The sequence below is a fragment of the Comamonas sp. CMM02 genome (assembly GCF_014851485.1).
Lineage (GTDB): Bacteria > Pseudomonadota > Gammaproteobacteria > Burkholderiales > Burkholderiaceae_C > Comamonas > Comamonas avium.
This window is the reverse complement of sequence record NZ_JACUZW010000006.1, coordinates 1-56283: the sequence shown is the minus strand read 5'-3', so window position 1 is coordinate 56283 and position 56283 is coordinate 1. Positions and strand designations below refer to the sequence as shown.

Here is a 56283-nt window from a genome sequence, read left to right as displayed (position 1 = left end):
CGTTGACGTTGGAGCCTTCCAGTGCACCGGCCACCATGGTGGCGTTGACGTCGGCTGGCAAGTCACCCTGCGCAGAGCGGAACAGACCGTCATCGCCGCGCTGAATGGTTTGCTCCAGATTGGGCGTGACCATCTTCAGGCGACCAATGTTGATGGGGTCCTGGCCATCCAAAGTGGCCACCACCGTGCCATCACCGCCAAAGCTGATGCGGGCGTTCTGGGGAATGTCCACCGGAGCGCCGCCATCGGTGAGAACAGCCAGGCCGTTGGCTGTGACCAGCTGGCCTTCTGCATTTACTTCTAACGCGCCGTTGCGCGTATAGGCCTCCAGACCATCCAGACCCTGCACGGCAAACCAGGCATTGCCACGGGCCATCAGGTCCGTGCTTTTGCCGGTGGTCATGGCGGGGCCGGGCTGGTCCAGGTGGCCTGAGGTGGCATCCAGACCAAACACGCGCGTGCTGGAGCCCTGGCCTTCCAGTGGCACCGAACGGAAGGTGCTCAGCTCGGCACGGAAACCCGTGGTCGAGACGTTGGCCAGGTTGTTCGACAGCACCGCCTGCCGTTGAGCAGCGGCATTGGCGCCGGTCATGGTGGTGTAGATGATGCGGTCCATGAATAACTCCTATGTGCGCGTGTTCAGTTGCGCTTAGCGCAGGTTGACCAGGGTCGAGAAGATCTGGTCCTGGGTCTTGATGGTCTGAGCGTTGGCCTGGTAAGCACGCTGGGCGGTCATCATGCCCACCAGCTGTGCAGTCAGATCGACGTTGGACTCTTCCAGCGCGCTGCCGGCGATGGTGCCGAAGCTGCCGGTACCCGCTGTGCCATACACCGGTGGGCCCGAATCATTGGAGGCCACCCAGTTGTTGTTGCCATCGGGCTGCAGGCCCTGGCTGTTGGTGAACTTGGCCAGTGCCACCTGGGCTTCTGCGCGCGTGATGCCGTTGGAGTAAGTGGCCAGCAAGGTGCCATCCGAGGCGACATTCACCGAGGTGAGTTCACCCGAGGCGTAGCCGTCTTGCGTCAGCTTGGCCACCGAGAAGGCGCTGCCTCGCTGAGACACGCTGCCCAGGTCAATATTCACGTTCCAAGGCCCGGGATTGGGGTTGTTGGGGTTGGTGGTGGCAACCTGGGTGGACAAGGTGGTGCCTGTTGGGGTGCCGAACGTGTGCGTGGTTTCGTAACCTGCGTCACCGGGGTTCAGACCATTGGGGTCGACGCCCAGACCTGCGTAGGGGGCAACACCGTCGAGCTTGCCAGTGGAGTCAAACATCAGGCGGCCAATAGGCGCTGCGTTGGGGTCCAGGCTGTCGTACACGTCCCAGGTATTGGCACCTGTTTTCTGAAAATACATGGACAGCGGTGTCGCCATGCCCTGCTCGTCAAACACTTCCAGAGAAGTACCGTATGTGGCACGTGGAGGCGCGGGGTTGGCGTTTTGGTCCACGCGCGCATCCAGATTGAGCGTGGCCTTGACGTTGTCAGTCTGCTTGGCCGCAATCGGGGTGCCGGTAGGGAACACCAGATTGGTCAGGCTGACGCTGGTGCGCAGGCCGGTGTTTGGATCGATCGGGTAGCCCTGCACCTGGTCGCCATTGACCGTAACCAGCTCGCCGCCCTTGTTCAGCTGGAAAGCGCCGTTGCGGGTGTAAGCAATGCCAGTGCCGGTTTGCACCACAAAGAAGCCATCGCCGTTGATGGCCATGTCCAGGCCGTTGGCACTGGGGGTGATCACGCCTTGTGTGAACTGTTGCGATACCGCGGCCACGCTCACACCAATGCCGGTGTTGTTGCTGCTGGATGCGCCCATGGCGCTGGCCACCATTTCATTGAATTCAGCACGCGAGCTTTTGAAGCCCACGGTGTTGCTGTTGGCGATGTTGTGGCCAATGACGTCCAGGTTTTTGCTGGAGGCGTTCAGGCCGGAAAGACCGTGATGGAAACCCATGCTTAGCTCCTAGAAATTTAGAACACAGCTTTGACGCTGTTGTAGTTAATGCTTTGACCGTTGGCCAGCTCCAGCATGAGGCCACCATTGGTGATGCTGGTGGCGACCACGGCGTTGGGCGACAAAGTGGTGGACTTGACCACCGCGTCGCCATTGGTGGCGGTGACCTTGAAGCGCAGGTCCATGCTTTCGCCGGTGTACTTGCTGCCGTCCCAGGTGAAGTAGTTGCGCCCTGCAGTTGCCGAGCCCAGATCCATGGTCTCCACCACTTCGCCGCTGGCGGTGGTGATGGTGACGGTGACGTTGGAGGCGGAGCCATCCAGGTCAAAGGCTGCTGTGCCGCTCAGGCGCTTGGTGCCGTCTTCGTTTTCGGAGGCAGACAGGCCCAGCTGGTTGCCGTCGGACAGCACGGTGTGGCCAATCATGGAGATGCCTTGCTGCATCTGCATGGAGGCGAACTGCTTGGTCACGCTCTCGACGGTGCTGTTGAGCTTTTCAATACCGCTGACGGTGCTGATCTGTGCCATCTGCGACGTCAGCTGCGCGTTGTCCATGGGACTGGTGGGGTCCTGGTTTTGCAACTGCGCAACCAGCAGGGTCAGAAACTGATCCTGCATGTCTGCTGCTGTTTTGGGCGAGCTGTTACCGCCAGATGAGGTGTTGTTGGATACGCCGGAAATCATGCGTGCCTACTTTCTGTATGTGCTTATTGGCCCAACTGCAGCGTTTTGAGCAACAGCGATTTGGCGGTATTCATCACTTCCACGTTGTTTTGGTACGAGCGTGATGCAGAAATCATGTTGACCATCTCGTCTACGGCATTGACGTTGGAGTGGGTGACATAGCCCTGTTCGTCGGCCAGGGGGTGCTCTGGGTTGTGCAGGCGGCGGCCGGGGGTGTTGTCTTCGGTGATGCTTTTCACCTTGACGCCGGCAGCACCTTCGCTGCCCATGGGCGCTGTCTGAAAGACAACCTGGCGGGCCTTGTAGGACTGGCCATCGGGGCCGGCGACAGCATCAACGTTGGCCAGATTGGAGGCCACAACGTTCAGACGCTGCGATTGCGCGCTGATGGCACTGCCAGAGACGCTGAAAATGGAGAACATGGACATGGCGATGGTTTCCTTGTGTCAGTGCGGCTTACTGGCCGGTGATGGCGCTGAGCATGGTCTTGGAGGTGCCGTTGAGAAAGCGCAGCGTCGCTTCGTAGCGCACGGCGTTGTCCACAAAATTGGCGCGTTCACGGTCCAGATCCACGGTGTTGTTGTCCAGACTGGGCTGTGATGCCAGCGAGTAACCCAGGCGGCCCTGGCCGTCATTGCCAAACTTTTCCGTGGGCAGGGGCATGTGCTGAGCGTGCGAGGTGCTGGCTTCTTGCAGTGCCTGGCGCACTGATCCGTTTTCGCCCTGCGCTGCCTTGAGCGTTTTGGCGAAGTTGAAATCGCGCGCCACATAGCCGGGGGTGTCGGCGTTGGCAATGTTGCTGGAAATCACACGCTGGCGCTCTGCGCGCAACAGCAGAGCGTCGCTGTGGAAGTCCAGACGGCCGGTCATTTTGTCTAGCATGTGATTCCTTGCTGAAGATGAAAACAAAAACGGTGGCACCTGGCCACTGCGGACTTTGGTGCGTGCAGCGATTATGGAAACGCACTGCTTTTGCTAAAGCGCGAAGAAAGCGTGGTTGCATGGGTACTTCAATGCTTTAAAAAATGGCGCTCGCTCTAAAGTCGCTGTCATGCCCCATCTTGTATTTGCGACTCTCGCCGTCTCTTCACGTCTCTCGCGCGCTGTGGTGCGTGCGGCTGCCTGTGTACTGGTGAGCGGTGGTGCGGCAGTGGTGTCGGCCCAGGACCTGACGGAAATCAGCAGCCAGTGGCTGCAAGGGGCGCTGACCGATCAAACTGCAACGCAAACCATGCCGCTGCGCATGGAAGTGCAGGTGGGCAAGCTGGACCCCCGGCTGAACCTTGCGCCATGCCAGCGGGTAGAGCCTTATCTGCCCAGCGGCAGCAAGCTGTGGGGCCGTACCCGCATTGGAATGCGCTGTGTAGAAGGCGCACGACCCTGGAACGTGTTCTTGCCCGTCACCATCAAGGCACTAGGCCCTGCATGGGTGCTGACCAGCAATGTCAGCATGGGCGAGCAATTGACCCACGATCACGCAATGCAAAGCGAAGTCGACTGGGCGGAGTCGCCCCATTCGATCATTGCCATGCCAGACGACTGGGTGGGGCAGACCGCGGCACGCAACTTGACGGCAGGAATGGCCTTGCGCCAGACCATGGTCAAGGCCCCCCAGCTTTTCAAGCCGGGTACGGGTGTCAAAGTCTTGGCACAAGGCGGTGGTTTTACGGTCACTTCGTCTGGCAAGGCGCTGGAAGGCGGCTCTGTCGGACAAACCGTGCGCGTGCGCATGGACAACGGACGAACGGTGACCGGTACCGTCAATCAGCAAGGCGATGTCGTCGTTGCACAGTGATACAAGACTTTTTGAAAGAAAACACTCAAGTTCTCTTTCAATGGGTCGAAAGCTACACTACGGAGCCCTTGAGCGGGCGATTGGAGTAGGAAAATGAAGGTCGGACAAAATACCAACGTAGAAATGCTGGCAGCCAAGCTGCAGCAAAACGCTACGCAGCAAGCGCAGCAAAGTAAAAGCGGCACCGCCAGTGAGGTGGTGCAACAAACCCGCAGCAATGCTGCGGGGGTGCCTGTGACTGTGTCGAACTCGGCACGGTCGCTGGACCAGAACGCCAAAACGTCGGCGGATGTGGACATGGCCAAGGTCAATGCCATCCGTGAAGCGATTGCCAATGGCACTTTCAAAGTCAATGCCAGCGTGATCGCCGACAAGATGCTGGTCGATACCGCCGACCTGCTGGGCGCGGCACGCGCTTAAACACCCACATCGGGCGCTTTGCGCCAGTCAGCCTTATCCGACCTTCGGCTGCACTGGTACCAAGCGCCCGAACTCCGTCTCAACCGCTCAAACACCCCCGACACCATGAAACTCAGCGAAGCCCTGGAACAGATTGACGGCATGATCGACCTGGTCAATGCCCTGATTGTGAAGAACCAGCCCGACTCCACCGAATCTGCCATTCGTCAGCTGCGCGATGGCATGCAGGCTTTTGCGGGCTTGGCCCAGCGCTTTGGTGCGGAGCAATTTACCCCTGAGAACGTGCAGCGCATGCAGGCCATGTCCGAGCGCCTGACGCAAATGCGCGGCCATATCGCCAAAGTCTCTGCCATTACGGCGCAGCAGCTGGCCACCTTGATACCAGAGCAATCGGTCAGCCACACTTACGGCGCCAGCAAGCAGCCGGGTGCTACTGCTTCGGTGGCGCGGATGTACCACATCAGCGGTTAAGCATTAAATTGCATAGCTGCTTGCGCAGTGTTCATCGCACTTTCAATGTGAAATGTATTTGAAACGATGGACTGATAAGCGCTGGTAGCTATCAAAATAGAAAAAGCGCCTTGTTTGGCGCTTTTTTTGTGGGCAGATGCTTGTCAGTGTGCGCGCATCTTGGCGCGCAGGCGGGCAATGGCCTGGCTGTGCAGCTGGCATACGCGCGATTCGGTCACTTCCAGCACGGCCGCGATCTCCTTGAGGTTCATGTCGTGCTCGTAGTACATGCCCATGACGTATTTCTCGCGCTCGGGCAGGTTTTCAATGGCCTGCACCAGGGCGCTGCGCATGCGGTCATCGCGCAACATGCTGAAGGGGTCGGCATCGGCGTCGGCCACATGGCGGTCGAGAAAGCTGGAGCTGTCTTCTTCACCGGCAGAGATGTCTTCCAGATAGATCAGCTGGGTGCCGCGCACTTTGGACAGCATGGACTGGTAATCCACCAGCTCCATCTCCATGAAGGCGGCAATTTCCGATTCCCGGGGGGCTCGGCCCAGTTGCTGCTCCAGCCGGCGAATGGCCGATTCAATGTCTTTTTGCCCCTTGCGGGAGCTGCGGCTCATCCAGTCGTTTTCGCGCAGCTCGTCCAGCATGGCACCGCGAATGCGCTGGCCGGCAAAGGTCTCAAACTGCACGCCCTGGCTGGTTTCAAAGCGCGACAGTGCATCGGCCAGGCCAATCATGCCCACCTGGATGAGGTCATCCAGTTCCACATTCGGCGGAAGTTTGGCAATCATGTGTTGCGCAATGCGACGCACCAGCGGGGCATGCTGGCGAATCAGGGCATCGCGGTCCAACTGGCCATGGGCGGTGTACATTGACTCAATGGCTCCACACAGCAGATGAAGAAAGGGGGCTGACTCCAGCCGTTGCGCCATCTTGCGGGGCGTTCACGGTTTCGGAATGCTCCAAACATTGTAGGGCCCAGCGCTGCAGCTGTCGGGCTTGCAGCGGATCGAATTGCTCGCACAAAGGCTCGGTGTGCAGATGGCGCATGGCGCACTGCGACAGCGATTTCAAAACGTGGTCCAGCCCATAGCCCGCCGGGCGCAGCGCCACCAGGCGCGGCATCAGGCCGCAGCCCATGTACAGCTGCTTGAGTGCGCGGTAGCTGCTGACCACGTTGCGTGACTGTGAAGGCACCAGCTGAATGGGGGGCTGCGTGCAGCCTTGCAGCATGCCTGCCAGCAAAGAGGCGGGAGCCCACAGCACTACCACCGCATGGTTTTGCACAAAGCGAAAGAGCAGATCGAGTGGGCGCTCGCCCGTGATCGATGCCTTGTGCTGCAGTTGCACCATGCCGCGTGCGGCGGGCAGTGTGGCAACGCTCAGCGGGTTGCTGATGTCTGCGGTCAACGTGGTGAAGGCATAGCCCTGACGGGGCTGCAGCATGTCCTGCAGACCGGGCAGTGAGGGTGACTCTTGCTCCGTGCCATCCAGCACGACCACGGGGTAGCCTTGTTGTTGCAGCTGCGCGCAGGCCATCCACAGTGCGGTGGCATCTGCGCTGTCACCGGATGGCACCACGGGCAGCACGCGCAGCGACGACTGTGCGCCTTGCCAGTGCAAACCGGTTCCCTGGTGCCAGACGCTCTCAAGCATGCATCGCTCCCTGAGACTGGCCCATGGAAGATTCGGTGAAGTAAAAATCCATGTCCAGCGATGAGGGGTCAAACGCCGACTTGGTGTGCGCGCGCATGGACGTGGCGACCAGTTCGTTGGCGTTGGCGCGCGTAAAGTCTTCGGGCACGCGCTGGCCGTTGGTGATGCCGCGCAGCACAAGCTGGTGGCGGATCAGCGCGTCCAGCGCCGGGGCCAGCTTCACGGCTTCATCCACCTTGGACAAGATGGCCTGCTTGCAGCCCACGCGCTTGAATGCGGCCAGTGCTTCGTCCAGCGTATCGCCATGTGCGCCTGCGTTGGCGACCAGCAGACGTTCAATGCCTGGCAGGTTGAGCACTTCCAGAATGTCGTCCTTGCGAGGATCGCGGGGGGCCACGCCGGTAGTGTCGATGATCACCATCTTCTTGCCAGCCAGCAGACCCAGCAGGTCTTGCAGTGCGGCCTTGTCGTGGGCCAGATGCGCGACCACACCGAGCATGCGGCCATAGGCGCGCAGTTGTTCATGACCGCCGACACGGTAGGTGTCCAGCGTGATCAGGCCAACGCTGTTGGGGCCATGCTTTTGGGCGCACAGAGCGGCCAGCTTGGCTGCCGTGGTGGTCTTGCCTACGCCGGTGGAGCCCACCAGTGCAAACACGCCGCCCTTGTCCCAGATGGGAGCTTCGGCGTTGTCGGTGCGCAGATTGCGCTCCAGCACCTGTACCAGCCACTTCATGGCATCTGCAGGGCCCGCATTCTGCGGCAGGCGCTCCATGATGGTGCGCGACAACGCAGGCGAGTAGCCCGAGCGAATCAGCTTGAGCATCAAGTTGCTGTGCAGCGGATTTTGGCGGGTCTGGTTCATCCAGGTCAGGGTGTTGAAGCGCTCTTCAATCAGCTCCTTGACGGATTGCAGCTCATGCATCAAAGCCGGAGCCGCCGCTGGGGAGGCAACTGCCTTGCGGGGCTGCTCTGTGGGCAGCTCCAGCGCCAGACCGCGCAATGGGTTGTGCTTGATCACGGAAGGCGTAGTGGGCAGCGGTGCGCTGTCGCGCACGGTGTCGAGGCGGTTCTTGCGAGCAAAAGTGGGCAGCACTTCCTGGGGCAGCTCGCCCGTCATCTCTTCATTGCGGCGGCGCAGCATGCGTTCACGCACATAGTCCTGGAAAGACAGGGTGCTCATGGCCAGTTGCTCCGTGTCTTCTGCCACGCTTTGGCGTGGGTTGGCTTTCACGGCCGGCTTGGCTTGCTGCAGCAGGGCCTCCATGCGCATGGGCGCTTTGGGGGCTTGCTTGGGAGCACGGGTTTCATCGGCCTCGCGGGCCTGAATGGCGGCCATCAGGCCTGGGCTGGTGTGGTTGCCCTGGTCCAGATTGCCGAAGGTTTCTTCGGCAGTTGCCATGACTTCCACGCCGTTGCCCATGGGGCGGTTGGACAGGATCAGGGTGCTTTCACCAAAAGCGGCACGCGCCTTGTCCAGGGCCTCACGGGAAGTCGGGGCTATGAAGCGTTGGATGTTCATGCGTTTGCACCTTTAAGAATGGGGCCGATGCGGATGGTGTGGGTCTCGGGAATCTCACTGTGCGCAAGCACTTGGAGGCGAGGTGCCACACGGCGCACCAGGCGCGCGATAGCGTTTCGAATGGCGTCGGGCACCAGCAAGCAGGCGGGCATGCCCAGCTCTTCTTGCTTGTTGGCAACTTCGGCTGCACGTTGGGTCAGCAGGTCTGCCACGCCGGGGTCCAGCGACGGGGCCTGGGGGTTGCCCAGGGCTTGCACCAGCAGGCGTTCCAGTCCGGGCTCGATCGCAATGACGTTGAGTTCACGGGTGGGGCCGTAGATCTGCTGCACGATGGCAGGGGCCAGTGCAATGCGCACACGGCGGGCCAGCTCGACGGGGTCCTGGGTAGATGTGGCGTGTTCGGCCAGTGTTTCGATGATGGTGCGAATATCACGAATGTGCACAGCGTCTTCCAGCAGCAGCTGGAGCACTTTCTGGAACGATGTGATGGGCACCATTTTTGGAATAACTTCTTCGATCAACTTGGGCGCGGACTTGGCCACATGCTCCACCAGTTGTTGCACCTCATTGCGGCTTAACAGCTTGGCAGCATGTGTTTGCATCAAGTGTGACAAATGTGTCGCCATCACGGTTTCCGAATCAACGACGGTAAAACCAGCCATTTGTGCCGCTTCCTTTTGGCGTTCGTCGATCCAGTGCGCGGGCAGACCAAAGGCAGGGTCGGTCGTCGGAGTTCCGATCAACGGTGTGCTGATGCCTCCGGGGTTGATGGCCAGGTACATGCCGGGGAAGGCTTCGCCTTCGCCCACCATCACGCCGCGCAGCGTCAGGCGATAGGCGCTGGGCTTGAGCTCCAGGTTGTCACGCACGTGTACGGCAGGTGGCAAAAAGCCCACTTCCTGTGCAAATTTACGGCGCACCCCTTTGATGCGGGTGAGCAAATCGCCCTGGCGCTTCTTGTCTACCAGTGCAATCAGGCGATAGCCCAGCTCCAGCCCCAGCAGATCCACGGGCTGCAGATCATCCCAGGTGGCTTCGCTATCTTGCTGAGGTGCAGCCAGCGCGCCGGGCATGGGCGCTTCAGCCGCGCCGCCGGACTGGGCTTGTTCGGCCGTCTTTTGGTTCCTGCGGTAGATCAGCCATGCGCCATAGGCAAACAAGCCACCCATGCCCAGAAACACGGTGTGGGGCATGTTGGGGATCAGGCCCAGCATGATCAAAATCGCTGCAGTAATGGCCAGCGCACGGGGGGTGCCGAGCATTTGTGCCGCAATTTGCTGGCCGGTGTTGTTGTCTTTGCCCACGCGCGAGATCACCATGGCTGCAGCCACCGAGATCAGCAGGCCTGGAATTTGTGCGACCAGCGCATCGCCCACAGCCAGCAAAATGTAGCTGTTGGCCGCCTCACCAGCGCTCAGGCCGTGCTGTGCCATGCCGATGATGAAACCACCAACGATGGTGATGACCAAAATCAAGATGCCGGCCATGGCATCGCCGCGCACAAACTTGGAGGCACCATCCATGGAGCCGAAGAAATTGGCTTCTTCCTGCACTTCCAGACGGCGGCGCTTGGCTTCGGGTTCGTCAATCAGGCCAGCGTTCAAGTCGGCGTCCACGGCCATCTGTTTGCCGGGCATCGCATCCAGCGTAAAGCGCGCAGACACTTCAGCAATGCGCTCCGCGCCTTTGGTAATCACCACAAAGTTGATCACCACCAAAATCGCGAACACGATCAAGCCCACAGCAAAGTTGCCGCCGATCAGAAAGTGGCCAAAAGCTTCAATCACCGCACCCGCTGCGCCTGGGCCGGTGTGGCCTTCCATCAGCACGACGCGGGTGGATGCCACGTTCAGCGACAGGCGCATCAGCGTGGTCAGCAGCAGCACCGAGGGAAAAGCCGCAAAGTCCAGCGGCTTGACCATGTAGGCGGCAATCATCATCACCATCAGCGCGGTGGCAATGTTCAGCGTAAAGAACGTGTCCAGCAGCCACGGTGGGATGGGCAGGACCATCAGGGCCAGAATGGCAATCACCAAAACGGGCGCAGCCAAGCTCTGGATGACCGAGCCGTTCTTGGTGTTCCACGCTTGCAGGTTCTTTATCAATGCAGTGCTCATGGGGTGCAGTGCTTTCTATCGCTTAAGGCTTCGCTGCCGCAGCACGCTTGGTGTGCGGATCAAGTTCTGGGGGCACGTGGGGTTGCGTCAGCTCGCCCGGTGCAGGAGCCTCGCCGCGCATGGCGGCCTGGAGGCGGTAAACATAGGCCAAGACCTGTGCCACGGCGGTGTACAGCGTGGACGGAATGGACTGATCAATTTCGGCATGTGCATACAGCGCACGGGCCAGCATGGGCGACTCCAGTACAGGAATGTCGTGGGCCTTGGCCACTTCTCGAATCTTCAGCGCCACCAGATCTGCACCCATGGCAATCACTTGCGGGGCGGACATGGTCTTCTCGTCGTAGCACAGAGCCACCGAGTAGTGCGTGGGGTTGGTTACCACAAAGTCAGCGCGGGGCACGGCCGATACGCTGGCGCGCTGGGCGATTTCGCGCTGTTTCTGGCGAATCTTGCCTTTGAGCTCGGGGCTGCCCTCGGACTCTTTGTGTTCTTGCTTGACTTCCTGGTGGCTCATCTTCAGGCGTTGCAAGAACAGCACCTTTTGCAGCGGTACATCGATGACCGCCACCACAAACACCACCACCAGCAGCATGATCATGCCGCTGACAATCCAGTCACCCACCTTGGCCAGCGCGGCCGCGCCACCCAGGGCAGGCAGGCTGGACAGATCGACAATGCCGGTTTTGATATGGAACCAGCCGACGGTGGCCAAAATCAGGGTCAGCACCACATTTTTCAGGGCTGTGACCATCTGCTGTTTGGAAAATACGTTGCCAAGGCCTGCAATCGGATTGATGCGGCTGAACTTCGGCATGATGGGCTTGAAGCTGTAAATCCAGCCGCCCGACGCCAGTGTGGCAATGATGGATGCCACGTTGATGACCGTAGCAAAAATCACGCAGCCCATCACGCCCACCATGGCCATCTCCAGCAGGCGCTCCACCATCAATTGAGGCACCAGTACGGTGCTGGCATCAAAAGACAGTTGCTTGCTGATGGCAATGCGCAGGTGGTGCATCAGGGTCGGGCCGCCCATCATGACCAGCAGCGAGCCCACGCCCAGCACCGCCAGGTGGCCGAGGTCGCGGGAACGCGAAGTCTGCCCGTCATCGCGGGTTTTCTGCAGTTTCCGGCCTGTGGCTGGGAGGGATTTATCTTGGCTCGATTCCATGACGGCATGAGGGAAAGGTCTCATGCCATTGTCCGCAAGCGGTCAAATCGCTAAAGCGGGAAAAGCGAGCCACAGGGGGTGCTATTTCAGCGCCCGCAGCGGTGGCGGGTGCCGTGCAATCTGTTAGGCGGCAGTAGATTGCTACATTAAAACGAGCTATCAGCGCTTATGAGATGGATCTTTGCAAGCTAAAAGTATACGAAACATCCATTAGATAGGCGTTGGTAGCTCTTGTTTTTAAAAACCCAGGCTGGCCAGCAAATCATCCACTTGGGATTGAGAGGTCACCACATCTTCCGCGTCTGGGTTGACCACGGGGCCTTCCAGCTTGGGATGCACGGGCTGTGCCGTAGGCGGGGCTGCTGGCTCGGAAGACTCGGCCAATGCAGCGGCCCACAGATCGTCTGCCTCATCGGCAGCAACCACCGCAGCGGCCGTCACCACAGAAGGGGCCACTGCTGCGCTGGCAGGTTCAGGTGCCTGAGGTGCTGTCTGCACCAGCAGCGTGACTAGCTGTGACTCAATGGAAGCTGCCAGCGTCACCACCTTGGCAATGACCTGTCCGGTCAGGTCATGAAAGTCCTGGGCCATCATGATGTCGGTTAACTGGTTGTCCACGATTTCCGTGGATTTTTCCATGTCTTCCAGGTAATTCATGATGTGCCCCTTGGCCACCGCGGCCACCGGGTCAGCAATCATCGACTGGCGCATCTTCTTGGTCTGCGCCACGATGTCGGTCTGTCGGTCCTTGGCGTCATCCACCAGCGTCAGCACCTTCTCGGCCGCTTCTCCGGTCAGGCGCGCGATATAGGACAGTCTGTTTTGTGCATCCGGCAACTCTTGTGCTGAACCGCGCAAGCGCTCCGCATAGCCAAGCTCACGCAGCGCATCATGCAACTGACGCGTCAGCAGACCAATCTGAGTGTGTACATTGCCCTGGTCAAAGCCCGCAGGTAATGTATCGCTGGGGGGCGTTGCTTGGTCCATGAACTTAGCCCAACCCAACCTTCTTCAAGATCAGGTTGACCTTTTCTTCCAGCGTTGCCTTGGTAAAAGGCTTGACGATGTAGCCGGCAGCCCCACCTTGGGCCGCAGCGACGATGTCTTCCTTGCGGGCTTCGGCGGTCACCATCAGGACGGGCAGGTGTTTGAGCTTTTCATCTGACTTGATTTCCGTCAGCAGCTGAAAACCATTCATGTTCGGCATATTGATGTCAGTAACGACAAAGTCGAACTTGCTGTTGCGCAGCTTGTGCAGCGCAACGACACCGTCTTCAGCCTCATCGGCCTCGGTGTAACCGCTTTCTTTCAACAAATTACGCACGATACGGCGCATGGTGGAGAAGTCGTCAACGATCAAAAAGCGAAGGGCATTGTTAGCCACGGGGGACCCTTTCGGTCAAATATGCACTGAATGAAGCCTGTGCAAAGCACGGGTTTCGTCCGATTTCACAAATTGTCACGGAGTTTGCGATGCTGGAGGGTGATTCTCCTGCTTTTCCGTATTCAATTTGCTGTCTTGGTAGACAGATGGGGTTTGCTTGCCTAGCAAACGCTCTTCTGCCTCGTGCGTGAGCACGGTAATAGTGATACGCCTGTTTTGTGCGGCGCGTGGTTCGTCAGGGTAGAGCAAATCGCTGGCCGCCAAACCTACTACGCGCGCCAGCTTGTCATTGGGCATGCCGGCCGAGACCAGCTCGCGGCGCGAAGCGTTGGAGCGGTCTGTGGACAGCTCCCAGTTGCTATAGCCTTTGTCACCCGAGCCGTACGGCGCTGCATCGGTGTGGCCAGCCAGGCTGATGCGGTTTTCCACCCCACCGAGCGCAGAGCCAACTTCGCGCAATATATCTCGCATATAGGGCTTGACGATGGCGCTGCCGATGTCAAACATGGGGCGATTTTGTTCATCCACAATCTGGATTTGCAAGCCATCCGGGGTCACGTCCATGCGGATTTGTGACCGGTATTCGTTCAGCGTGGCATTGCTGGAGATCATCGCGTCAATCTTGGCGCGCAATGCCTTGATGCGCTGGGCATCCTGCTGTGCACGCTGCTGGCGCATGTTTTTGCGGTTCTGGTCGTTTTCATCCGCCTCGGAGCGTTTGACCTGGCCATGCACCTTCGCCAAATCAGTACCGCCGCCAGGAATGATGCTGGAGCTATTGCCCGAGCCATCACCCCCGTTCATCGCCACTTTGAGTGGTGAGTTGAAATAAGCGGCAATGCCTTGCAGATCGCCTTTGGAGGTGGAGCCCAGCAGCCACATCAGCAAAAAGAACGCCATCATCGCCGTCATGAAGTCGGCATAGGCAATCTTCCACGCACCGCCATGGTGGCCGTGGTCACCCTTTTTGATGCGCTTGATGATGATGGGCTGCAGCTTCTTTTCATTGGCTGCACCGGACTGAGCACCGCCGGGGGCGTTTGGGGGCGGCATCGCTTACTTCCTCTTGACGTGCTCTTCCAGCTCCAGAAAGCCGGGACGTTCGGTTGAGTAAAGAACCTTGCGGCCAAACTCAATGGCGGTGGGCGGGTTGTAGCCTTGCATGCTGGCAATCAGGGTGCACTTGATGCACTCGAACTCTTTGTGACCGTCCTGCTGGCGCTGTTCAACCAGCCCTGCCAAAGGCTCGACCAGCGCATAGGCCAGCAAGATCCCCAAAAATGTACCCACCAGTGCAGAGGCAATCATGCCGCCCAGCACAGAAGGAGGCTGGCCAACCGAGCCCATGGTGTTCACCACACCCAGCACCGCAGCCACAATACCGAAGGCCGGCAACGCACCGGCAAGGCGCTGCAGCGCCACGACAACGCGATGACCTTCCTGGTGGTGGGCTTCAATTTCGTTGTCCATCAAGGACTCGATCTCATGTGAATTCAGATTGCCCGACACCATCATGCGCAGATAGTCGGTAATGAATTCGACCAGATGGTGATCGGCCATCAGGTCTGGATATTTTTGAAAGATTTCAGAGTTTTCAGGCTCTTCCACGTCCATTTCAATGGCCATCAACCCTTCTTTGCGGGCTTTTTGCAGCAAGTCATAGAGCAAGGCCAGCAAGCTCATGAAGCGTGCTTTGGTAAATTTGGATCCCTTGAGCGCTGAAGGAATCGACGCCATCGTGGCTTTGAGCACCTTGGGCTGGTTGCTCACAATGAAGGCGCCAATCGCTGCACCGCCAATGGTGGCCATTTCGAATGGGAGGGCTTTGCCCAGTACGCCCATGTTTCCGCCGTGAAGAGCGTAAACACCGAAGACGCAGCCGAAGGCGATGATGTAACCAATAAGGACAAGCATGGTGGTGATTCTGTCAGACTGAATGCCAATCAAAAGACGGAACTGGCACAAAAGCCAGCGTTTCTTTTTTGGTTTGGGTTGGGCCTGAGGGAGTCAAGCTCGGATAGGCTGGAGATATATGTCTATCGGCAGATCACCCCATTTTCTTGAGTACTGTGTATGAGCGCCCCCATTTTTTCTGCTGCCCCCGTGACGCTGGAGCAGGAGTTGCATCGAATCAACACTACGCTAGTGCCCCAGCATCAATTTCTGGAAGCACTGACGCAGTTGATGCTGCTGGCCAAGGAGCACGTGGCTGATGCTCAGTTGTGGCTTCTGATTGGGCACGTCTACACACGCATGGCGCACTGGACCGATGCCATTGCCGCACTGGAAACTGCAATTGCCTTGAACCCGCAATTGCATGCGGCCAATCGCTTGCGGGCTTTGGCGTTGTTCAGCATGGGGCAGCAGCAACAGGCATGTGATCTGATTGATAAAGTCGTGAAGAAGTCATCGGAGAGTGGCGACTGGATGCTGCGCGCCTACCTGCATGCGCACACCAGCCGCGACCCGATGAAAGCACTGCAAATGGCCCGAGACTGGGGCAAACGCTTTGCCGATCCGCTCACGCGCAATGCCAAACCCTTGAAAGTGGCAGACCGCAATCCGCGAAAGAGACTCAAAGTTGGCTATGTGACGGCAGACTTTCGAGAGCACTCCGTGGCATTTTTCATGCAGCCGGTGCTCGAGCATCACAACCCCAATGATGTGGAGGTGCATGTTTATTCCAACGGCCCCTCGGATCAAGTCACCACGCAAATGCGCGCCCTGGTGCCGCACTGGCATGAGATACAGGCTGACAGTGATGAAACGGTCTGCGAAAAAATCCGGCAGGACGGCATCGACGTACTGGTGGACTTGTCCGGCTTTACCCATGGCCATCGCCTGGGTGTATTTGCCCGGCGCGCAGCGCCCGTGCAAGTGACCTGGCTGGGTTATATGCAGACACTGGGCATGAAAGCAATGGACTACCGGCTGGTGGATGCTGGCGTAGCACCTCCAGGCCATGGTGGTTATTACTCAGAAGCGTTGTTTTACTTATTTTGCATGTCTAGCTATGTGCCGCCTGCGTATGCGCCGCTATCTGCAGAGCCTCCCATGCTGCGCAACGGCTATCCCACCCTGGTGTCGCTCAACAACTCTGCCAAAATTACCGATGCAATGCTGCGGATATGGGCTCGGATATTGCAGGCACGCCCCGACGCTCGTCTCATTATTGTGGTCAAAGAAGAAAACGCGGACGCAGCCCAGGCGCATATGCAGCCGCGCGTGCAAGCAGCGGGCATGCCATTGGAGCGCGTGTCAGTGCTGCAGCAGCAACCGTTGAGAAACTTTATGGAGCTGGGTCACATTGCCGATGTTGCACTGGACACTTCGCCCATATCCGGAGGCACGACTTCTTTGCATACTTTGTGGATGGGCCTGCCTATTGTTGCCATGGATGCTGTGCGCGCTGTAGATGCATCCACGGCACGCATGTTGCGCGGAAAGCTTGCCCCTCTGGGCGAAGTCGCCAAAGATGCGCAGAGCTACATCGATGCGGCGCTGAGCTTAATGAATTCGCCACAGCGTCTGGTGCAAATAAGGGCGCAGTCGCGCACTTGCCTTAAAAAATCTGTATTGATGGACTATGGTTCCCGCACGAAGGAGCTGGAGAAGGCTTATCGGCTTATGTGGCTGAACTATTTACATGGTCACCGCAAAGCGCTAAGTACCGAGACTGCTTTGAGCTCATTGCTTGCTGACACGGAAACGATGTCATGAGTGAGCGAAAAGAGTCGACCTGGATACCTCTTTTGGTTCCGGATATGCCGTCTCCGCAGGAGCTGCTGCCCTGGCTTGAGCGCATGCACAAAGCTCGGCAATATTCGAACTTTGGTCCCTTGGTCCAGGAGCTGGAAACAGAGTTTTCTGTGCAGTTCGATGTGCCGAAAGAGCAGCTTGTCACCGTTGCAAATGCAACGCTTGCCTTGGAATTGGTATTGCAAGCGCTCGATCTGTCTTCGGGCTCCCGCATATTACTGCCTGCTTTTACCTTTGTTGCTACGGCCACGGCAGTGATCCGAGCTGGGCATCAACCGGTGCTTGCGGACGTGGATGCGAGCACATGGATGCTCACACCTGAAATTGCGCGTGCTGCTTGCGAGCGCATGCGCATAGATGCTGTATTGCCTGTAGCCACGTTTGGCATGCCGCATGACATGCAGGCATGGCAAGAATTTGAACGAGATACAGGTTTGCCGGTCGTCATAGATGCAGCAGCGGCATATGGCAGCCAATCGCTGCAAAATGCAGAAGGAACCTTGGTTTTCAGTTTGCACACCACGAAAAGCTTGCCATCGGGTGAAGGAGGATTGGTTATCTCCACTCGTCCAAATCTAGCTAATAAGGTACGCCAGCTTTCCAATTTTGGTATCAATCTTAATTCTTCTGCTTCTGTGCCTTCCGGTTTTCTAGTCGCTCCTGGAACTAATGCCAAAATGAGTGAATACCACGCAGCTGTTGGCTTGGCTTCTTTGAAAAAATGGGAAATTTATGCCAGCAAACGACGTGAGTTACAGGGTGATTTAATAAGAAAAATAAACCTAATCAGTGATCACACCTTGTCTTGGCAGGCTGAGGGCTCCGGAGGACCGTTAAAAGCACCTACGTTGCTATGCGCCAAGTTGCCTAATATGGCTGCACGCCATGCATTAGAGCAAGCATGCCAAAGAGCCAATGTCATGACGCGCCGCTGGTATCAGCCCCTGCTGCATCACATGGATGCATTACAGCATCGGTGCTTGTCGTTGGCAGTGCCAAATGCTGAAGCACTGACACAGACCGTATTAGGATTGCCTTTCTTTACTGGCATGAGCCAAAATCAGTGTCAGCGAATAATCGATGTAATAACTGATGTAGTAAAAGCACAGGATTAATTTACTGTTTTATGCATTCCAGAATGCTGAGATCAAATACATTGGTTTCTTGCATATCTCGTATTTTCAATCCAGAACGTTGAAGTAAATTTTCGAAATCGGAAAGCGTTCTCAATTTTCCGCAAGTCCAGATGGCTTGTTCATAAGCACGGGCCTGCATGAGTACATTGTCCTTGTGCTGAGGTTGTTTGACGCCTTCAATGATCAGTAGCCGGGAAGATGAATCCATTGTCTGAGCAATATTCATGAGGACAGTGCAAACTGATTCATCGTCCCAGTCATGCAAAGCATGCTTAATCAAATAGGTGTTGAATCCTGTGGGAATGTGCTTGAGCATGTTGCCAACAATAAATGTTACTTGCGCCACCCCAGCTTGCTCTGCGACTTCTAGTGCATGTTCTTGGAATATAGGTTCCATATGGGGCTGATCAAGCACTGCACCCACCGCTTGAGGGTTTTGTATAGCCAGTTGAAAGGCCAATGCACCTTTGCCCCCTGCAATATCCAAAAATCGTTCGCCTGCATGCAATTGAATGATTTTCGTCAATTCAGGAAGATGTGCTAAGTGAGAAATTCGATCCTGAAATTTTTCAAATGATTTGCCTAGCGCGCGATTGGTGCGGTAGTGCTCCCAGATAGTGGCTCCATTCGCCGTCTCATAGGCATTCATGTCCTGTGTTAACCATGCTGGAGTTTGCGCTGCCGCAGATTGCAATCCCTCAGCCCAAATAGTGAAATAGTCACGTTCCCATGAATTGACCGCTCGTGTTAGATTCATCCCCTTCTTTCTTAGGAAGTAACAATTATCCTTTTGACCAAGGAAATCCATTGAAACTGCCAAATCTAATAATATTTGCAACTTTGCAGCATTGATGCTGCATGAGTTGGCAAGGTTCTGGGATGAGGATTTTCCGGCAATCAGCTTATCAAATATGTCTATTTTTATGAGTGTGTAAATACTTTGGGCGATATAGGTTGAATTTATTAGATCAAATGTGCTAAGTTTTTGAAGCATGATACAAGTGCCTGGGTATTAATATTTGATAAGTTTTTTTGATTTAGAGTTTTCTATGAACTTTGTTCCATGAAAAACACATCTGAAAAATAATTCAAGAATCGATAAGATAATTCTGGATCAATGTCTAGTGAATACTGTGCATTAAATAGTACAAAATTTGCAGTAAATTCTTCCAAAGTTACGCCAGTTGTTTCCACGAAATATGAGTGTACGATTTTGGATATTGTTTCGTTCGAAAAATAATCAATAGTATTTTTTCTTCTCTTGACAGGGTAGCCCATGCCAACTTTAGCAACTGCCCAGCCAGCCCAATCGATAATTCGGAAATCATCTTTTGGCAGAATTAAGATATTAAATCTGTGAAGGTCGCTGTGATAAATGAATGAGCGAGATTTCTGAGATATTGAAAATATATTCTCAATATAGTCATTGACAGACGCGTTATTATTTTTACTTTTTTCTGAAAGTAATAGTGTTATTCTTTTTTTATCAATTGGGATTTCGTTGAATATTGAAGTGAATTTGGCGGAGGCCGTGTTCCAGAGATGGATGATTGATTTTTTATGCCATGTATCCTGGAATTCTTCTAAATCTGGATGGCGTCCATTTTCTATATATTCATCAAAACAGAAGTAATAATCGCCCTTCTGAAGCACACCGAGGGATTTTGCTGATTTAAGTTGAAGATTTTCAGTTTTTATAAGCGTTTGAAGAGTTTCAATTTCTTGAATATTAACTCTGTCTGCGTATATTCTTTCTATGATTTTTATTTCTTGCCCATGTTGAGTTGCTGTATGTAGCAAGATATCTAAGGCTGCATTGCCACCATTTAAATTAATGGTGTTTTTCCATAAAAAATCTGGATTTATCTCAGTTAATCGCTTGCGGAACTGTATGGGATTAAAGTGAATTCTTAAATATTCTTTTTCGTATTTTAAAAGATTTTCTAAATTTCCTGTGACCCAGGATGGGAGATTTTTTTTCGAATCATCATCTAAGCATTGAATAAAATAATAAACTCGATCAATATGTTTTTTGTCAAAAAAACTATAAATACAGCGCATCATGTCTGATTTTGAAATACTTATTTTTTCTGCAGGTGGCTGACCCAAAGAAATCTGGTGATGCTGATGGTTTATTTCTGTATTCATTTTAAAGTTATTTATAAAAATCGCGCCAATATGGCGCGATTAATTATGAGATTCTGATTGTTATTCGTTTTTGTTGTACTGGAAAATAAAGAATGAACGTCTTCTTTTGTTGTCGTCCTTAAGAATGCCCTGGTGAATAATTGAAAATTTAGCTTCTAAGAAGGCCGGCATATTTCGGAAGAATTTAAGAAGTTCGGCATCATTGGTTACATCGTGGCTTTCTATCAAAACAAAACCATTGGGGTTGAGTAAGTTTTGCAGTATTTCAACATAGCCCTTCATGGGCAATCCGATCCATCCATGAACAGCGAACGAGAAAATAAAATCGTATTTTTTATCGTTGTTTTTGATGAAGCTGTGGAAGTCAGTGGTGAGGAAATTGCAGTTCTTTATTTCTTTGTTCAGAGCAAGGGTGTTAGCAATTTCGATCAAATCAGGATTAATGTCGAACCCCGTATATTGAGCGGATATTTTAGAAACCTCAATGCCAAAGCAGCCGATATTGCAGCCTATATCAAGAATGTCGTGATGAGGTTGAATCCATTTTTCTAACGAATATTCTTTGATTCTTTCTAGTGTGGGGCGCTGCCCAGGCAAACCCCATGCTTCGTGGCCCTGGTAGAAAGCATACTTGGATCCAAACTGCTGATTATTCTGCGAAAAGATAGAATGGATTTTTAATTTGCACTCCAGCCATGCATCTTGTGTTTCAGGCTTTTGGGAAAAATAGCAAATAATAGATTCACCACCTTGGATATCCAAAGAAAGGTCTTCTTCGGTGAAGAAATCTATTTCTTGATCGTCGCTGGGATATTCTGGCAATCTGAAAATTACAGGAATAGTCTTTTCTTTGTGATAGATGAATCCTGCGTAATACCAATATCCAATAATTATATTTGGGAAATTCTTGTAATCGCCTGAATAATTCATTGCAGCGCCGGGTTCGTATGAACATGGTGCAATAGATTCTTTAATTTTCTTGATGGATGTCTTAGAGAAAATTTTATATTTATAAAAATTAACAGACTTCCAGGAGAGAATTTTTTTAATTAAATCCTCACGGTGGGGATTGCTATTCCAAACTTCTTCTTCATGAGGATTTTTATTATTTTTGTTTTCAGTTAATGAAAAAATTCCTTGCGTGACTCGGTATTCATTATCTGGCGTTAAATTTTTCTTAAATAATTCAATTCTTTTTTGGCGAATTTTTTGTAAAGATGGGTCGTGAAAAAAATTCAAACTGACGGACCAGTGATAGGCCTCATCAATTTTTCCAAGAAATAGAGATAAATATGCAGCTTTTTTACGAAGCAGAAGACTGCTAGGGGTTGTTTCCAATTTTTTTATGGTTTCAAAATATTGGTCTTCGTAAGTAGTATGTGAGGCTTCTGCAGATGTAGACATTTATATTCCTGGGTTGCTATTGATGCTGAAAATTTGATATTTATTTAACAGGTACTTTAAAAAGTACGGAAAGAGTAGCCAATCCCAGCTATCAAGGCTGGAGTTTGAAAACCAGGTTCCAAGAAAGCGCCATCCTGAAGTGGCTTATTCCATATGGTTCCTGGTTGATCAATGATGCAGTGATTGCCTATTTCCAAATCTTTACCAATATGTACATTGCTTCCAATCACACAATGACGTCCAATCTTTGTTTGAGAGCTAACGCTACTACCAGCACCGATGAAGCAATGCATACCTATCTGCACACTATTTTCCAGGCGTACTTGAGAGGAAATTAATACATTGGCTCCCAACGTGCACTTGCTGCTGATGATGGAGTGAGAGCCAATATGCACGTTTTCACCAATCTTTGCGCTGGGTGAAACATAAGCATTGGAGTGAATAAGACTGATTAACTTGTGGCCAGCAAGCTTGGCAGGCATGTACAGCTGCTCCAAGCGTATGTAGTTCAGTGCATGTTCATCAAGTGCGACGAAAACAAGGGACTTCTGTGGAATTTTAGAAAAAATAGAAGCGGATGAATTTTCGGTTAATGAAGCAATGCTTTCTATGCTGTGAGAAATAAGCTCGCTAGAAATAGAATAAGCGGCTTTGTCTGCGACGATTTCATCAAAAAGAGTACCGTATCCTATGATGTGAACAGATTCTTTTATTTTTTCTGTAATTACCATGGACGCTCTCCCTTCAAGAGTTTTTCATAAACCTGTGCGAAAGATATAAGATATCTTTCATATTGCCCATGATGAACTTTGGGGCTTCCCGCATGAAGGCCTTTTTGCAAGCGTTCAAGATACATTCGATCTTCATGAAGCACATTGACATCATTGCGTATGCATCCACTCAAAATTGCAGGTAATGCACGAATACGTTGTTTTTCTTTTGCAACCGCCATTGTGAATCGAACAGCTGTACGGCTTGCGGTCAAGGGTTCATATTGTTCAATCTTGAAAACCATGCCCTCTGCGCAATTGAAATTCACATTGGGGAAAAGAAAGAAATTCTCGAAAAACCCGCCTTCACCATAGCGATCAACCATAGAGTGCCATGGTTGAGGGGGGATTTTCAATGCTGCCCTGGTGTGGTAGCTTTGAGCATTTAGCGTGCTGGGTACATCGGGGAAAAATGGAATAGATGGCTGCTCGATTTTCTTTTTTGTTAAATTCGAGGAATTGTCTTTTGTTAATAAAGGAAGAAATGACTGGGGATGAACGTACGGAACATGGTTGTAATCTAAGACATTCTCATATTGAAGTTTCCAGTTGTAGTCAACTTCAACTGTTATGTGAGCTGTTTGTGCAGAGAAATACGTGGATATATCCCGTAATTTGTCGAGAATTTCTGGGGTGAATTGCTTTTCGATCGGTAATGGATTTTCACTGAGATTGATGAAAATCATGTTCCCCACGATCTCTACTGCATAACGTTTCATGCATAATTTTTCTCTTTCTTCTGAGGAAAAATTGTAAAGATTAGATTCGTGGGGTATGCTTTTAACCGACCCATCATTATTGAATGTCCAGCCGTGATAAGGGCACCGCATGGGAGATTGCCCAAATCCTTCAGCCTGCAAGGGCACAAGGCGATGCGGGCATTGATTTTTAAAAGCTCTAATTTCTCCATTGCAATTTTGAATCAGTACAGGCTGCCCAGCCAAAGAGAGAGAGGCATACGCATTGGGAGCGGCCAAAGTACTACTCAGACAAGCAAAAAGCCAAAGCTGACGAAATATTTTGCTTCGCTCTTGTTCAAGAATCCCGGGGTCGGTGTAATGAAAATGGCTGAGTATGGATTGCATGGAACTGACTGAATTACGATGAGAATATGGTTCGCGCAGGATTTCCGAAAACAGTTGTTTTTGGTGGGACATCCTTAATAACCACAGTACCAGCTCCAACGATAGCTTCTTCTCCTATCTGGACACCGGGAAGAATAGTCGCATGAGGATGTATGGTCGCAAATCGTCCTATTTTGGCTCCGCCACCAATAAATGACATGGCGCCAATCTGTGCATATTCACCGACTTGCACATCGTGGCCTAGGATGGTTTGGCTGGAAATATTGGAGAAATTTTCCAATATCACATCCGGCCCTATTTGCGCGTACTCCGCGACAAAAACCCCATGACCAATTTTTACGCGTGGGGAGATATGACTTCTGGTAAGAATTGGAAAGAATTTACCATTCTTCAAGAAAAGTGGTTGTGAATATTCTTTTCGATCTTTTGGATTCCCTTGAGCGCAAACAAATGCATCCCCTAACTCCGGTTCATAAGTTAATGGGTTTCCTAGGATTGAAATATTGCAGTCATAGGCTTGGAGAATGTCTTCGCGGCTATCAAGAAACCCCTTGATAGTCCATGAGATATTGAAGGAGGGGTCATTTTGCATCTGAGCAAGAACTTCTCTCCCCCAACCACCAGCACCAATAATGAGAATGTTGTCCATGAATTTTTATATGTGCTGTGTGGATGAATTAACTAATGGTCAGACCTCCATCCATGACCAGTGTTGTTCCGGTGATCCAGCGGCTGGCGTTAGACAGCAGAAAAACCACTGCATTTGCCACGTCCTCAGGTTTACCAAAGCCCAGTGGGTAGTTGCCACGCTCTTGCTCCAAAGAGCCGATCATGGTGGCGGTGGCTTCCAGTAGCGGGGTTTCGACCAGTGCGGGGGAGAGACAATTGGCACGGATGCGGCGTTTGATAACCTCCATGGCCAAGCAGCGCACCATGGCCAGTAGCGCTGCCTTGGTACCCGAATAGGCGGCAACACCAGGGACGCCAATGTGTGCGGCAATGCTGGCAATAAACACCATAGAACCATCTGCAGCTACTAAATTGCGCCTTAGCAGAGCCTGGGTCAGTAACATGGGGGCATCTACATTAATAGATTGAACCTCACGCAGGTGCTGCTCAGTCATCATGCGTACAGGGCTTAGGCGTGAAATGCCTGCACTGTGAACCACGCCATTAATAGTGCCTCCCGCCCCAACAAGCGCGACCAATTCATCGCGTTCAGAGGCTTTTGTCAGATCTGCCTCAATGGCTTGGTGTGCATGTGGCGAGATTGCTTTTAATTCTGACAGTGTCTGCGCCAGGCGCTGGGCATCGCGGCCAGTGCAGATGATTTCTGCCCCCATGCGAGCACAAGTCAATGCAATGGTTTTACCCAGACCTGAAGATGAGCCCGTTACCAATATGCGGTGACTCGCCAGAGAAAATGGATTGAAAGTGGGCGTCATTGCGTCATGCTTCCAGCATGGGAGGTAAGACGGCATTTTCTAAATCAAGAATGCAGGAACCCCACGAAAGACCAATACCAAATCCAGAAAGCAGCAGCTTGTGCCCGCGCGTGGAGAGGGTTTCATGCAGCCGCGCTGTCATGGTGACCGCTAGCGATGCGCCGCTGGTATTGCCTAGATCTGGCAAAGTGGATGGCACTTTCTCAGCACTAAGCCCCAGCTTTTTGCGGATGGTCTCGTTGATCATCCGGTTGGCTTGGTGAAAAAGAAAATAGTCGATTTCTGCCTTATCTACTTGCGCGTATTGCAGTAATCGCTCCACAGCAGGTGGCACTTGCTGGGTAGAAAAACTCAATACAGCCGGGCCATCCAAAATTAGGTCAGCAGGCCAGTGCATTACACCGTGTTCGTCCCTTTTTGGAATCAGGTGCTGTACACCAAAGGGTTCGCGGTGACCGCCGGCTGGCAGCATGATCGCTCCTTTGCCGCGGCCATCACTATTGAGGTCGAAATACATCGGTGGTGCGTCAGGATCAAACTCTAATGCTGTGGCGGTGCCAGCGTCTGAAAAGAGTGGGTCCTTAACGTTGGCGCATTTGTCACCAACTAGCAACAGGGCTTTTTTCACACCGCCAGCAGAAATCATGCTGCCCAGCAGATGCAGGCCGAATGGGTAGCCGGAGCAGCCAAGATTTACGTCAAAAGCAATGGTTGATTGAGACAGCCCCAGCCGGTCTTGCAAAATGATGGCAGTGGAGGGGATCAGGTAATCGGGGGACTGGGTTACGACGATCAGCGCGTCGATTTCCTCGCGATGCCAGTGCAGCTCTTCCAGTAACTTTTCTGCAGCGACCAAGGCCAAGTCTGAAAAGGTCTGCCATTCAGGGCAGATACGCCGCGTCTTAATGCCGATATTTCGTACCAAGCGCTCTCGCTCTGAGCGTTGCGAAGGTGGACAGTCGCGAATGTTGTCCAGTACGCGGTGTGGAACGCAGCTCGCCATGCCTGCGAAGCGTACGTTGTGCAAAGTGGAAAGCGCCATGGGCAGTCCTTTAGTGTGTGGATTCTTAGCCCAGCAGCTTGTGCAGGTCAGCCACCGTCGTGCAAGTTTTAAGGTCGTCGCCTGTAATGGCTTTGCCAAATTCCACGTCAAACATCACGATCACTCCCAAAGCCGCCAGTGAATCCCACTCGGGAAGACTTTGGAGTTTGGTCTCTGGCGTTACTTCAACAACTTCTTGAAAATCCACGGCGGTCAGAAAGTTGTCAATGAATTGGTCGATAGAGGGGGGTGTCATAGGTAATCGGGGTGTAAAAGTTAATAAAAAAACCGCTTCGGCGCCAATGATAGACGCTGAAGCGGTTATGCCCTGGCTCAGAAATGGAGCCTGCTAGGCTTAGCCTTGCAGCAGCTGAAGCACGTTTTGCGGGATCTGGTTGGCTTGCGCCACCATCGCTGTGCCAGCTTGCTGCAGAATCTGTGTGCGGCTCAGGTTGGCAGTTTCAGCCGCAAAATCGGCGTCAATGATACGACCGCGTGCGGCAGAGAGATTTTCTACCTGAATGTCGATGTTGTTCACCGTATTCTCAAACCGGGCCTGTACTGCGCCCAGTGTGGCGCGCGCGCCGTTGACCTGGTCAACTGCGCTGTCAATCTTCTTGAGCGCCACCCATGCGCCCGACTGGGTGCTGACATCCACATCTTCAATGCCGCGCGCATCCATCACTGAGCTTGCGCCAGCAGTACCACCGGCGATGTTAATGTTCGCAGTGTCTAAGCCAGTCATTGCGGCTGTAAAGTCTGCCCCGGGGCTGCCAAATGTTCCTGTGGGATCAGCTGGATCAGTAATGCTGCCAAACTGAACTTGTACGGGGCCGCCATTGGCGTCAAGCTTTTCAGACATGAACTCGACTTTATAGTTTTCGGTGCCCTCAATCTTGGTCAAATAGGCACTGACACCTGTATCAGCGCTCTTTTTATTGATGGCTTCTACCACTTGGCCCAAACGCTGTTGGGGGCTGTCTGCGGCAGGCAGCTTGCCCAAGGACACGGTGGTTGTGGTGCCGCCAGAAGTGATCTGAATGCCAATGTCTCCTACCGACGGTACGGTGAAATCCGCCAAAGGCTGTCCTGCCGCGATCGGAGTAGCTGTTCCAACGCTTGCTTCTTCGGTTTTGGCATACGACACCGATGACAGCTGTGACGAGCGTGTATCTACCAGTGCGCCCAGCGTGATGTTGTCACCTGAATTAGCGCCGACCTGAAAGACGGCGCCAGCAAAGCTGCCGTCCAAAATTTTGGTGCCGTTGAAGTTGGTTTGCTTGGCCACCCGGTCAATTTCAGCGCTGAGCTGGCTGACTTCAGCCTGCAGTGCCTTGCGGTCGCTGGCGCTGTTGGTGGCGTTACCGGCCTGCACAGCCAATTCACGCATGCGCTGCAGCATGTCCCCCACCTTGCCCAGCGCGCCTTCGGCGGTCTGCGCCAGCGAGATGCCGTCGTTGGCATTACGCGAGGCCACTGTCAGGCCTTTGACCTGGGTATTCATGCGCTCAGCAATTGCCAGGCCAGCCGCATCGTCCTTGGCGCTGTTGACGCGCAGGCCAGACGACAGGCGCTGCATGGTCGTGTTGAGAGACTGGCCCGACAGCGCAAGGTTACGCTGCGCGTTGATCGAGGCGATGTTGGTGTTGATAGTTGCGGCCATTGCTGTGTTTCCTTTGGAAAAGCGGGTTGCTTTGCATCGCTACAGGCACCATAGGCACGAATACGTAGCAGGCAACGCTAGCGATGGGGACGATTCTTCCTTGACAACGCCATCGACATACCGTGAATAAGCGCTTGGTTTACCTACTTTCTTGGGGCTTTGCATGCAGTGATCACTGGTGGTGATGCCATTCCTCAGAGGGAAGTTGGGGAGTAATGAAAAAAAAGCTAAAGAAAAAAAATAGTGATCCGATAACAGTCTTGTACGGAGCAGGCATGCAGCACTTAACCAAAGAAGCGCTGCCAACTAAGGCACATAGAGGCCTGAGGCCATGCTCCGGCAGACCAAGCAATCATTCATTGAACACCGTTAGCACGTAAGGAATCGCATCATGGCCATGACCATCAACACCAACGTCGTCTCGATCAACGCACAGCGCAACCTGGGCCTGTCCGGTAGCACGCTGGGCACCTCCATGCAGCGTCTGTCTTCTGGCCTGCGCGTCAACAGCGCCAAGGACGATGCGGCTGGCTTGGCCATTGCTGAGCGCATGAATACCCAGACACGTGGTCTGACTGTGGCTGCTCGCAATGCCAACGACGGCATCTCGCTGGCCCAGACCGCCGAAGGCGCGCTGGGTAAGGTGGGTGACATGCTGCAGCGCATGCGTGACCTGGCCGTGCAGTCGAGCAACGCCACCAACAGCAAGAGCGACCGTGAAGCTCTGCAGGCTGAGCTGTCTCAGCTGCGTGGTGAAGTGGACCGTGTGGCCAAGACGACTACGTTCAACGGCTCCAAGCTGCTTGAAGGCAGCTTCACCGGCGGTGTGTTCCAGGTGGGCGCCAACGCCGGCGACAACATCACTGTCGGCGCATTGAGCGATGTACGTGCTGACAAGCTGGGTACTTCGGTGTATGGATCTGGCGAGATTGTCGCTACGGATGTGACGGGTGCAACAGGTATGTTCGGCGCTGGTGCAACCGCCAGCATGACCGCTGCGGATACGACCATCAGCATCACAGGCGCAGGCGCAGGTGCCGTTGCCCAAAAGGTGACTATCAAGGCTGATGCCAATATGACTGCCGAGCAGGCTCTGGGTAAGGCTGTCGAGGCGATCAACTCCAAGACTGCAGACACAGGCGTAACAGCGTTCATCGAGAAGAACGCTGCAGGTGTCAATCAGATTCAATTCCGTGCTACCGCTGACAAGGCGGGTGAAGTTGACACCATTGCCATCACTTACAGCCGTGGCGCAGACGTGACCGGTGTTGGTGGAGGTACTTTGGTGGCTGCTGGAGACATTGACGATATTGCTGCGGGCCAGGAAAAAGGTATTGATGGGATTGACATCAGCACCCAATCTGGCGCATGGGAAGCCTTGCAGCGTATCGACAAATCGATTGACCAGGTCAGCTCAGCACGTGCTCAGCTGGGCGCTATCCAGACACGTTTTGAAAAGTCGATCGAGAACATCGACATCCAGAACGAAAACATCACTGCAGCACGCGGTCGCATCATCGATGCCGACTTCGCTTCGGAAACAGCCAACCTGAGCCGCTCGCAAATCCTGCAGCAAGCCGGTACAGCCATGGTGGCCCAGGCCAACCAGCTGCCTCAGCAAGTGCTGAGCCTGCTCCAGTAACAAGACAGCGAACGTGTCAGGGCCTCTCTGCCAGACACGTTCGCTTTATCAAACATGGGCCATGCGCAATACCTGAACGTGCGGCGCAAGGCTCTTGAAGAACGGGTAGTCAACTGCCTGATAAAGAAGGTCTGGAGGCTTTGTATGCAGGGTTTTACCTTGTGCGGGGATCGCCAGAACCGTCAATTACAGAGTGAGCGTTAGTTAAAAGGGGAAATCAAATGGCAATGACCATCAACACCAATGTTGTGTCCATCAATGCACAACGCAACCTGGGGCTGTCTGGCGGTTCGCTGAGCACTTCCATGCAGCGTCTGTCTTCTGGCCTGCGTGTTAACAGCGCCAAGGACGATGCGGCTGGCCTGGCAATTGCTGAGCGCATGAGCACCCAGACACGTGGTCTGACTGTGGCTGCCCGCAATGCCAACGATGGTATCTCGCTGGCACAAACGGCAGAAGGCGCGCTGGGCAAGGTGGGCGACATGCTGCAGCGCATGCGTGACCTGGCTGTGCAGTCGAGCAATGCCACCAACAGCAAGAGCGACCGTGAAGCTCTGCAGGCTGAGTTGACACAACTGCGCAGTGAAGTAGACCGTGTGGGTAAAACCACAACCTTTAACGGTGCCAAGTTGTTGGATGGCAGCTTTACTGGCGGCGTATTCCAGGTAGGTGCCAACGCTGGTGACAACATCACCGTGGGTGCGCTGGCCAATACGAAGGTGGATGAGCTGGGTAACTCGCGTTATTCCGAGGCAGCGATTGCTGCTCCGGCAGTGACAGGCGCCATGATGACTGGTGCTGACGTAACGATCTCCATTACAGGTTCTGCAGGCACAACTACAGCTACGATTAGCAAGATGGACAATGCGCCATCTGATAAGGAAGCTTTGGGCCGCGTTCTGGAGGCAATCAACTCCAAGACTGCAGACACAGGTGTTACCGCTTTCTTGAACGATGCTGGCACAGGTATCGAATTGCGTGGTGCTATCGAGGACGGCGGTACTTACACAGCTATTGCTGTGACAATGACCGGCGGCACTGCTGCTGCGCTGGGTGCTGTATCGGGTGCCGCTGAGAAGAATGAAAAAGGTATTGAGGATGTGAACATCACCACCCAAAAGGGTGCATGGGATGCTCTGCAAAAGATTGACAGCGCTATCGACAAAGTGAGTGCTGCACGTGGCCAGCTGGGTGCTATCCAGACCCGTTTCGAGAAGGCTGTTGAGAACATCGACATCCAGAACGAAAACATCACTGCCGCTCGTGGTCGCATCATTGATGCTGACTTCGCTTCTGAAACAGCCAACCTGAGCCGTTCGCAGATTCTGCAGCAAGCTGGTACGGCCATGGTGGCCCAGGCCAACCAGTTGCCACAAAACGTGCTGAGCCTGCTGCGTTAATCACGGTTTCTGTCCATTCGGCTCCCATGGGGGCTGGATGGACGGAGCGAATGAACGTTTTGCTTTTAATGGCAGCCTTGTGCAGACAAGGCTGTCTTTTTTTTTGGTTTCTAGGTTGGGAGTGCTTGAGTTGTCTGCTATTTTTTTCTGCGTGAAAGAATGCTTTTTTCGCCTTGACTGGCGGTAGCTGTGGGGCTGTCAAAACATCTCAAGTTTTGCCATGGCGTGTCGATACATCAGTCATGACGAGGGGCGTTGCGCTGTGCTCGTAAGTCGGATGGATTGGCGGGTGCTACAGGTTTTGTTTGGGCTTTTGCGTCTGAACGGCTTGCGTCACAATAAGCGGCGGTGCAAGCTGTCTGCTCAGGGTGACGCGACACCTCAGGCAAAACGTCGCACTTTATTCAGGAGGTTTTCACCATGGCAATTTCATCAGCGGGTATCGGCAGTGGTCTTAATGTTGCAGAGATCGTTGAAAAAATGGTGGCTGCCGAAAAAACCCCACTGAAAAAGCTGGAGACGCGCGCCGAAGGAATTCAGACCCAGATTTCGACCTACGGCGAGATCAAGTCGCTGACATCGACGCTGGGCGATATCGTTTCCAAGCTGGCGCGAGACAGTGCCTGGAACACGGTGAATATCAGCTCCAGCAATTCCACCCTCTCAGGGGTGATGACAGGGATTGCCACGCCTGGTACTTACAACATCAAAGTGACCCAGCTGGCGCAGTCGCAAACCACCGTCATTGGTGGTGCAGGTGCTGCAGCATTGGCCAAAGATGAATCCATGGGCAGCTCAGGAAAAATGAAGCTCACCATGGGAACGACGACCAAGGAAATTGATATTTCCAGCTCTGACACCCTGACGCAGATCGCCGCCAAGGTGAATGAGGCGGGCATGGGCATTCAGGCTTCCGTGATCACGGATGTGGACGGCAAAGAGCGCTTGATGATGCGTTCCAAGGAAAGCGGTACAGATAAGGCGTTCAGTGTCGATATTGATGCTTCACTGACCAAGCTGGGGCAAAACCAGGCCCAGGCGGCACAAAATGCCAAGGTCGAGTTGAATGGCGTGGTGGTGGAGTCGAGCTCCAATACGTTTGCCAACACCATTCCGGGCTTGTCCTTTACTGCATCTGAAGTGACGACGAATGCCGCGACGCTTACGGTCAAGGCCGACACCGAGACGATGAAGAAGAACATCAAGGAGTTTGTAGATGCCTACAACGCCTTGAATGATCTGTTGTCCAAATCCACCAAGGGCTTGCGCACAGAGGCGGGCAAAGTGGATGAGGCTGCGCAAAGTACGGGCGCTGGCGTGTTGCAAGGTGATAGTGCCACGGTAAGTTTGCAAAACTCGCTGCGTATGCTGACCATGGGTGTGTCTGGAACCAGCGGTGCGTTCAAGAGCTTGTCTTCCATCGGTATTCAGATGCTGGAAGGCGGCAAGTTGTCGGTGGATGAAACCAAGCTGGATAAAGCAATTGTTTCTGTAGACGACCTGCGCGGGCTGTTTGCGGAAAAAGCAGATTCCATGGGGCAAAACGGTGGCATTGCGGTGAACTTCAAGGCTTTCACCGACAAGCTGCTGGCCTATGAGGGCACACTCAACGGCAAGGATGATGCGTTGAAAAAAGCACTCAAAAGCAATGGCGCAGAACAAGCCAAGGTGAATGATCGTGCGCAGGCGCTGGAAGAGCGGCTGTACAAGCAATACACGGCGCTGGATGTGAAGATGTCTTCGCTCAACGCGTTGGATTCCTACGTCTCGCAGATGGTGACGAGCTGGAACCAGTCCAAGTAACGTCGCAAGGACCAAAGTCGGACACGCTTGAGTATTCGACGGACCAATTTTCTGAATGGGCGTGTGATCCCTGCGACAGGCAGGCCAGGCGTCATAGAACAAGAGTTAAGGATCAACATGTTTTCATCTCCAGGTTTTAGCAAGGCCAATACCTACCGCCAGGTGGGCGCGCATTCGGGTGTGGAGAACGCTTCGCCGCACCAGTTGATCCAGATGTTGTTCGATGGTCTTTTCCAGTCCCTTAATGCCACGCGCGGCGCGATGGAGCGCGGTGATGTGGAGGAAAAAGGTCGCCATATCACCAAATCTGTGCGCATTTTGCAAGAGGGCCTAGTGCTGGGCTTGGACCTTGAAAAGGGCGGTGAATTGGCTGCTAATTTGCGGCTGCTTTATGACTATTCTGTGGCCCAATTAACGAAAGCCAATGCCCACAATGATGTGGTTTTGGTGGAAGAAGTTATTAAGCTTTTGCAGCCCGTGGCGCAAGGCTGGAAAGAAATTGGACCCACTGCGAATCAAACCGTGTGAGGTGGTGGCTGTGCAGGAGAACAGATTGCTTGATTACTACAAGGCTATTGAGGCAAAGAGCGCTCAGATGTTGTCCGCTGCCATTCAACAGAACTGGGATTCTGTGATGGAGTGCGAAAGATCGTGTGCGGTGCTGATTGGTGAATTGCGCGTGCAATCCCATGAGGTGCAATTGACGGCACTGCAGCGCAAAGAAAAGACACGCATCATGCAGAGCATTTTGCGCAATGATGCACAAATTCGTGTGCTGGCCGAACCGTGGCTGGCAACGCTGGAGCACATGGGCAAAATGCCTGCAACCTCTGCGCTGCACTGAGTCATTACGTTGTTATCGCGATACCCTCCAAGGTTTTGCGAAAGCCCATTTGCCGCAAGGTGAATGGGCTTTTTTATTGGCGCAGGCGGGACTGTTTTAATTACATAGCTGTTAGCGCTTATGTATCAAAGATTTCAATGCTAAAGAGTGCTGAAGTCCTTGTATAGATTGCGCTGCTAGCTCACTTTATCTATATCTCTGAAGGTGTTGGATCACGCTATGCGCGAGATGTCCGCACGCATACAGGCAAAAAAAAGACCGCAACCCGAAGGGTGCGGCCATAAATTACAGAGTGAGCGTTGGGGCCTGTTGCTGGCCACGGGGGGCGAGCAACATGCACAAGCAGGTGCTCAGACCTGCATGTTCATGACGTCGGTGTAGGCCTGAACCAGGCGATTGCGGACATGCAAGGTGGCTTGAAAGCCGATTTGTGCTTTTTGCATGGCAACCATGGTTTCTTCCAGGCTGACCGAGGGGTTTTCCAGCTGCACTTCTTTTTGCAGATGGGTGGAGTGGTTTTGCGCGGTGCTCACCGAGCGCAGCGCGTTTTCAAGTGCGGAGCTAAAACCATGGCCTTCAGCTTCTGCGGTTTGCACAGGTTTGGTCAACCGCTGGGCCATGTCGCTGGACAGTGTGGTCAACGGTGAGGTAGCGCTATGAAGTCGAAGGTCCATGATGTGTTTCCTTGATCTCTTTATGTGATCGATGGCGCAATCGTAGGCAATTGCAAACAAAGCATCTGCGCAAATAAGTGGGGAAACGGGCGCTTTATCTGGGGAACGGAAAAGCAGGAAGTTTGAATAATCGGCAACACGTTGGGTTCCGTGTCGAGCCCAAGCACTCCATCTGGAAAGAACATGTCTGCTGTTGCCGAAATTCCTGTTGCACAAACTCCGCCCGCCACAAGCCTCAGCGCATGGCCGCAGCGGGTAGCAAGTCTCGACCGCAACCAGCGCATCATGATTGGCGCGGTGGCCGCTCTGGTTGTGGCTGGTTTGGTGGCTGCCTTGATGTTTAGCCGTCAGCCTGATTACCGTGTGCTGTTCACCAATTTGAGTGACAAAGACGGTGGTGCGATCGTGGCGCAGCTGACCACCATGAATGTGCCCTACAAGTACACAGAAGGTGGCGGCGCCATCATGATCCCCGCAGACAAAATCCACGATGTGCGATTGAAGCTGGCTACGCAGGGCTTGCCAAAGGGCGCAGTCTCGGGCTTTGAGATCATGGAGGCCAGCAAGTTTGGCATCACACAGTTTCAGGAACGTGTGAACTATCAGCGCGGGCTGGAGGGCGAGCTGACACGCTCGATCCTCGGTTTGTCTGCGGTGCAAAACGCCCGCGTGCATCTGGCATTGCCCAATCAGAATGGTTTTTTCCGTGAGCAGCAAAAGCCTTCGGCTTCGGTGCTGCTGACGCTGTACCCCGGCCGCATGCTGGACCGCACGCAGATTGCCGGCATCGTGCATTTGATTGCTTCGAGCGTTCCAGAAATGGTGCCCAGTGCAGTGAGCGTGCTGGATGACTCTGGCAAGCTGCTCTCGCAAACCACCAACCCAGATGAAAGCCCGGTGAATGTGCAGCAGCTGATGTACCAGCAACAGCTGGAAAAGCAGTACACACAGCGCATTCTGGATATTTTGGAGCCCGTGGTTGGTAAGGGTAATGTCAAGGCCCAAGTGACTGCGGAACTGGATTTCTCGCGCTCGGAGTCCACGTCTGAGTTGCATGCCCCCAACCAGGGTCAGGCAGCTAGCGCGGTGCGAAGCCAGCAGGTGCTGGAAGCTACCGGTGAAAAAGAACCTGTGCCCCCGACAGGTGTGCCTGGTGCAACCAGTAACCAGCCACCCCAGACGGCTGCTGCACCGATCAATGGCGCTGCGCAAACACTGCAGGCTGCCAATGGTCAGAACACCAATATCTTGACGATTCCTGGCAGCAAGCGTGAATCGGTCACCAACTACGAAGTGGATAAGACGGTTCGAGTGACACGCAACAGCACGGGGTCTATCAAGCGCATGACAGCGGCTGTGGTGGTCAATTACCTGCCAGGTACCCCGGTGGAGCCAGGTGCGGCAGCCTTGCCGCAGGCCATGTCAGAGGCGCAGCAAGCGCAAATGCTGGCCTTGGTGCGCGAGACCATTGGTTTCAGTGCTGAGCGCGGCGATTCGGTCAACCTCATGAACACGCCTTTCCAGCAGGAGCTGCGTCTGGCCTCGGATCTGCCGGTGTGGCAGCAGCCCGAAACCCTGGCATTGGTCAAGTCTGTGCTGTGGCCCGTAGGCCTGGTTCTGGCTGCTTTGATTTTGATGTTTGGTGTGGTGCGACCCATGCTCAAGGCGCGCAAGAAGAAAGAGCTGGCGCAGCAACTGGATCTGCTGGAAGCCGAAGAGCTGGAGCGCCCGGCGCTGGCACCACCGGCCAAGCCCGGAGAGCCCACAGTGGAAGAGTTGCGTTTGGAGCAAGCCCGTGCGCTGGCCAAACAGAATCCGATCGCCGTGGCGAATATCGTCAAGACGTGGGTCAATGGCGAGAACAGCCACTAAGTCCTGACAACGTGCGCTTAACTATCTACGGAACACAAAGAGTTTGTTATGGATGATCGAGGTCTGAACGACGCTGCCATTTTGCTGATGTCCCTGGGTGAGGAAGAGGCAGCCGAGGTCTTCAAACACCTGTCGCCCAAAGAAGTACAAAAGCTCGGCGAGACCATTGCGCGCATGCGCGGTGTTTCCAAAGAGAAAGTGGACTTTGTGATTGCGCGCTTTACAGATGATTGCGCGGCCCAGAGTCTGCTGGTGGAAGACGCCAGCGACTATGTCAAAGCAGTGCTGCGCCGTGCCCTGGGTGACGACAAGGCGGCCTTGCTGCTGGATCGTATTTTGCAAGGTGGCGACGTATCCGGCATTGAAAGCCTCAAATGGATGGACCCTGTGTCGGTGGCGGAGCTGCTGCGCAACGAGCACCCGCAGATCGTGGCGGCCATCTTGGTACATCTGGAATATGACCAGGCTGCCGCTGTGCTGATGCAACTGCCCGAGCGCATGCGCAGCGAAGTGGTGCTGCGTGTGGCCACGCTGGAAGGCATTCAGCCTTCGGCGCTGAAAGACCTGAACGAAGTGCTCTACAAGGTGCTGGCGGGTGGCGACAAGATTCGCAAGACCTCACTGGGTGGCGTGAAGACGGCCGCGGAAATGATCAACTTGTTGGGTGGCAATTCTGATGTGGCCGTGCTGGACACCATCCGCAACTACGACGCAGATCTGGCACAAAAGATCATGGACAAGATGTTCGTGTTCGACGACCTGGTCAAGCTGGACGACCGGTCGCTGCAGCTGGTGATGCGCGAAGTGGCGTCCGAGACGCTCATCGTTGCGCTCAAGGGCGGTTCGATGGAAGTGCGCGACAAGATTTTGGCCAATATGTCCATGCGTGCGGCCGCTGCACTGCGCGAAGACCTGGATGCCCGTGGCCCCATGCGCCTGTCCGAGGTCGAGGCCCAGCAAAAAGAAATTCTCAAGGTGGTGCGTCGATTGGCCGACGAGAACCAGATCACGCTGGGCGGTGGCCCGGAAGACAGCTTTGTCTGAAGCCCGCCAGAGATTTGATGATTAGACGCATATGACACGTTTTATTCCCAGCGAAGAAATTGACAACCAACGTGTTCGGCAGTGGCGCTTTGGTGGTGTGAGCAGTGGCGCGCGCAAGGGTTTTTCTGCGATGCCGGAAATGACAATGGATCCAGCTTTGCTGCCTGTGGCGCAAGAGGCTCCAGACATTGCGGTAGATGAAGTGCTGGAAGAATTGCCGCCAGAAACGGTGGCTGAAGAAACGCCGCCTGCAGCACCTGTTTTTTCTGAGCAAGAGCTGCATCAGCAACTGGAGCAGGCTCGCCAGGAGGCCTACCAGCAAGGGTTGGAGCAAGGCCAGCAGCAGGCTGGCCAGGAATGGCAGGCGCGCATGGCCGATTACCAGAACAACCTGGGGCGTGACACTGCGCAGCGTTTGAACGAAGTACTGCACGCGGCGCAATCGTCCTTGCAGGGGCTGCAGCAGCAAATGGCCCCCGATCTGCTGCAGCTGGCTACCGATATTGCACGCCAGGTGGTGCGCCAGGAGCTGCGTTGCAATCCCCAGGCTCTGCAGCCTGTGGTGAGTGAAGCGCTGGATATGCTGGGTGCGGAGACCAAGCCGGCGCTGGTGCGCTTGAACCCCGAAGACTTCAAGCAGCTGGAAACACATTTGCGTGCGGCTTTGCCTAATCCCAAAGTGGAATGGCTGGCAGACCCCAGCGTGGCTGTGGGCGGCTGCCTGGTAGAGAGCCAGGGCGCGCAAATTGATGGCAGCCTGGAGCGCCGCTGGCAGCGTGCTGTGGCAGCGCTGGGCTTGGTGTCCACGTGGTACGAAGGTGCGAACCATGGCAATTGACAACGCCCCCTTCACCTCTACCATCGCGCAGCTTCAGGACATGCTGCGTGTGGGCAGTGAGCGGGTGAACCAGCCCATGCCATTGCACAGCCATGGCACGCTGACCCGCTTGACGGGACTGGTGCTGGAGGCCAGCGGCCTGCGTGTGCCTGTGGGTTCGCAATGCCATTTGCAAATGCCCGGTGGGGAGCCCATTTTGGCCGAGGTGGTTGGCTTTGCTGGCGACAAAGCGTTCTTGATGCCTGCGGGTGACATTCAAGGGCTGTCTTGCGGAGCCACCGTCACGCCTGCCGAGCCATTTGTCTCGCCCCTGCGGTTTGGTGACACCGAAGCGCCTTCACTGGCCAAAGGCTTGTTGCGTCTGCCCATGGGCAATGGTTTGCTCGGTCGTGTGGTGGACTCGCAAGGCTTTGCGCTGGATCACGTTGGTGATCTGGTCGATGTGGTGGCGCAGACACTGGATCGTGAGCCGATCAATGCCATGGAACGCGCGCCGGTGCGCGAAAGCCTGGATACAGGCGTGCGCGCAATCAACAGTTTGCTGACCGTAGGCCGTGGCCAGCGTTTGGGCCTGTTTGCAGGTTCGGGTGTGGGTAAATCGGTGCTGCTGGGCATGATGGCGCGTTACACCCAGGCTGACGTGATCGTGGTGGGCTTGATCGGTGAGCGTGGCCGAGAAGTTAAAGAGTTTGTGGAAGACATCCTGGGTGCCCAGGATCGTTCGCGTGCCGTGGTCGTTGCAGCGCCCGCTGATGCGCCGCCGCTGCTGCGCATGCAGGGTGCCACCTACGCCACCGCGATTGCGGAGTATTTTCGGGACCAGGGCAAGCATGTGCTGCTGCTCATGGATTCGCTCACCCGCTATGCCCAGGCCCAGCGTGAAATTGCGCTGGCTATTGGCGAGCCTCCGGCTACCAAAGGCTATCCACCATCGTGTTTTGCCAAACTGCCGGCATTGGTTGAGCGCAGCGGCAATGGCTTGAATGGTGTGGGCTCCATCACCGCGTTCTACACCGTGCTGTCAGAAGGCGATGACCAGCAAGACCCGATTGCGGATGCGTCGCGCGCCATTTTGGACGGTCACTTCGTCTTGTCGCGTGCGCTGGCCGAGCAAGGCCATTACCCGGCAATTGACATTGAGCAATCGGCATCGCGGGTGATGCACAACGTGGTCAGTCGCGAGCACTTCGAGTTAGCTAGACGCTTTAGAGCCGTCTATTCGCGCTATCAAAAAAGCAAAGATTTGATACAAGTAGGAGCTTATGCCAACGGCTCCGATCCGCAGGTGGATGAGGCCATACGGCTGCAGCCAGCAATGGCCAATTTCCTACAGCAAACCATGTTTGAGTCTGCTTCGATGGAGCAGTCGCTGGCGGAGATGGCTGCGGTTTTGAATTAGCTGTAATAGACAACGAGAGGGATGTGGATGTCGTCGCTCAATGCTTTGATGATTGCCATTGAAATGGCTGTACGTAAACGAGACGAAGCGCGTCAGGCGCTGCGTGAGCGTCAGCGCGCCTGCGATGCGGCGAAATCCCAGATGGAGCAGCTCGACAATTACGCCAGTGAAATGCAGCAGCGCTGGGGGGCCAGCGAGGGTGCTGCAATGAAACCAGAGGTGATGTTTCACCATCGGCAGTTCATGGAGCGTCTGCAGCATGCCATCGATTTGCAGACCAAGGTTGTAGCGGATCAAGCCATTCGTCTGGAAGCCTCGCAAAAAGGCCTGATGGCAGCTGAGCTGCGGTTGAGCAGCTTGAATAAAGTAGTGGAAACCCGCCGGCGTGACATCGCTTTGGCGCAAATGCGCCGTGAACAGAAACAGACCGATGAGCGCGCAGCTTTGCAGTTCATCGGGCGCACTTTCGGAATGCAATTCCAAGAGGCATAAACCATGGCCATTCAGCAAACCACAGCCCCTGCGGCTGCCAAGTCGCAGCTAGCAGATAAGGCAGAAAAACCCAAAGAAGCCAAAGACGGGCAGGTGTCTGCGCCTGCTTTCTCCAAGCTGCTCAAAGGTGCGCAAAGTGAAGGCGGCGATCTTGCGCAAGCGTTGCAAGTCGGAAATATGTCTGCGCTGGCCGGCATGGATACTGACACGTTGCCCTTGAGTGACGCAACCTATGTGCCAGGTCTGGAGTTGCTGCAAGGCGCATGGAGTTTGGACAGCCTGGTGGGGCAGACCCAGCGTTTGGATGTTTCAGACGCCGATGCCGCCTTGCAAGACGGCAGCTTCCTTCAGGCCAGGCAGGACGCGGGTCTGGCGGGTGTCCTGACAAATAATTTGATGTGGGGTGCACAGCCCAATGTGGCTCTGGGTCAGAGCGTAGCCACCGTGGCTGCCGGGGTTCAGTCTGCTTTGAATGCTCCTGTCGAGGCAGATGCCAAGACTGCGATGGCGGCCGCATCGGCGTTGCTTGCGCAAACTGCAGACGTTGCTGAGTCTGTGGCGCAGGCGGTGACCGAAGGCTTGAAGACCGATCAGGCCAGCGAGGGCCGTGTTGCTTTGCAAGGGGCGTGGAAACTGGAAGATCCCCAAGCCATGACCAATCCTGCATTGCATCGGGTGATGGGGCAGATTGAGCAGTGGGCTGCGGCCAGCGCCGGGGTACAGCCCAAGGCGACAGAGCGTGTTGAAGGCAAGAGCGCTGGCGCCGCGGCTGAGTGGCTGTCTGCAGGGCAGGGTAGTGGGACAAGGCTCACTGAAAATTCCGTGCAGGAGACGCAGCAAACCCAAGATGCCGCATTCGAAGCGCAAGCCGATGCGCCGGTTGAAGACATGCGCTTTTGGCTGCAGGGCAAACAGCAGCGTGCCGAAGTCGTCTTGGATAAAGATGGGCAGGCTGTGCGCGTGCAGGTGAGTGTGCGTGGCAATGAGGCGCATGTGACTTTTCGCGCCGATCAGGCCCAGACCCGTGAGATGCTGGATGCCAGTGTGGCGCAATTGCGAGAAATGCTGGAGCAGCAGGGTGTGCAACTGGCGGGTGTGTCGGTGCAGGCCGATGACCGCGGGCAGCAGCAATCTTCAGGCCAGCAGGCCTCGTCGGGTCCCTGGCAGGGTGGGCCAGCACAGCATGCGCAAGTGGCGGTTCCCGTTGCTGAAGTTGCGTCAACGCGCCCCCAGCGTGCGCAGGGTTTGGATTTGTACGCCTAAGATCGACATGTTCATGCGCGCCTTGCGCAGCGCATGGGCTGTCAGAGAAGCTCAGACGATTTGTTTACCGGCTGTTTGAGCCTTTTATTCTGGCTATGATTTCGCGCTATTCAGCCAATAATGAGCCTATGACTGTGTTGCATGCGCAAGCACAAGCGCTGAGTGCAGGCTCAGCCCAAGTTTGGTGAAACAAACTTTCTTATATCCATCAAGGAAAACAACGTGGCCGCAACCAACTCTGCCGCCGCTCCGGCACAAGCCAAGAGCAAGAAATTGATCGTTATCGGTGCCGTGGTCGCCTTGCTCGTTGTCGTTGCTGCAGCGGTGCTGCTGTTTACAGCCAATAAATCGCACGATGACCCTTATGGTGACGGTGAAGAGTCATCGGCCAAGGCCGTCTCTGTAGTGCCGACCTTTTTGCCCCTTGAGAACATGGTGGTGAATTTGGCAGACCAAGGCGGTGATCGTTTCGCACAGATCGGCATTACGCTGGAGCTGCAAGACGAAGCCACTGCGACGTTAATCAAGCAATACATGCCCAGCATTCGCAATGGCGTGTTGATGCTGGTTTCGCAACGTACGGCGGATGAGCTGCTACTGCGCGAAGGCAAAGAAAAACTGGCTGCCGATATCTTGCGCGAAGTGACGCGCCCTCTGGGCATGGGTGCCACAGCGGCACCAGCGGAGGAAGAGGCCGAGCGCCCCCGTCGCCGTGGTGGCAACGTGGTACGCCGTGTGCTGTTTTCCAGCTTCATCATTCAATAAGCGCAAGGATTCATTGGTATGAGTGATTCTTTTCTGTCGCAAGAGGAAGTAGATGCCCTTTTAGAAGGGGTAACGGGCGAGCGCCAGAAATCCGATGCCGAAGAGGTGGATGAAGGCTCAGTCCGCAATTACGACATTTCCAGCCAGGAGCGCATCGTGCGTGGGCGTATGCCCACCATGGAAATTGTGAATGAGCGTTTTGCGCGCAATTTCCGCATTGGCTTGTTTAACTTTATCCGCCGCAGCCCTGAAGTCTCGGTCGGTACGGTCAGTGTGCAGCGCTACAGCGCTTTTCTGCGCCGGCTGGCGGTGCCTACCAATTTCAATATCGTGGCCATTCGGCCGTTGCGCGGCAATGGTTTGATTGTGTGTGAGCCATCACTGGTGTTTGGCATCATCGATACCTTGTACGGTGGCGCTGGCCGCTTGCAAACACGTATTGAGGGTCGAGATTTTTCTGCTACCGAGCAGCGTGTGATCAATCGTCTGGTGGACGTGATCAGCGATGAGTACAAAAAAGCATGGCATGGGATCTACCCGCTGGAGCTGGCTTATCAGCGCTCGGAAATGCAGCCCCAGTTCGCCAACATTGCCACGCCCAGTGAAATCGTGGTGTCGACCGCGTTTCAGCTGGAAATTGGTGATGTATCTGGCTCTATCCATATTTGCATGCCCTATGCAACCATGGAGCCGATCCGCGACATCCTGTATTCGTCAACACAAGGCGACTCGATTGAGGTGGATCGCCGCTGGGTCAAAGTGCTGACGCGAGAAATTCAATCGGCCGAGGTGACGCTGGTGGCTGAGCTTGCCCGTGCAGATGCAACGGTCGAGCAAATGCTGGCCATGAAGCCTGGTGACTTTATTGAGCTGGATCGTCAGCCCCGTATTCGTGCATCGATTGGCGGTGTGCCAGTGTTTGAATGCCAGTACGGTACGCACAACAACAAATACGCCGTTCGCATTGAGCAGTGTCTGCGCGGCGTAGACTCGAATTGGACCGGAGATAAGAATGGCAACTGACCCTAACAACAACGACAGCGTTTCTGGTGATGACCCTTTCTCGGATTGGGCCGAAGCTTTAGAAGAGCAAAAAACCACCGACGACGGGCAAGCCACCCTGGACGCTGAGCAAGGCGGCCCCTTGTCTGGTAATCCCACCTACAACACGGGTGCAGCTGGTACAGAAGTGCCCGTGAACGACATCAACATGGTGCTGGATATTCCAGTGCAGCTGTCTGTCGAGCTGGGTCGCACCAAGGTGCCCATCAAATACATCCTGCAACTGGCACAAGGCTCGGTGGTCGAGCTGGACGCTTTGGCGGGCGAACCCATGGACGTGCTGGTCAACGGCTACCTGATCGCCCAAGGCGAGGTGGTGGTTGTGAACGACAAGTTCGGTATTCGCTTGACGGACGTGGTCACCCCTTCTGAGCGCCTGCGCCGCGTCAGCCGTGGGTAGCGCCAGCTTTACCTCCTCGCTGCTGGTGCTGCTCATCATGATCGGTGCCTTGGCGACGTTGCCCTGGTTGCTCAAGCGCTGGCAGCAGCGCCAGCAAATAGCCCGCACGGGTTCTGCTGTCAGTGCGCAAGTGCTGGCATCGGTGGCGGTGGGCCCCAGTCAGCGTGTGGTCACGGTAGAGGTGGGGCAAGGTGCACACAAAACCTGCTTGGTGTTGGGCGTGACTGCCCACAATGTTCATTGTCTGCACGTGTTGGGGCAGCCCGCGTCTGCGCAGCCCGCGCCCATCAGTTTCTCGGGTGCGATGGCGCAAGCCCAAGAGACGGTGCAACCTCCGCAACCATGAGAGCTCGCATGCGATTAGGCTTTCTTGCCTCCAAAGCCCACCGGGCTGCACCGGCCGCCGCTTTGGCGGCTTTTTGCTTGATGCCGGCAGCCGCTTGGGCGCAAACTTCTGCGCCCAGTCTGCCTTTGCTTGTGGGCTCTGGCTCGGGTGGCAACAGTTTCTCGGTGCCTATTCAGACTTTGCTGTTCTTTACGGCACTGTCGTTTTTGCCCGCTATTTTGCTGATGATGACGGGCTTTACCCGCATCGTGATTGTCTTGAGCTTGATGCGTCAGGCGCTGGGCACGCAGTCTGCACCGCCCAATCAGGTGATCATCGGCCTGTCGCTGTTTTTGACGCTGTTTGTCATGGGGCCGACGCTGGACCGTGTGTACCAGGAGGCGTATTTGCCTTACAGCAAGAACACCATGCAGTTTGAAGAGGCGGTAAAGAAGGCCGAAGCACCCATGCGCGATTTCATGGTGCGCCAGACACGCCAGACGGATTACGCCCTGTTTGCGCGTCTGGCCAAGCTGGAGCCCGGCACGCAGATTGAAGATGCACCGTTTCGCGTGGTGGTGCCAGCTTTTGTAATCAGCGAGCTGAAGACGGCGTTCCAGATTGGCTTCATGATCTTTATCCCGTTCTTGATCATCGACATGGTGGTCTCCTCCATCCTGATGTCTCTGGGCATGATGATGCTGTCGCCCGTGCTGGTGGCCTTGCCCTTCAAGATCATGCTGTTTGTCTTGGCTGATGGCTGGAATCTGCTGGTAGGCTCGCTGGCCGCCAGTTTTGCCATTTAGCGCTGAAAGGTTTGTGTCATGACTCCTCAGATGGTGCTGACTTTCGGGCGTGAGGCGCTCACGCTCTTGTTGATGATTTCGCTGCCTGTGCTGCTGACGGTCTTGGCTGTGGGCCTGGTGGTCAGTATTTTTCAGGCGGTTACGCAGATCAATGAAAACACTTTGTCCTTTGTGCCCAAGCTGGTTGCAGCTGTATTGGTGTTTGCAATTGCCGGGCCGTGGATGTTGAGTACGGTGGTGGACTTTATCCGCCGCACGATCGAGAACATTCCCAACGCGCTGGGCTAAGGCGGCACAGTTTGCTGAGGGTTCTAGCGTGATTGGTATCTCAGAAGAGCAGTTGATGGCGTGGCTGTCGCCCGTTATCTGGCCGTTCTTGCGCACATTGGCCATGTTCACCGCTGCACCGGTTTTTTCGCAAAAAGCCATTCCCATGCGCGTCAAGGTGGGCCTGGCCTTTTTGGTGGCCGTGTGCGCCCAGGCGGTGCTGGATCAGCCCATGGTGGCAGTCAATTCCCCCGAGGCATTGACATGCGTGATTCAGCAAGTGGGCATTGGCTTGGCGATTGGCTTTAGCGCGCGCCTTGTGATTGCGTCCATGGAAGTGGCGGGTGAAGCCATTGGCTTGCAGATGGGGCTGAGCTTTGCCTCGTTCTTTGACCCCACCAGCGGCGCGCAGCTGAGCGCGGTGTCGCGCTTCTTGGTGCAGATCTTCACGCTGTTTTTCATTGTGGTGAACGGGCATCTGTTTGTGCTGATGGCCGTGATCAAGAGCTTTGAGGTTTTTCCAGTCGACGGCTCTTTTCTGCAAGCCGTGGCACAAATGCGTTTGCACGAGCTGGGAAGTGCGGTTTTCTCCAGCGCCCTGTGGATTGCGCTGCCCATGATGGCGTTGTTGCTGTTTGTGAATCTGGTCATGGGCGTGATTGCCCGGATCGCGCCACAAATGAACGTGTTTGCGGTGGGTTTTCCGGTCACGCTGACGGTGGGCATGCTCGGTATTACCGCTACCTTGCCGATGATGGAGCAGCCGTTCCTTAGCCTGATTGAGCGCACGCTGTCCGTTTTTGGTGGTGGTTTTTTATAAACTTAGAAAAAATAAGAGCGCCTGGCGCATAAGGTAAAAGGACTTCAGGCACTAAACATGCTGAAGTCCTTTTGCCTTATGCGCTGGAAGCTATTGTTTTAGACCAGATTGTTGCGAATGGCGTAAACCGTCAACTCTGCGTTGTTGCTCAGCTGCAGCTTTTCAAGCACCCGCGCGCGGTACACGCTGACAGTTTTGGGGCTCAGCATCAGCTCTTCTGCAATATCGGTCAGGCGTTTGCCGCTGGCCATTTTTTGCAGGGTTTGCATCTCTCGCTCAGACAGGGTTTCGTGCGGTGCCTCAGGGCTGGGCTGCGCCAGACTGTCTGCCAGCATCTGGGCCACTTCCGGGGTCAAGAACTTGCGGCCCATGCTCACGGTGCGCACGGCCTCGATCAGTTGCAGGGGGTCACCAGCCTTGTTGGCATAGCCGTGTGCACCTGCCTTGAGGCTGCGCAGCGCGTACTGGTCTTCAGGGTACATGGAGACCATCAGCACTTTAATGTCGGGGTAGCTCTCGCGCACGCTGACGAGCACTTCCAGGCCATTGCGCCCCGGCATATTGATGTCCAGCAGCAGTACGTCGCAAGGGGTGTTGCGCAATACGTCGCGTAGTTCGGTGTAGCCTGCGGCCTCACCGTGTACCTGAATGTCGGTGACCTCAGACAGCGTGTCGCGAATGCCCCGGCGCAAAACGGCGTGGTCGTCGCAAATCACAACATCAATCAAGCGTGCTCCCTTTTTTCGGCCTCTTGGTGCAGCATCTTACGTGAGTGGCACGGAAACAATAATGCTTGTGCCTTTTCCGACTTGACTGCTTATATCCAGCCAGCCACCCACTGTGCGAGCCCGCTCAGCCAGACCGCGCAGACCAAAAGCTTTGGGTTTGCTGCGCTGCTCAAGGGAAATGCCGCAACCGTTGTCGCGCACTTCCAAAGTGAGGTGGCCTTCTGTATTGGATAAGTCAATGTGCACCATGGAGGCTTGTGCGTACTTGCCCACGTTGGTTAAAGCTTCCTGGGCGGTGCGATAGGCCACCACCTGAATGTCGGCTGGCACGTCAATGTGGGCAGGGGCATCTAATCGAGTCACGATGCCCGTGCGGCGCTCAAAATTCTCTGCCAGCCACTGCACAGCGGCAACCAGCCCCTGATCCAGCACGGGCGGGCGCAGGTTCATCATGATGCGCTGGCTGGCACCCAGGGCATGGTCAAGCATGTCCAGTGCAGCGTGGGCATGGTTCTGGACCTCGGGGGCTGTCGCATTTCGGCCAATCCATGAGAGGTCGAATTTGACGGATGTCAATGAACCGCCGATGTCGTCATGGATCTCCCGTGCAATGGCGGCCCGCTCCTGCTCGATCGACTGCTGCAGGTGCTCGGTCAGTTCTGCCAGCTGGCGCTCAGAGCGGGCTAGTTCAAGCATGGCATGCTCCTTGGCGCGGAGCGCTTCATGCACCTCCAGCGTACGCAAGAGCACATGGGGCAGGCGCGACATATCGTCTTTGAGCAAGTAGTCCGCAATGCCTTGGCGGATAGCGTCTACAGCGGCTGTCTCTCCAATGGCGCCCGATAAAAGAAGAAAAGGAGGGCACTTGGGCAGTGCGCGCGCTTTGTCCCAGGCGTCCAGCGCTGTGAAGCCCACCAGGTGGTAATCGGCCAGGACCAGGTCGAAAGTGTGTGCTTCAAGCAGGTCGAAAAAAGTCTCCAGACTGTCGGTGCAAATGATCTCGCAAGCGATAGCTGCCTTGCGTAAAGTGATTTCCGCCAACCGTTGGTCTGCTTTTGAATCTTCAAGGTGAAGTACAAGCAGGGGCTTATCTGTTGGATTAGCAAGCGCGGAGGGCGCTATCATTGGAAACATCTTGGAACAAACTTTTCGGGGTGTGGATTCCTTCATGCCATGAGTTACAGCTCATGGCAAGCGACGGCAGCCGGACTGGCTGCTTTCGTGTCTGGAAGACATGCTGCGGTTCCACCATCTTGGAGAAACGATGCAACCAACGCAAATACCTGCAGCAGAACCTGTCGTTCAGGTGCCTGTCATGGTTGCGGCCGAATTACAGGATTCCCTGTTGGTCGTCATGCGGGACTTGCACCGTTTGGAGGGCTTGCTCAATCATGCCACGACCAATTTGCTGGAACGATTTGGCGAAGCCAATGTATTGCTTTCCGGCAATGGCATTGCCGATGACCCAGGGCTGGATGCCGCCCGTACCGCTTTGCGCAGTGCGGTCACTGAATTGCAGTTCCACGATATGGCGACTCAGCTGATTGGGCACACGACACGGGTTTTGCAGGGGTGTGCTTTCCGCTTAGCGTCGGAAACCATGGGGCGTGAAGAAGACGAATTGGAAGCGCCAGTCATGTCCATTCAGCCAGAGCGGCCCAATCCAGTCACGCAAAGCGAGATGGATGCCGGTTCGATCGAACTGTTTTGATCTCTAGAGCCTGAATACATTCAAAACTTAAAAGTCCGTTGGAGCTTTACATGCATACGATCCTCGCTGTTGATGACTCACCATCCATGCGAAAAATGGTCTCCTTCACCTTGGCAGGGGCCGGCTACAAAGTGGTCGAAGCGGTGGACGGAATGGACGCCCTGGAAAAAGCCGAAGCGCAGCACGTTGATTTGGTGCTGGCTGACCAGAATATGCCTCGCTTAGATGGCATTGGCCTGACACGCCGCCTGCGTGAGCACCCCCGCTTTAAAAACACGCCCATTCTGATTTTGACCACTGAGTCCAGCGATCAGATGAAGCAAGCGGGCAAAGCCGCAGGCGCGACGGGTTGGCTGGTGAAACCGTTTGATCCCAACCGTCTGATTGAAGTATTGCAGAAGGTGATTCGCTAACACCAGTTCAAGCGGATGCTAGGAAAAAGATAGGAACCCAAATGGCGGATACACATCAAGGCGGGGCAGAAGCCGATTTCGACCTGACCCAGTTCTACCAGATCTTCTTTGAAGAAGCCGGTGAGAACCTCGACCAGATGGAGCAGATGCTGCTCAATCTGGACCTGAACGAAGCCAATGACGAAGAACTCAACGGAATTTTCCGTTGTGCGCACTCGATCAAAGGTGGCTCTGCAACTTTTGGTTTTTCGGACGTTGCTGAGCTGACGCACAAGATGGAGTCCTTGCTGGACCGCCTGCGTCGCCATGAGATCACGCCTGTCCCCGAAATGGTGGATGTGCTGCTGGAATCTGCAGACGCCTCGCGCAGCCTGTTGGCGCGCCATCAGGCTGGTGGTGAAGGTGAAGTCATGCCAACAGCGGATCTGGTGGCTCGCATCAGCCGCCTGGCCGCTGGTGAAGGCGGAGAAGCTCCGGCGCCAGCGCCTGCACAGGCTCCAGCGGTTGTGGCACAGCCCGTGTTGGTGGCAGAGTCTGCACCCGCCCCTGCAGCAGCCGTTCCCGGTGGTTTGCGTCAGCTCCAGATCAAGATTGGACCTGTGGAGGTGCTGGAGTCGGTAGATGCCATTAAAGAGCTGTTTCGCGATATTCCCGGGCTGGGAGATATCGAGGATCTGCCCTGTGATGAACCGCAAACGCGCTTGTTTGCAGTGCAGACGCACTCCACGGACGATGACCTCCTGGATTTGATGGCTTTCCACGTCGCCAAGGAGCAGGTTCAGATTACGGCTCCTGCCGCCGCTGCCGCAGTGGCAGCCGTCGCATCCGTTGCGACACCGGAGGCGGCGACCGCTGCTGCGGTGCCAGAAACCGAGCATCTGAGCCCGGCTTTGCTCCCTGAAGGGGAGGCTTATGGCATTTTTGAAGGTGCTCCAGGTGCCCCAGCCATCAAACCAGCGGGCAGCGCAGCCAAGGCGGCGACACGGCCCAACATGGCTCAGATGGAGTCCACCAGCATTCGTGTGGATGTGAAAAAAGTAGACCAGCTGATCAATCTGGCTGGCGAGCTGGTGATCATTCAAGCCATGCTGGCGCAAAACAGCCGGGCATTGGATCCTTCAGCCAACCAGCAGCTGCTTGCTGGGCTGGCAGATCTGGATCGCAACACCCGTGACTTGCAAGAAGCAGTCATGTCTATCCGCATGATTCCCATGTCGACGGTGTTCAGCCGCTTTCCGCGCATGCTGCGTGATTTGGCGAACAAGCTGGACAAGAAGATCAATTTGGTCACGCAAGGAGAGGCGACCGAGCTGGACAAGGGGCTGGTGGAAAAAATCACCGACCCATTGACCCACTTGGTGCGTAACAGCCTGGACCATGGCATTGAAATGCCTGAAGACCGCATCAAGGCAGGCAAGTCTGAAGTGGGCACGCTGACGCTGGCGGCTTCGCACCAGGGGGGCTCTATCGTCATTGAGGTGCGCGATGACGGCAAGGGCATGAGCCGCGAGAAGATCCTGCGCAAGGCCCGTGAGCGCGGCATGGATGTCTCCGACAGCATGCCTGACAGCGAAGTCTGGATGCTGATTTTTGCTCCTGGCTTCTCGACGGCCGATGTGGTCACCGACGTCTCAGGCCGTGGTGTGGGCATGGACGTGGTGCGCAAGAACATTGCGGCGCTCAACGGCTCGGTAGAAATTGACTCCGTTGAAGGCGTTGGCATGCGTGTATCGATCCGCCTGCCCCTGACGCTGGCCATCATGGATGGCATGTCCGTTGGTGTGTGTGACGAGGTCTATATCTTGCCGCTGTCATCGGTGGTGGAGTCATTCCAGGTCAACGCGGCCGATGTCAGCACCGTGACCCAGGGCTCGCAACTGGTCAAGGTGCGTGACGAATACATGCCTGTGATTGGGCTGGAGCGGGTCTTTGGTGTACCGCGCGGTGAAGGCAGCAATCGCAGTGACATCATGGTCGTGGTGGAGTCCGACGGCATGCGTGTGGCGTTGCTGGTCGATGAGCTCTTGGGCCAGCACCAGGTGGTGGTCAAGAACCTTGAGAGCAATTACCGCAAGGTGCCCAACGTCTCTGGCGCAACGATTCTGGGTGACGGGACTGTGGCACTGATTTTGGATACCAATAGCTTGGTCCGCCGGGCGCGTTAAAAACAACCCAAGTGGCTCAGAGGTAGCGCAGGGCTACTTTGGGCCATCAGTTAAACGATAATTTTTGGTGGTTCTGAAGGCGTCTTCAAAGGTCCACCGATTTAGGAGAAAGCAATGAACATCATGGGAAAGAATGCAGAGAGCAAAGCTTCTGGCGCTCGCGAGTACCTCACCTTCCGTCTGGGCGATGAGGAGTACGGCATCGACATTCTCAAGGTGCAGGAAATCCGTGGCTATGAACAGCCGACACGCATTGCCAACGCGCCGGAGTTCATCAAAGGCGTGGTGAATCTGCGCGGCACGATTGTGCCGATCGTGGACATGCGCTTGAAGTTCAACTGCTCGGAAGTGGAATACAACAGCTTTACGGTGGTCATCATCTTGAACCTGCGCAATCGCGTGGTCGGCATCGTGGTGGACTCCGTCAGCGACGTGATGGCTCTGGCCCCCGAAGCCATCCGCCCCGCACCCGATATTGAAAGCGCCATTGACAGCGGCTGCATTCTGGGCCTGGGCTCGGTGGGCGATCGTATGCTGATCCTGCTGGACATTGAAAAGCAAATGTCCAATGTGGATATGGGCTTGGTCGCTCCTGCGGAATAAGTCGCGGCAACGCCTTTTGGTAGTCCGCCATGCGCAGGGCTGTTTAGTTTTTTCGCGTAGCCTCTTCGCGTGCACTTTGGTTGTAAATATCCATGCGTCAAACCGATCAACTCTCCGACTCCGTGCTTGGTTCAGGGGGCGGGCCTATGAACCAAGGTCGAGAGTTCACCTGGGCGTCATCGGACTTCGTTCGTGTGCAGGCGCTGATTTATAAGCATGCAGGGATCAGCCTGCACGATGGCAAGCACGCCATGGTCTACAGCCGCCTCTCGCGCCGCCTGCGAGAGACTGGCCACGAAAGCTTTGACGAGTATCTGACGTGGCTGGAAAAGCAGGGTGATGCGCACGAGTGGCAGGAGTTTGTGAATGCGCTCACCACCAACCTGACCTCGTTCTTCAGAGAGCAGCACCATTTCGATATCTTGGCGCAGCACCTCAAGAGCAAGCCTGCCAGCACACCGTGGCGTGTGTGGTGCAATGCGGCCTCGACGGGCGAGGAGCCTTACTCCATCGTGCTGACTGCACAGGAGGCCTTGGGCGCCAATGCCAACTTCAAATTGACGGCCAGCGATATTGACTCGAAGGTGCTCAACACGGCCTCCAACGGCGTCTACCGGATGGAGAACGTCAAAAGCCTCAGTCAGGAGCGACTGCACCGATTTTTCATGCGCGGCAAGGCTTCTAATGCAGGAATGGTCCGCGTCAAGCCTGAGCTGAGACGCATGATCGACTTCTTGCAGGTCAACCTGATTCGTGACGACTGGCCGTTCAAGGAGCCGTTTGACATTGTGTTTTGCCGCAACGTCATGATCTACTTTGATGCTGCCACGCAGCGCAAAGTGCTCGAGCGCATTCACCGTGTGATGAAGCCCGGGGGGCTGCTGTTTGTGGGGCACGCAGAAAATTTCAGCGAATCACGTGACCTGTTTATCTTGCGTGGCAAAACGGTGTACGAGCGTATTTAAATGGCCTTCATCCGCACTCACTGCCTTGGCAGGACGATCAAGGCCCAGCCATGAATCCCCAACCACACGTGGCGCTGAAGGGCACCAACGCACCTTGGGCTAGCCGGTCTGCGCCGCTGGTGCCTGCACCGCCAGCGTCGCTGGACATGCTGCGCAGCCGCTCGCGCAAGCCAGGAGAGGCTTCTTTCTTTTATTTTGATCACCACTTTCAGTACAACGCCGTCAAGGTGTTGCCAGGCGAGTATTTTGTGACTGGCGAGAACATGGTGATCTGCACCGTGCTCGGCTCCTGCATTGCTGCCTGCCTGTGGGATCGCACCTTGAACATCGGTGGCATGAACCATTTCATGCTGCCCGAGGGTGACAGCACCGATGTCAGCGGGCGCTACGGGTCATACGCAATGGAGTTGCTGATCAATGAAATGATCAAGCTGGGTGCACGGCGCGAAACCATGCAGGCCAAAATTTTTGGAGGTGGTCAGGTGATGGCCAACTTCACGACCATGAACGTCGGTGAGCGCAACACCGACTTCGTGACCCAGTATTTGCAGACAGAGCGGATTCCTATCGTCTCGGAAGACGTGCTGGACATCTATCCTCGCAAGGTGGTGTATTTTCCCGCCACAGGCAAGGCCATGGTCAAACGTTTGGCCCATGCGCACCCTGAGACTTTGGTGGAACAAGAGCGTTCGCGCGGCAGTGCTGCACAGTTGGCCAAGACCAACGCAGGCGGCAGCGTGGACCTGTTTTGAGAGAGGCTGAATAGAAAATGAACCGAAAGACCCGGGTGATTGTGGTGGACGACTCTGCGCTGGTGCGCAGCCTGCTCGCAGAAATCATCAATCGCCAGCCAGACATGGAGTGCATAGGCACCGCAAACGACCCCTTGGTTGCGCGTGAAATGATTCGTGAGCTCAACCCGGACGTGATCACTCTGGACATCGAAATGCCCAAAATGGACGGCATCGATTTCCTGGGCCGCATCATGCGTCTGCGCCCCATGCCCGTGCTGATGATTTCGACGCTGACCGAGCGTGGCGCAGAAATTACCATGCGCGCGCTGGAGCTGGGCGCGGTGGATTTTGTCTCCAAACCCCGCGTGGGCGTGGCCAATGGTTTGAGCCAGCTGTCCACAGAGATCGTGGACAAAATTCGCATTGCTGCTTCTGCGCATGTGCACCGCATGGTCAAGCCCGCAGCCACAGCCACTGATACCGGCACCGCAGCCACGGCGCGACCGGCCTTCAGCAGTGCTACTTTGCTGGGCAAGCTGTCTACGGAAAAGCTGATTGCCATTGGTGCATCCACCGGCGGCACCGAAGCCATCAAAGAGGTGCTGACGAACATGCCTGCCGATGCGCCCGCCATCGTCATCACCCAGCACATGCCGCCCGGCTTTACCACCAGCTTTGCCGCACGGCTCGATAGCCTGTGCCAGATCACCGTGAAAGAGGCCAGCAATGGCGAACGCCTGCTGCCCGGCCACGCCTACATTGCACCGGGCGGCAAGCAGTTCGCCATCTCGCGCAGCGGCGCCAACTATGTGGCGGTGGTCGACGAGCAGGCTCCTCCCGTCAATCGCCACAAGCCATCGGTTGAGGTGCTCTTCAAGTCCGTGGCGCAGTTTGCCGGGCGCAATGCCACCGGCGTCATGCTGACCGGCATGGGCGCCGATGGTGCTGCCGCCATGCGCGAGATGAAAGATGCGGGCAGCTACAACTACGTGCAAGACGAAGCCAGCTGCATCGTCTTTGGCATGCCACGCGAAGCCATCGCCCATGGTGCGGCCGATGAAGTGCTGCCACTCACACAGATCGCCCCCGCATTGCTGACCAAGCTGCGCGCATCGCCAGACGTACGCCACCGCATCTAAAGCAAACAAAAAAGGAGCTGCTAACGCTTTACAAGCAACAGTTTCAGATAGAAAACTATTTGAAACTGTTGATGCAAGGGCGCTGGCAGCTCCTTTTTTTGTTTCTCGTTTTAAGCCGACAAACTTTCCCAGCGCTCTAGTGCCTGCAGCAAGGCCTCATCAATCTCACCATCACGGGCATGCAGTTGCATGGCGCGGGCATTGTCCTGGGCGTACAGCGTGCCGTCTTCCAGCTGCTTGCGGATTTCTGCTTGCTCTGCTTCCAGCGCAGCAATCTGTTCAGGCAGCAGCTCCAGCTCTCGCTGTTCTTTGTAGCTGAGTTTGCGCTTGGCCACAGCAGGTGCTGCCACCGCTGCAGGCACAGCTGCTGCAGCGGGTGCGACAGCTGTTTCTTTGGCAGATGGCTTGCCTGCGCCCTTCTTGGCTGCTTGATCTTGCAGTGCCTTGGCGCGCTTGGACTGAACCAGCCAGTCCTGCACACCGCCTTCGTACTCGCGCCACTTGCCATTACCTTCTGCGGCAATCGTGCTGGTCACCACGTTGTCCAGGAACGTACGGTCGTGGCTCACCAGGAACACCGTGCCGTCATAGTTTTGCAGCAAGTCTTCCAGCAGCTCCAGCGTGTCGATGTCCAGATCGTTCGTGGGTTCGTCCAGCACCAGCACATTGGTAGGGCGGGCAAACAGGCGGGCCAGCAGCAAACGATTGCGCTCACCACCCGACAGGCTGCGCACCGGCGAGTTCGCACGCGCAGGCGAGAACAGGAAGTCACCCAGATAGCTCTTGACATGCTTGCGCTGGTTGCCAATTTCAATCCACTCGCTGCCAGGGCTGATGAAATCCTCCAGCGTAGCGTCCAGATCCAGCGCATTGCGCATCTGGTCAAAATAGGCCACGGTGATATTGGCGCCTTGGCGCACGGTGCCCCAGGGGCTTTCACCCGGCTCAGGTGCGGGTGCATTGGCAGGTGCCGCATCGGGTTGCAATTGCCCCAAGATGAGTTTGAGCAGGGTCGTCTTGCCGGCACCGTTGGCGCCCAGCAAGCCAATCTTGTCGCCGCGCAAAATGGTGGCACTGAAGTCGTCCACGATCACACGGTCGCCAAAAGCCTTGCTCACATGGGTGAGCTCAGAGACCAGCTTGCCGCTTTTCTCGCCACTGCTCACATCCATCTTCACACTGCCTTGGGCATTGCGACGGGCTGCGTGTTCGGAGCGCAGCTCCTGCAGACGCACAATGCGGGCCGTGGCCCGGGTGCGTCGAGCTTCAACGCCCTTGCGAATCCAGACTTCTTCTTGCGCCAGCAGCTTGTCTGCCTTTGCGTTGATCACTGCTTCTTGTGCCAGTTGCTCCGCCTTATTGGTCACATAGGCGCTGAAGTTGCCAGGGAAAGACATCAGGCGACCACGGTCCAGCTCCACAATGCGTGTTGCCACGTTGTCCAGGAAAGAGCGGTCGTGGGTAATCAGCACGATCGAGCCCTTGAACTCTTTGAGCAGACCTTCCAGCCATTCAATCGAATCCAGATCCAGGTGATTGGTTGGCTCGTCAAGGAACAATACGTCAGGCTGCATCACCAGCGCCTGCGCCAGTGCCACGCGCTTGCGCACACCGCCAGACAGGCTGCTGACCTTCGCTTCCGGGTTCAAGTGCAGGCGCTGCAGCGCTTCTTCTACGCGCTGCTCCCAGTTCCAGGCGTCCTGCGCCTCAATGCGTGACTGCAATGCATCCAAATCCACATCATCCGCCCCCGACAGATACAGGTCACGGATGGCCGCCACCTCTGCCAAACCTTCAGAGGCCGATTCAAAGACCGTGTGCTCTGGGTTCAGATTGGGCTCTTGCGCTACATAAGCAATGCGAACGCCTGTTTGCACTTGTAACGTGCCATCGTCTGCATGTGCCATGCCGGCCAGGATTTTCAACAGCGAAGACTTGCCGGTGCCATTGCGCCCGATCAGTCCAACGCGTTCATTGGTTTCCAGAGAAAAACTGGTGTGATCCAGCAGTGCCACATGCCCGAATGCGAGCTGTGCGTCTATTAAGGTAATGAGTGCCATGTTGCCTCCATTATCCAAGGCAGCGCAAAGCGCTGCCTTATCCAAAGCCTTCTTGAAGGTTTTGGATGAAAAGGATTTTTCTAAAAAGCTGGCCAAACGGTGCTATAGTTCGCTCCCTTGCTAGTGCAGTGCAGTTTTCTGCGCAAGTCGCTGAAAAGTTTTTTGCAGGAATTTCTGCAGAGCTTCAAAACGATGTACAATGCAAGTCTTCGCTAGTTCAGCAGTGCTGCTTCTAGCGGAAAGTTTCTAAAGTTTTTTAGAAACGCACGCTGAAAAGCGTGCTACAATACAAGGCTTCGCTGATCGCAGCGGGGTTAAGTTCCAAGAAGAGATTTTTGGGATGTTTCTTTAAAAAGATACAGCCGATAAGCGTGGGCGTTTGAAGGCGAATTGCCAAGTTCTTTTAGAACTAATCAAACGCTCATGGAGATAGAAGTGA

General features: G+C 55.1%; 58 protein-coding genes (1 of these 58 only partly in view). 30 read left to right on the top strand and 28 right to left on the bottom strand.

Features of this window, described 5'->3' with window-relative positions:
- The 5 genes in view from flgF to flgB are tightly spaced (at most 33 nt apart) and all read right to left on the bottom strand, a layout consistent with a single transcriptional unit that may run on beyond the window.
- Positions 1 to 616: the 5' portion of a flagellar basal-body rod protein FlgF gene (gene flgF, locus IB213_RS16870; RefSeq protein ID WP_191722221.1), read on the bottom strand. It extends 122 nt beyond the left edge of the window; 616 of the gene's 738 nt are visible here — the first part of the coding sequence; the start codon lies at positions 614 to 616; its stop codon lies off the left edge, out of view.
- Between the two features lie 33 nt (positions 617 to 649).
- Positions 650 to 1948: a flagellar hook protein FlgE gene (flgE, locus tag IB213_RS16865; RefSeq protein ID WP_191722222.1), complete on the bottom strand. Its 1299-nt coding sequence runs from the start codon at positions 1946 to 1948 to the stop codon at positions 650 to 652.
- A 17-nt stretch (positions 1949 to 1965) separates the two neighbouring features.
- The gene (locus IB213_RS16860) at positions 1966 to 2631 is read right to left on the bottom strand and encodes a flagellar hook assembly protein FlgD (RefSeq protein WP_191722223.1); all 666 of its coding nucleotides are present in this window, start codon (positions 2629 to 2631) and stop codon (positions 1966 to 1968) included.
- 23 nt (positions 2632 to 2654) lie between these two features.
- On the bottom strand, positions 2655 to 3059 hold the full coding sequence (gene flgC, locus IB213_RS16855; RefSeq protein ID WP_191722224.1) for a flagellar basal body rod protein FlgC: 405 nt from the start codon (positions 3057 to 3059) through the stop codon (positions 2655 to 2657).
- Between the two features lie 28 nt (positions 3060 to 3087).
- The gene (gene flgB / locus IB213_RS16850) at positions 3088 to 3513 is read right to left on the bottom strand and encodes a flagellar basal body rod protein FlgB (protein WP_192407977.1); all 426 of its coding nucleotides are present in this window, start codon (positions 3511 to 3513) and stop codon (positions 3088 to 3090) included.
- Between the two features lie 169 nt (positions 3514 to 3682).
- Between flgB and flgA the strand changes: the two genes are divergently transcribed.
- The 3 genes from flgA (at position 3683) to IB213_RS16835 (ending at position 5317) form a co-directional block, all read left to right on the top strand.
- The gene (flgA, locus tag IB213_RS16845; RefSeq protein WP_192407975.1) at positions 3683 to 4426 is read left to right on the top strand and encodes a flagellar basal body P-ring formation chaperone FlgA; all 744 of its coding nucleotides are present in this window, start codon (positions 3683 to 3685) and stop codon (positions 4424 to 4426) included.
- 93 nt (positions 4427 to 4519) lie between these two features.
- A complete protein-coding gene (flgM, locus tag IB213_RS16840; protein WP_191722227.1) occupies positions 4520 to 4846 on the top strand; it encodes a flagellar biosynthesis anti-sigma factor FlgM in 327 nt (108 codons plus the stop codon).
- Between the two features lie 105 nt (positions 4847 to 4951).
- Complete coding sequence (locus tag IB213_RS16835; protein ID WP_192407973.1) at positions 4952 to 5317, top strand: hypothetical protein; 366 nt, start codon at positions 4952 to 4954, stop codon at positions 5315 to 5317.
- Between the two features lie 143 nt (positions 5318 to 5460).
- On the opposite strand, the gene IB213_RS16830 is transcribed toward IB213_RS16835, so the two are convergent.
- The 9 genes from IB213_RS16830 to motA all read right to left on the bottom strand — a co-directional run bounded on the left by IB213_RS16830 (position 5461) and on the right by motA (position 15072).
- Entirely contained in the window at positions 5461 to 6177 is a 717-nt protein-coding gene (locus tag IB213_RS16830; RefSeq protein ID WP_191722229.1) for an RNA polymerase sigma factor FliA, read from the bottom strand.
- Between the two features lie 4 nt (positions 6178 to 6181).
- Positions 6182 to 6961: a hypothetical protein gene (locus IB213_RS16825; RefSeq protein WP_191722230.1), complete on the bottom strand. Its 780-nt coding sequence runs from the start codon at positions 6959 to 6961 to the stop codon at positions 6182 to 6184.
- Positions 6954 to 8483 carry a flagellar biosynthesis protein FlhF gene (gene flhF / locus IB213_RS16820; RefSeq protein WP_191722231.1) on the bottom strand — a complete coding sequence of 510 codons (1530 nt, stop codon included), beginning with the start codon at positions 8481 to 8483 and terminating at the stop codon, positions 6954 to 6956. Before flhF ends, IB213_RS16825 begins: the two co-directional genes overlap by 8 nt.
- On the bottom strand, positions 8480 to 10600 hold the full coding sequence (flhA, locus tag IB213_RS16815; RefSeq protein WP_192407971.1) for a flagellar biosynthesis protein FlhA: 2121 nt from the start codon (positions 10598 to 10600) through the stop codon (positions 8480 to 8482). The genes flhF and flhA overlap by 4 nt, the downstream gene beginning before the upstream one ends.
- 22 nt (positions 10601 to 10622) lie before the next feature.
- On the bottom strand, positions 10623 to 11774 hold the full coding sequence (locus tag IB213_RS16810; RefSeq protein ID WP_191722306.1) for a flagellar biosynthesis protein FlhB: 1152 nt from the start codon (positions 11772 to 11774) through the stop codon (positions 10623 to 10625).
- Positions 11775 to 12011: 237 nt separating this feature from the next.
- Complete coding sequence (locus IB213_RS16805) at positions 12012 to 12761, bottom strand: protein phosphatase CheZ (RefSeq protein ID WP_192407969.1); 750 nt, start codon at positions 12759 to 12761, stop codon at positions 12012 to 12014.
- Positions 12762 to 12765: 4 nt separating this feature from the next.
- Positions 12766 to 13158, bottom strand: coding sequence for a chemotaxis response regulator CheY (gene cheY, locus IB213_RS16800; RefSeq protein WP_287914643.1), 393 nt, complete (start codon positions 13156 to 13158; stop codon positions 12766 to 12768).
- A 75-nt stretch (positions 13159 to 13233) separates the two neighbouring features.
- Positions 13234 to 14211 (bottom strand): flagellar motor protein MotB, encoded by a 978-nt coding sequence (gene motB / locus IB213_RS16795; RefSeq protein WP_191722234.1) that lies wholly within the window; start codon positions 14209 to 14211, stop codon positions 13234 to 13236.
- 3 nt (positions 14212 to 14214) lie between these two features.
- On the bottom strand, positions 14215 to 15072 hold the full coding sequence (gene motA, locus IB213_RS16790; RefSeq protein ID WP_191722235.1) for a flagellar motor stator protein MotA: 858 nt from the start codon (positions 15070 to 15072) through the stop codon (positions 14215 to 14217).
- Between the two features lie 159 nt (positions 15073 to 15231).
- On the opposite strand from motA, the gene IB213_RS16785 reads away from it, so the two are divergent.
- Both IB213_RS16785 and IB213_RS16780 read left to right on the top strand, forming a co-directional pair.
- A complete protein-coding gene (locus IB213_RS16785) occupies positions 15232 to 16878 on the top strand; it encodes a glycosyltransferase (RefSeq protein ID WP_192407967.1) in 1647 nt (548 codons plus the stop codon).
- Entirely contained in the window at positions 16875 to 18032 is a 1158-nt protein-coding gene (locus IB213_RS16780; protein ID WP_192407965.1) for a DegT/DnrJ/EryC1/StrS aminotransferase family protein, read from the top strand. Before IB213_RS16785 ends, IB213_RS16780 begins: the two co-directional genes overlap by 4 nt.
- Before the next feature lies 1 nt (position 18033).
- Here IB213_RS16780 and IB213_RS16775 read toward each other — a convergent pair whose 3' ends face one another.
- From IB213_RS16775 to IB213_RS16730, 10 genes are all read right to left on the bottom strand, one after another.
- Positions 18034 to 19047 carry a methyltransferase gene (locus IB213_RS16775; RefSeq protein ID WP_192407963.1) on the bottom strand — a complete coding sequence of 338 codons (1014 nt, stop codon included), beginning with the start codon at positions 19045 to 19047 and terminating at the stop codon, positions 18034 to 18036.
- A gap of 53 nt (positions 19048 to 19100) precedes the next feature.
- The gene (locus tag IB213_RS16770; protein ID WP_192407962.1) at positions 19101 to 20201 is read right to left on the bottom strand and encodes a hypothetical protein; all 1101 of its coding nucleotides are present in this window, start codon (positions 20199 to 20201) and stop codon (positions 19101 to 19103) included.
- Positions 20202 to 20261: 60 nt separating this feature from the next.
- The gene (locus tag IB213_RS16765; protein WP_192407960.1) at positions 20262 to 21605 is read right to left on the bottom strand and encodes a class I SAM-dependent methyltransferase; all 1344 of its coding nucleotides are present in this window, start codon (positions 21603 to 21605) and stop codon (positions 20262 to 20264) included.
- 56 nt (positions 21606 to 21661) lie between these two features.
- Positions 21662 to 22336 carry a DapH/DapD/GlmU-related protein gene (locus IB213_RS16760; protein ID WP_191722241.1) on the bottom strand — a complete coding sequence of 225 codons (675 nt, stop codon included), beginning with the start codon at positions 22334 to 22336 and terminating at the stop codon, positions 21662 to 21664.
- The gene (locus tag IB213_RS16755) at positions 22330 to 23460 is read right to left on the bottom strand and encodes an aromatic ring-hydroxylating dioxygenase subunit alpha (protein ID WP_192407958.1); all 1131 of its coding nucleotides are present in this window, start codon (positions 23458 to 23460) and stop codon (positions 22330 to 22332) included. The genes IB213_RS16760 and IB213_RS16755 overlap by 7 nt, the downstream gene beginning before the upstream one ends.
- A gap of 13 nt (positions 23461 to 23473) precedes the next feature.
- Complete coding sequence (locus tag IB213_RS16750; RefSeq protein ID WP_192407957.1) at positions 23474 to 24109, bottom strand: acetyltransferase; 636 nt, start codon at positions 24107 to 24109, stop codon at positions 23474 to 23476.
- Positions 24110 to 24137: 28 nt separating this feature from the next.
- A complete protein-coding gene (locus tag IB213_RS16745; protein WP_192407956.1) occupies positions 24138 to 24905 on the bottom strand; it encodes an SDR family NAD(P)-dependent oxidoreductase in 768 nt (255 codons plus the stop codon).
- Between the two features lie 4 nt (positions 24906 to 24909).
- Positions 24910 to 25947 (bottom strand): ketoacyl-ACP synthase III, encoded by a 1038-nt coding sequence (locus IB213_RS16740; protein WP_191722245.1) that lies wholly within the window; start codon positions 25945 to 25947, stop codon positions 24910 to 24912.
- Positions 25948 to 25972: 25 nt separating this feature from the next.
- Positions 25973 to 26203, bottom strand: a complete 231-nt coding sequence (locus IB213_RS16735) for an acyl carrier protein (protein WP_192407955.1) — start codon at positions 26201 to 26203, stop codon at positions 25973 to 25975.
- Between the two features lie 99 nt (positions 26204 to 26302).
- Entirely contained in the window at positions 26303 to 27610 is a 1308-nt protein-coding gene (locus tag IB213_RS16730; RefSeq protein WP_191722247.1) for a flagellin, read from the bottom strand.
- Positions 27611 to 28001: 391 nt separating this feature from the next.
- Between IB213_RS16730 and IB213_RS16725 the strand changes: the two genes are divergently transcribed.
- The 5 genes from IB213_RS16725 (at position 28002) to IB213_RS18195 (ending at position 33299) form a co-directional block, all read left to right on the top strand.
- On the top strand, positions 28002 to 29252 hold the full coding sequence (locus tag IB213_RS16725; RefSeq protein ID WP_192407954.1) for a flagellin: 1251 nt from the start codon (positions 28002 to 28004) through the stop codon (positions 29250 to 29252).
- A 221-nt stretch (positions 29253 to 29473) separates the two neighbouring features.
- Positions 29474 to 30652 carry a flagellin gene (locus IB213_RS16720; protein WP_192407953.1) on the top strand — a complete coding sequence of 393 codons (1179 nt, stop codon included), beginning with the start codon at positions 29474 to 29476 and terminating at the stop codon, positions 30650 to 30652.
- A gap of 420 nt (positions 30653 to 31072) precedes the next feature.
- Positions 31073 to 32455 carry a flagellar filament capping protein FliD gene (fliD, locus tag IB213_RS16715; RefSeq protein WP_192407952.1) on the top strand — a complete coding sequence of 461 codons (1383 nt, stop codon included), beginning with the start codon at positions 31073 to 31075 and terminating at the stop codon, positions 32453 to 32455.
- 63 nt (positions 32456 to 32518) lie between these two features.
- Complete coding sequence (fliS, locus tag IB213_RS16710; RefSeq protein WP_370551228.1) at positions 32519 to 32983, top strand: flagellar export chaperone FliS; 465 nt, start codon at positions 32519 to 32521, stop codon at positions 32981 to 32983.
- 67 nt (positions 32984 to 33050) lie between these two features.
- On the top strand, positions 33051 to 33299 hold the full coding sequence (locus tag IB213_RS18195; protein ID WP_225213982.1) for a flagellar protein FliT: 249 nt from the start codon (positions 33051 to 33053) through the stop codon (positions 33297 to 33299).
- A gap of 350 nt (positions 33300 to 33649) precedes the next feature.
- On the opposite strand, the gene fliE is transcribed toward IB213_RS18195, so the two are convergent.
- A complete protein-coding gene (gene fliE, locus IB213_RS16700) occupies positions 33650 to 33973 on the bottom strand; it encodes a flagellar hook-basal body complex protein FliE (RefSeq protein ID WP_191722251.1) in 324 nt (107 codons plus the stop codon).
- 183 nt (positions 33974 to 34156) lie between these two features.
- On the opposite strand from fliE, the gene fliF reads away from it, so the two are divergent.
- The 13 genes from fliF to fliR all read left to right on the top strand — a co-directional run bounded on the left by fliF (position 34157) and on the right by fliR (position 45326).
- The gene (gene fliF, locus IB213_RS16695; RefSeq protein ID WP_191722252.1) at positions 34157 to 35845 is read left to right on the top strand and encodes a flagellar basal-body MS-ring/collar protein FliF; all 1689 of its coding nucleotides are present in this window, start codon (positions 34157 to 34159) and stop codon (positions 35843 to 35845) included.
- A gap of 48 nt (positions 35846 to 35893) precedes the next feature.
- Positions 35894 to 36889, top strand: coding sequence for a flagellar motor switch protein FliG (gene fliG, locus IB213_RS16690; RefSeq protein ID WP_191722253.1), 996 nt, complete (start codon positions 35894 to 35896; stop codon positions 36887 to 36889).
- 31 nt (positions 36890 to 36920) lie between these two features.
- Entirely contained in the window at positions 36921 to 37727 is an 807-nt protein-coding gene (locus IB213_RS16685; protein WP_192407949.1) for a FliH/SctL family protein, read from the top strand.
- A 40-nt stretch (positions 37728 to 37767) separates the two neighbouring features.
- Positions 37768 to 39126: a flagellar protein export ATPase FliI gene (gene fliI / locus IB213_RS16680; RefSeq protein ID WP_225561178.1), complete on the top strand. Its 1359-nt coding sequence runs from the start codon at positions 37768 to 37770 to the stop codon at positions 39124 to 39126.
- Between the two features lie 27 nt (positions 39127 to 39153).
- Positions 39154 to 39618 (top strand): flagellar export protein FliJ, encoded by a 465-nt coding sequence (gene fliJ, locus IB213_RS16675; protein WP_191722310.1) that lies wholly within the window; start codon positions 39154 to 39156, stop codon positions 39616 to 39618.
- A gap of 3 nt (positions 39619 to 39621) precedes the next feature.
- A complete protein-coding gene (locus IB213_RS16670) occupies positions 39622 to 40881 on the top strand; it encodes a flagellar hook-length control protein FliK (RefSeq protein WP_192407945.1) in 1260 nt (419 codons plus the stop codon).
- Between the two features lie 222 nt (positions 40882 to 41103).
- Positions 41104 to 41646: a flagellar basal body-associated FliL family protein gene (locus IB213_RS16665; RefSeq protein WP_191722257.1), complete on the top strand. Its 543-nt coding sequence runs from the start codon at positions 41104 to 41106 to the stop codon at positions 41644 to 41646.
- Positions 41647 to 41664: 18 nt separating this feature from the next.
- On the top strand, positions 41665 to 42669 hold the full coding sequence (fliM, locus tag IB213_RS16660) for a flagellar motor switch protein FliM (RefSeq protein ID WP_191722258.1): 1005 nt from the start codon (positions 41665 to 41667) through the stop codon (positions 42667 to 42669).
- On the top strand, positions 42659 to 43108 hold the full coding sequence (fliN, locus tag IB213_RS16655) for a flagellar motor switch protein FliN (protein WP_191722259.1): 450 nt from the start codon (positions 42659 to 42661) through the stop codon (positions 43106 to 43108). Before fliM ends, fliN begins: the two co-directional genes overlap by 11 nt.
- On the top strand, positions 43101 to 43454 hold the full coding sequence (locus tag IB213_RS16650) for a flagellar biosynthetic protein FliO (protein ID WP_318244905.1): 354 nt from the start codon (positions 43101 to 43103) through the stop codon (positions 43452 to 43454). The genes fliN and IB213_RS16650 overlap by 8 nt, the downstream gene beginning before the upstream one ends.
- A gap of 8 nt (positions 43455 to 43462) precedes the next feature.
- The gene (gene fliP, locus IB213_RS16645; RefSeq protein ID WP_370551227.1) at positions 43463 to 44239 is read left to right on the top strand and encodes a flagellar type III secretion system pore protein FliP; all 777 of its coding nucleotides are present in this window, start codon (positions 43463 to 43465) and stop codon (positions 44237 to 44239) included.
- An 18-nt stretch (positions 44240 to 44257) separates the two neighbouring features.
- Positions 44258 to 44527: a flagellar biosynthesis protein FliQ gene (gene fliQ, locus IB213_RS16640; protein WP_191722261.1), complete on the top strand. Its 270-nt coding sequence runs from the start codon at positions 44258 to 44260 to the stop codon at positions 44525 to 44527.
- A gap of 28 nt (positions 44528 to 44555) precedes the next feature.
- Positions 44556 to 45326: a flagellar biosynthetic protein FliR gene (fliR, locus tag IB213_RS16635; protein ID WP_191722262.1), complete on the top strand. Its 771-nt coding sequence runs from the start codon at positions 44556 to 44558 to the stop codon at positions 45324 to 45326.
- A gap of 98 nt (positions 45327 to 45424) precedes the next feature.
- Here fliR and IB213_RS16630 read toward each other — a convergent pair whose 3' ends face one another.
- Entirely contained in the window at positions 45425 to 46054 is a 630-nt protein-coding gene (locus tag IB213_RS16630) for a response regulator transcription factor (RefSeq protein ID WP_191722263.1), read from the bottom strand.
- A gap of 36 nt (positions 46055 to 46090) precedes the next feature.
- Positions 46091 to 47179, bottom strand: coding sequence for a histidine kinase (locus IB213_RS16625; protein WP_191722264.1), 1089 nt, complete (start codon positions 47177 to 47179; stop codon positions 46091 to 46093).
- Between the two features lie 139 nt (positions 47180 to 47318).
- Between IB213_RS16625 and IB213_RS16620 the strand changes: the two genes are divergently transcribed.
- The 7 genes from IB213_RS16620 to IB213_RS16590 all read left to right on the top strand — a co-directional run bounded on the left by IB213_RS16620 (position 47319) and on the right by IB213_RS16590 (position 53784).
- Positions 47319 to 47765, top strand: a complete 447-nt coding sequence (locus IB213_RS16620; RefSeq protein WP_191722265.1) for a hypothetical protein — start codon at positions 47319 to 47321, stop codon at positions 47763 to 47765.
- Positions 47766 to 47815: 50 nt separating this feature from the next.
- Positions 47816 to 48178, top strand: coding sequence for a response regulator (locus IB213_RS16615; protein WP_191722266.1), 363 nt, complete (start codon positions 47816 to 47818; stop codon positions 48176 to 48178).
- Positions 48179 to 48219: 41 nt separating this feature from the next.
- Positions 48220 to 50343 (top strand): chemotaxis protein CheW, encoded by a 2124-nt coding sequence (locus tag IB213_RS16610; RefSeq protein WP_192407943.1) that lies wholly within the window; start codon positions 48220 to 48222, stop codon positions 50341 to 50343.
- Between the two features lie 114 nt (positions 50344 to 50457).
- Positions 50458 to 50946 carry a chemotaxis protein CheW gene (locus IB213_RS16605; RefSeq protein WP_191722268.1) on the top strand — a complete coding sequence of 163 codons (489 nt, stop codon included), beginning with the start codon at positions 50458 to 50460 and terminating at the stop codon, positions 50944 to 50946.
- A gap of 92 nt (positions 50947 to 51038) precedes the next feature.
- A complete protein-coding gene (locus tag IB213_RS16600) occupies positions 51039 to 51911 on the top strand; it encodes a CheR family methyltransferase (RefSeq protein WP_191722269.1) in 873 nt (290 codons plus the stop codon).
- Between the two features lie 50 nt (positions 51912 to 51961).
- Positions 51962 to 52663, top strand: coding sequence for a chemoreceptor glutamine deamidase CheD (gene cheD, locus IB213_RS16595; RefSeq protein WP_191722270.1), 702 nt, complete (start codon positions 51962 to 51964; stop codon positions 52661 to 52663).
- Between the two features lie 17 nt (positions 52664 to 52680).
- Positions 52681 to 53784: a chemotaxis response regulator protein-glutamate methylesterase gene (locus IB213_RS16590; protein WP_191722271.1), complete on the top strand. Its 1104-nt coding sequence runs from the start codon at positions 52681 to 52683 to the stop codon at positions 53782 to 53784.
- Positions 53785 to 53894: 110 nt separating this feature from the next.
- Here the strand turns inward: IB213_RS16590 and IB213_RS16585 are convergent, their stop codons facing one another.
- The gene (locus IB213_RS16585) at positions 53895 to 55844 is read right to left on the bottom strand and encodes an ATP-binding cassette domain-containing protein (RefSeq protein WP_192407941.1); all 1950 of its coding nucleotides are present in this window, start codon (positions 55842 to 55844) and stop codon (positions 53895 to 53897) included.
- Between the last annotated feature and the right edge of the window lie 439 nt (positions 55845 to 56283).

Bases quoted from the DNA above. Each gene is read 5' to 3' on its own strand.
- fliJ (WP_191722310.1), top strand. From the start codon at position 39,154: ATGTCGTCGCTCAATGCTTTGATGATTGCCATTGAAATGGCTGTACGT.
- fliI (WP_225561178.1), top strand. From the start codon at position 37,768: ATGCTGCGTGTGGGCAGTGAGCGGGTGAACCAGCCCATGCCATTGCAC.
- flgB (WP_192407977.1), bottom strand. From the start codon at position 3,513: ATGCTAGACAAAATGACCGGCCGTCTGGACTTCCACAGCGACGCTCTG.
- fliQ (WP_191722261.1), top strand. From the start codon at position 44,258: ATGACTCCTCAGATGGTGCTGACTTTCGGGCGTGAGGCGCTCACGCTC.
- fliM (WP_191722258.1), top strand. From the start codon at position 41,665: ATGAGTGATTCTTTTCTGTCGCAAGAGGAAGTAGATGCCCTTTTAGAA.
- IB213_RS16750 (WP_192407957.1), bottom strand. From the start codon at position 24,109: ATGGACAACATTCTCATTATTGGTGCTGGTGGTTGGGGGAGAGAAGTT.
- IB213_RS16670 (WP_192407945.1), top strand. From the start codon at position 39,622: ATGGCCATTCAGCAAACCACAGCCCCTGCGGCTGCCAAGTCGCAGCTA.
- fliE (WP_191722251.1), bottom strand. From the start codon at position 33,973: ATGGACCTTCGACTTCATAGCGCTACCTCACCGTTGACCACACTGTCC.
- motA (WP_191722235.1), bottom strand. From the start codon at position 15,072: ATGCTTGTCCTTATTGGTTACATCATCGCCTTCGGCTGCGTCTTCGGT.
- flgM (WP_191722227.1), top strand. From the start codon at position 4,520: ATGAAGGTCGGACAAAATACCAACGTAGAAATGCTGGCAGCCAAGCTG.
- fliD (WP_192407952.1), top strand. From the start codon at position 31,073: ATGGCAATTTCATCAGCGGGTATCGGCAGTGGTCTTAATGTTGCAGAG.
- flgC (WP_191722224.1), bottom strand. From the start codon at position 3,059: ATGTCCATGTTCTCCATTTTCAGCGTCTCTGGCAGTGCCATCAGCGCG.
- fliP (WP_370551227.1), top strand. From the start codon at position 43,463: ATGCGATTAGGCTTTCTTGCCTCCAAAGCCCACCGGGCTGCACCGGCC.
- IB213_RS16755 (WP_192407958.1), bottom strand. From the start codon at position 23,460: ATGCAATCCATACTCAGCCATTTTCATTACACCGACCCCGGGATTCTT.
- IB213_RS16825 (WP_191722230.1), bottom strand. From the start codon at position 6,961: ATGCTTGAGAGCGTCTGGCACCAGGGAACCGGTTTGCACTGGCAAGGC.
- IB213_RS16810 (WP_191722306.1), bottom strand. From the start codon at position 11,774: ATGGAATCGAGCCAAGATAAATCCCTCCCAGCCACAGGCCGGAAACTG.
- IB213_RS16620 (WP_191722265.1), top strand. From the start codon at position 47,319: ATGCAACCAACGCAAATACCTGCAGCAGAACCTGTCGTTCAGGTGCCT.
- IB213_RS16805 (WP_192407969.1), bottom strand. From the start codon at position 12,761: ATGGACCAAGCAACGCCCCCCAGCGATACATTACCTGCGGGCTTTGAC.
- flgA (WP_192407975.1), top strand. From the start codon at position 3,683: ATGCCCCATCTTGTATTTGCGACTCTCGCCGTCTCTTCACGTCTCTCG.
- IB213_RS16615 (WP_191722266.1), top strand. From the start codon at position 47,816: ATGCATACGATCCTCGCTGTTGATGACTCACCATCCATGCGAAAAATG.
- IB213_RS16735 (WP_192407955.1), bottom strand. From the start codon at position 26,203: ATGACACCCCCCTCTATCGACCAATTCATTGACAACTTTCTGACCGCC.
- fliN (WP_191722259.1), top strand. From the start codon at position 42,659: ATGGCAACTGACCCTAACAACAACGACAGCGTTTCTGGTGATGACCCT.
- flgE (WP_191722222.1), bottom strand. From the start codon at position 1,948: ATGGGTTTCCATCACGGTCTTTCCGGCCTGAACGCCTCCAGCAAAAAC.
- IB213_RS16770 (WP_192407962.1), bottom strand. From the start codon at position 20,201: ATGAATACAGAAATAAACCATCAGCATCACCAGATTTCTTTGGGTCAG.
- IB213_RS16605 (WP_191722268.1), top strand. From the start codon at position 50,458: ATGAACATCATGGGAAAGAATGCAGAGAGCAAAGCTTCTGGCGCTCGC.
- fliG (WP_191722253.1), top strand. From the start codon at position 35,894: ATGGATGATCGAGGTCTGAACGACGCTGCCATTTTGCTGATGTCCCTG.
- IB213_RS16720 (WP_192407953.1), top strand. From the start codon at position 29,474: ATGGCAATGACCATCAACACCAATGTTGTGTCCATCAATGCACAACGC.
- IB213_RS16830 (WP_191722229.1), bottom strand. From the start codon at position 6,177: ATGTACACCGCCCATGGCCAGTTGGACCGCGATGCCCTGATTCGCCAG.
- IB213_RS16685 (WP_192407949.1), top strand. From the start codon at position 36,921: ATGACACGTTTTATTCCCAGCGAAGAAATTGACAACCAACGTGTTCGG.
- IB213_RS16610 (WP_192407943.1), top strand. From the start codon at position 48,220: ATGGCGGATACACATCAAGGCGGGGCAGAAGCCGATTTCGACCTGACC.
- IB213_RS16785 (WP_192407967.1), top strand. From the start codon at position 15,232: ATGAGCGCCCCCATTTTTTCTGCTGCCCCCGTGACGCTGGAGCAGGAG.
- cheD (WP_191722270.1), top strand. From the start codon at position 51,962: ATGAATCCCCAACCACACGTGGCGCTGAAGGGCACCAACGCACCTTGG.
- IB213_RS16860 (WP_191722223.1), bottom strand. From the start codon at position 2,631: ATGATTTCCGGCGTATCCAACAACACCTCATCTGGCGGTAACAGCTCG.
- IB213_RS16760 (WP_191722241.1), bottom strand. From the start codon at position 22,336: ATGGTAATTACAGAAAAAATAAAAGAATCTGTTCACATCATAGGATAC.
- IB213_RS16625 (WP_191722264.1), bottom strand. From the start codon at position 47,179: ATGATAGCGCCCTCCGCGCTTGCTAATCCAACAGATAAGCCCCTGCTT.
- IB213_RS16730 (WP_191722247.1), bottom strand. From the start codon at position 27,610: ATGGCCGCAACTATCAACACCAACATCGCCTCGATCAACGCGCAGCGT.
- flhF (WP_191722231.1), bottom strand. From the start codon at position 8,483: ATGAACATCCAACGCTTCATAGCCCCGACTTCCCGTGAGGCCCTGGAC.
- fliF (WP_191722252.1), top strand. From the start codon at position 34,157: ATGTCTGCTGTTGCCGAAATTCCTGTTGCACAAACTCCGCCCGCCACA.
- motB (WP_191722234.1), bottom strand. From the start codon at position 14,211: ATGCCGCCCCCAAACGCCCCCGGCGGTGCTCAGTCCGGTGCAGCCAAT.
- IB213_RS18195 (WP_225213982.1), top strand. From the start codon at position 33,051: ATGTTGTCCGCTGCCATTCAACAGAACTGGGATTCTGTGATGGAGTGC.
- flhA (WP_192407971.1), bottom strand. From the start codon at position 10,600: ATGAGCACTGCATTGATAAAGAACCTGCAAGCGTGGAACACCAAGAAC.
- IB213_RS16590 (WP_191722271.1), top strand. From the start codon at position 52,681: ATGAACCGAAAGACCCGGGTGATTGTGGTGGACGACTCTGCGCTGGTG.
- IB213_RS16745 (WP_192407956.1), bottom strand. From the start codon at position 24,905: ATGACGCCCACTTTCAATCCATTTTCTCTGGCGAGTCACCGCATATTG.
- IB213_RS16835 (WP_192407973.1), top strand. From the start codon at position 4,952: ATGAAACTCAGCGAAGCCCTGGAACAGATTGACGGCATGATCGACCTG.
- IB213_RS16775 (WP_192407963.1), bottom strand. From the start codon at position 19,047: ATGCTTCAAAAACTTAGCACATTTGATCTAATAAATTCAACCTATATC.
- IB213_RS16780 (WP_192407965.1), top strand. From the start codon at position 16,875: ATGAGTGAGCGAAAAGAGTCGACCTGGATACCTCTTTTGGTTCCGGAT.
- IB213_RS16765 (WP_192407960.1), bottom strand. From the start codon at position 21,605: ATGTCTACATCTGCAGAAGCCTCACATACTACTTACGAAGACCAATAT.
- IB213_RS16725 (WP_192407954.1), top strand. From the start codon at position 28,002: ATGGCCATGACCATCAACACCAACGTCGTCTCGATCAACGCACAGCGC.
- IB213_RS16600 (WP_191722269.1), top strand. From the start codon at position 51,039: ATGCGTCAAACCGATCAACTCTCCGACTCCGTGCTTGGTTCAGGGGGC.
- IB213_RS16740 (WP_191722245.1), bottom strand. From the start codon at position 25,947: ATGGCGCTTTCCACTTTGCACAACGTACGCTTCGCAGGCATGGCGAGC.
- IB213_RS16585 (WP_192407941.1), bottom strand. From the start codon at position 55,844: ATGGCACTCATTACCTTAATAGACGCACAGCTCGCATTCGGGCATGTG.